Genomic DNA, 57,671 nt, shown 5'->3' with positions numbered 1-57,671 from the left:
CTTGTGACCGTCGCTCTCCCGGGTGGCGGCGGCCGCCTGGGCCACCCCGGCACAGCGCAGCAGCGCCTCCTCCACCTCACCCAGCTCGATCCGGAAGCCGCGCACCTTGACCTGCTGGTCGACCCGGCCGACGTACTCCAGCTCGCCCCCGGCGGTCCACCGCACCAGGTCGCCTGTGCGGTACATCCGGCTGCCCGGCCCGGCGAAGGGGTCGGCGACGAACCGGGTGGCGGTCAGGCCGGGCCGCCGCAGGTAGCCCCGCGCGAGGCCGCCGCCGCCGAGGTACAACTCACCCGTCACGCCCGGGGGTTGCGGCCGCAGCATGGCGTCCAGGACGTAGGCGCGGGTCCGGGCGACCGGCCGGCCGATCGGCGGGGCCTGCTCGGGGGTGCCGTCGCCGGCGAACCACGCGGTGGCGTACACGGTGGCCTCGGTCGGGCCGTAGATGTTGGCGACCCGGCAGGACGGCATGGTGCGGCGCAGGTCGCGCACGGTCTGTGCGGGCAGCGCCTCGCCGGCCAGCACCACCGTGTCGGCCTGGACGGGCGCGGCATCCGTGGTGAGCATCCGGGAGACCACCGAGGGCACCCCGCTGATGAGCCCGGCCTGCCGCGGGGCGCCGTCCGCCCGGTCGGCGAGGGCCGGCAGGTCGGCCACCACCTCGATGCTGCCGCCGGACAGCAGCGGGCACAGCAGCTCGAAGACGGAGACATCGAAGTTGAGCGAGGTGGAGGCCACCACATGGGTCAGCTGCTGCCGCCCGAACTGCTCCCCCGCCCACACCGCCAGGTCGGCCACGCTGGCGTGCGAGACCACCACGCCCTTGGGCCGGCCCGTCGAGCCCGACGTGTAGATGACGTAGGCCGGGTGGCGGGGGTCGAGCGGCCGCGCCCGGTCGTCGTCGGTGAGGTCGTGCTCCGGGTGGCTCGGCAGCGCGGCCAGCGTCTCCGGGTCGTCCAGCACCAGCCGCTCGGTGCCTTCGGGCAGGCAGCCGGCCGTGTCACGGGTGGTCAGGACGGTGGCCGGCGCGGCGTCGGCGAGCATGAAGCGGATGCGCTCGGCCGGGTAGCCGGGGTCCACGGGCAGATAGCCGGCGCCCGCCTTGAGCACCGCCCACAGGACCGCGACCAGGTCGGCCGAGCGCGGCAGCGCCAGCGCCACCAGGGACTCCGGGCCCACCCCGCGGTCGATCAGCAGCCGGGCCAGCCGGTTGGCGCGGCGGTTGATCTCGTCGTAGGTGAGCTGGGTGCCGCCGCAGACCACGGCGGTCCGGTCGGGGGTGCGCAGGGTCTGCGCCTCGAAGACCGCGGGCAGCGTCGTCGGGGCGGCCTCCTCGTGCTGCGGGGTGTTCCAGGCGTCGAGCATGGTGCGCCGCTCGTCGTCGGTCAGCAGCGGGAGTTCGGCCACGGTCCGGTGCGGGCCGTCCGCCATGCCCTCCAGCAGGAGGTGCAGATGGCGGCTCATCCGGGCCACGGTCGCGGCGTCGAACAGGTCGGTGTTGTACTCGACGGTCAGCCCGAAGGAGCCGTCGGCGCGCGGCAGGAACTCCAGCACCAGGTCGAACCGTGCGGCCGGACGCGGCAGCGGATGCTCCTCGATCCGGATGCCGCCGGCCTCCCGCGGGTGCACCATGGCGGTCTGCTGGACGACCAGGACCTGCACCAGCGGGGTGCGGCTGGGGTCGCGCGGCGGGGCCAGCTCCTCGACGACCCGGGCGAACGGCACGCCGTCATGGCTGAAGGCGTCCATCAGCGTCGCCCGCACGGTGTCCAGGAACCGGTCGACGGTCGCCGTGCCGTCGACCTCGCTCCGCAGGACCACGGTGTTGACGAAGAAGCCCGCCACGTCCTCGAGTTCGCGGCGGTGGCGCCCGTTGGTGACGGTGCCGAACGCGATGTCCCGCTGACCGGAGTAGCGGGAGAACAGCACCGCGGCCGCGCCGGAGAACAGGGTGAAGGGGGTGGTGCCCTTGGCGCGGGCGAGTCTGCCCAGCCGCGCCACCAGGTCGGCGGGCAGCTCGTGGCGGTGGGCCGCGCCGGCCGTGCTGCGCACCGGCGGCCGGGGCCGGTCCGTGGGCAGGTCCAGCTGCGGGGTCCCGGACAGGTGCCGCTTCCAGTACGCGAGGTCCTCGGCGTGCCCGGACGGCGCCGGACGGTCACGCTCCCAGACCGCGAAGTCCGGGTACTGCAGGGCCGGTTGCGGCAGCCCGTCCGGCTCCCCGGTGACCTCGGCGGCGTACAGCGCGGCCAGTTCGCGCACCAGGATGCCGACCGACCAGCCGTCCGTGACGAGGTGGTGCTGGGCCAGCAGCAGCAGCTGCTCGTCGTCGGCGCACCGGATCAGCAGCGCGCGGGTCAGCGGGCCCTCGCCCAGGTCGAAGCGGCGCTCCAGCTCCTCGGTCAGCAGGCGCTCGGTCTCCGCCTCGTGCCGGTCGGCGGGCAGCGGGCGCAGGTCGACGGTGCGCAGCGGCAGCGCGGCGGTGTCGTCGATCCGCTGCACGCCGCGTCCGTCGACCGTGGTGAAGGTGGTGCGCAGCGCGTCGTGGCGGGCGGCGAGCCGGTCCAGGGCGCGGCCGAGCGCGGCGTGGTCCAGCCGGCCGCGCAGCCGCACCCCGACACCGGTGTTGTACTCGGCGGAGCCGGCGGTGAGGTCGTCGAGGAACCACAGCCGCTGCTGGGCGGCGGACAGCGGCAGCGGCCGCTCGCGCGGGGCCGGCGGGATCGGCGTCGCGGGGTCGTCGGCGGCCGCCCCGTCGAGCAGTGCGGCCACGTCGGCGACCGTCCGGGCGGTGAACAGGTCCCGCACGGTCAGCCGGACCCCGCGCTCCTCGCGGATCCGGGAGAGGACCCGCACGGCGAGGACGGAGTCGCCGCCGAGCGCGAAGAAGTCGTCCTCGGCGCCGACGGGCCGCACGTCCAGCACGTCCGACCAGATGCCGGCCACGGTCCGCTCGGCGGGGGTACGGGGCGCGAGGTGGCCGGCGGTGCGCTCCGGGCCGGGCGCGGGCAGGGCCTGCCGGTCGATCTTGTGGCTGGCGGTGAGCGGGAACGCCGCCAGGACCACGACGGCGGACGGCACCATGTGCGCCGGCAGGCTGCGGGAGACCGCCGTGCGCAAGGTGGTGGTCTGCGGGGGCCGGGCGGGGTCCGCCGGTGTCACATAGGCGACCAGCCGCTGCCGGCCGGGCTCGTCCTCGCGCACCAGGACGACCGCCTCGGCAACATCGGCATGGGCCGCCAACACCGCCTCGATCTCGCCGAGTTCGACCCGGAAGCCGCGGATCTTGACCTGCCGGTCGAGCCGCCCGAGGAACTCCAGCTCGCCGTCGGCGTTCCAGCGCGCCAGGTCGCCGGTGCGGTAGAGCCTGCTGCCGGACGGCCCGTACGGGTCGGCCACGAAGCGCGCGGCGGTCAGGCCCGGGCGGTTGAGGTAGCCGCGGGCCACCCCGTCGCCGCCCACGTACAGCTCGCCGCTGGCGCCCTCCGCCACCGGGCGCATCGCCGCGTCGAGCACCCGCAGCCGGGTGTACGGCAGCGGCCCGCCGATGGTGGGGGTGCCGCCGCCGACGGCCAGGGGCCCGGTCCAGGAGGCGACGACCGTGGCCTCGGTGGGCCCGTAGGAGTTGACCATCCGGCGGCCGGCGGCCCAGCGGTCGACCAGGTCGGCCGGGCAGGCCTCGGCCCCCACGATCAGGGTCCGCAGATCGGGCAGGCCGCGGTCGCCGGCCGGGGCGGGCAGCGTGGCGAGCGCGGCGGGCGGGATGAGGGCGTGGGTGATGCGGTGCGCGGTCAGGACATCGGTGAGTTCGTCGCCCAGCCACGGGCCGTCCGGCGGCACCACGAGGGTGGCGCCGGACAGCAGGGAGACGCACAGCTCCAGGACGGCGGCGTCGAAGCTCGGGGAGGAGAACTGCAGGACGCGGTCCCCGGGTTCCACGGCGTAGCGGTCGGCCGCGGCCGCCGCGAAGCCGGCCAGCCCGGTGTGGGTGACCGTCACCCCCTTGGGGACGCCGGTCGACCCCGAGGTGAAGATGACGTACGCCGGGTGCCCGGTGTGCAGCGGCGCGCACCGGTCCGCGTCCTGCGGATTGTGCTCGGGGCCGCCGGCGGGCCGGGTGTCGGCCACCTCGTCGAGGACCACGGCGGGCGCCGCGTCGGCGAGCATCATCGCCCGGCGTTCGGCGGGGTAGGCCGGGTCGACGGGCAGGAACGCGGCGCCCGCCTTGGCCACGGCCAGTTCCGCCACGATCAGTTCGACCGAGCGGGGCAGCACCAGCGCCACCGTGCGCTCGGGCCCCGCCCCGCGGGCGATCAGGTCGTGCGCGAGGCGGTTGGCCCAGGTGTCGAGTGCGCGGTAGGACCAGGTCCGCCGCCCGTCCGTGACGGCGGGTGCCTCCGGGGTGCGTGCCACCCATGCGGCGAACAGGTCGCCGAGCGAGCACGGGGGCACCGGACGGACGCCGCCGGACCCGCGGACCGGCGATGCGGTCCGGGTCTGCGCCGAGGCGGACGCGGGTGCGGGGTTCTCGTGCGGGTCCGTCATGGAGGTCAGTCCTTCGAAACGGGGACGGGCAGGACAGCAGGACGTGCGGCCCGGGGCGAGCGGTCCGGGGCGGGGCAGGGCAGAGGTCCGGTCGGGCCGGGCGCGATGGAGCGGGGAGGCGCGCGGGCCGCCGGGGGCGGTGCCGGGGTCAGGCGGTGCCGGTGCGGCGGGCGGTGCGCCCGGAGATCTGCAGCCGGTCGATCGCCCCGGTCTCCGGATCCCGCACGAAGGTTCCGCCGGGGACCCGGCGGCCGTTCGAGGGGTCCACCAGATCGCAGCTCAGATCCGCGTAGCAGACCAGCGGCGCCGGGGTGTCGCCGTTCACGGACAGCGCCAGGGAACCCGCCGCGTCGGCCGTGACGCGGTACTCGACGGTGCCGTTGTGATAGGTCCCGGCGCACTGGGGAAGTGCGAGGGGACGGCCGGGCTCCCGCGGGGCCGGAGCCGCGGGGACACCCCTGCCGATGATCTCGGCGAGGTCGTCGGCGAGCGCCTGCCACAGGGCGGTGCCGCTGTTGGCGTTGCTGGTGAAGGCGACCACGGTGCCGCTCTCGGGTTCGGCCCGCAGATGGCAGGAGGTGCCCTGGGCGTTGCCGTCGTGGCCGCACCACTGCGCGGTGCCCTGCTGGAAGAGGCCGAGGCCCAGGCCCCAGGCGTCCGCCAGCACTCCCGGTACGGCGCCGGGAACGGGGCGGCGCATCTCCTCGGCGGCGTCGTGCGGCAGCACCGCGCGGGGGCCCTGCCCGATCAGGTCCCGGCCCAGGGCGACCAGGTCGAGCGCGCTCGCCAGCAGGGCACCCGCGGGGGCCTCCACCGGCGCCAGGGTCTGTTGCACCGCCCGCACCCGGCCCGAGAGCGCGTTGGCGGAGTGGCCGCTGGCCACCGGCCGGGCCGGCGCCGGGTCGCCGAGGAAGGCGGGGGCGGTGCCCAGGGGTTCGAGCAGGAAGGCGCGCACCGCCTCCTGCCAGGTCATGCCCGTCACCGATTCGATCAGCCGGCCGGCGGCTATGAACCCGGCGTTGGAGTAGGAGAAGCCGGCCCCGGGCGCGCAGACGGCATCGCGTTCGGCGCAGTGCGCGGACAGGTAGCGCGACGGCGTCAGGGTCGCCACGTGGTCCGAGTCGGGCCCGGTGGGGAGCCCCGCGGTGTGGCTGAGCAGCTGGCGCACGGTCGCCCGCGAGGTGCGCAGCTCGGGCACGTACGTGGCGACCCGGTCGGTCAGCGCGAGGTCGCCGTCGGCGGCGAGCAGCATGACCACCGCGGCGGTGGCGCACTTGGTGACGGAGCCCAGCGGCACCGCGGTGTCCGCGGTGAACGGCCGGCCCGTGGTGACGTCCGCCTCGCCGGTGTGGACGGAGTACGTGACCCCGTCGGTGTGCACGGCGAGTTGCGCCCCGGGGACCTGGTGGGCGCGGGCGAGCGTGTGCAGGCGTTCCTGTAAGAGGGGACGTATCTCCGTCTGCTGCCGGCTGACGACCGGAGCGCTCGTGACATACGGCATGAGAAAACTACTCCCGGATCTCGAGACTCGCGAGGCATGGATGTGCCGGCTCACGGTGAACCGGCCGTGGTCGCGGCGTCGGCGCACCGACCTCCGGACCTGTTCGCCGAGGCGTGCTCGGCGACTCAACTCCTCACGCGCTGACGGCCGTTGGCCGGGCGCGCTCGCCTGGGGACGGCGCTAGGCCCTCCGCACCTCCAGCGGCAGTCGGCGCACGCTGACGATGACGGCGGGGTTTTGGATCTCGACCTCGCCGCGGTGGGCCACGGCGATATCAGGGAAACGTTCCAGCACCAACCGGAGCGCGATCCGGGCCTCCAGCCTGGCCAGCGGGGCACCGAAACAGAAGTGGATGCCGTGGCCGAAGGTCAGATGGGGGTTGGGGCTGCGGGTCACGTCGAAGTGGTCGGGGTGGGCGAACCGGGACGGATCGCGGTTGGCGGCGGCCAGGTTGGCCATCACCACCGACCCGGCGGGGATGATCTGCCCCCCGAGCGTGACCTCACGGGTGGTGCGGCGGCCGAGTTCGGGGAAGGGCGGCAGCCAGCGCAGCACCTCTTCGAGGGTGTCCGGCAGCCGTCCGGGCTCGGCGCGCAGCAGCGCGGCCTCGTCGGGGTACTGGTCGAGGCTGAGCACGGCGTTGCCCAGCAGGGCGGTGGTGGTGATGTGCCCGGCGACCAGCAGCAGGGCCACGAAGCCGACGATCTCCTGGTCCTCCAGGCGCATGCCGTCCACCTCGGCCTGCACCAGCTTGCCGGTGAGCCCCTCGCCCGGGTTCTTCCGGTGGTGGCGGATGTGGTCGAGGATGTAGCCGTTCATCTCGCGGACGGTGGGCGCGATGGACTCCAGCGCGCGCTCGATGTCCGCCATGTCGAGCGAGTCGCCGATCTCGTCCCCGCCGAAGAGGGTGGCCGCCCACTCCTGGAACAGCGCCCGGTCGCCGGCCGGGATGCCCAGGAGTTCGGCGATGACGATGATGGGCAGCGGGTAGGCCAGCGCGTCGACCATGTCGAAGCGGTCGCGGTCCTCGACGGCGTCGAGCAGCTCCGTGGTGATGGCGTGGATCCGCGGTTCGAGTGCGGCCACGACGCGCGGGGTGAAGGCCTGGCTGACCAGGGTGCGCAGCTTGCGGTGCTCCGGCGGGTCCATGCCGACGAAGTTGCCCTGGCGGAAGGTCTCGAAGTCCGCCTGGGTGGGGGCCAGTCCGGAGAAGTCCGAGGAGTACGCGGCCGGGTCGGCGAGCACGGCGGCCACGCTCTCGTGGTCGAGCACCTGCCATAACTTCTGCGGCTCGTCGTAGCGGACGGGCCCGGCCTGCCGTGCGGTGCGCCACCCCTCGACGAGCCCGTCGAAGGCGAAGGGCGCCTGTATCAGTTCGTTGCTGGTCACCGGTTCTCCCTGGAGAGCGGATCCGGGAGGATGCGCTCCTCGCCGGCAATGGTGCACAGGACCGGTAGGCGGTCCGGTGCCCCGGAACAATGGTTCACCCAATGGCACAACGGACTCACGTCGCCGCCTTTTCCTGACCTTGGTTGGTTTTCTTGCGTTGTTTTCCGGTGCAGGCGAAATCGCCGCCCGGAACTCCGTGCCTACCGCGCTCGCGGTGTCGCGGTCACCCCGGGGGACAAGGCACCCGAAGTGCTGCGACGGCACGGCCGCTGAAGGGGACGCACGGACGTGCACACCGGCTCACGGCATGCCGAAGCGGCCGAATGCCGGGTCCCCCCACGGGGCGACAGCACAGGGCACCGCGGGCACCTTCCGGATCAGCACGGACGAGAGTGGCACCGGGCACCACGGCACTGCGCGCGGCACGGGCGGGACCCCGGTGCCGCCGCGGCATACGGCGGACGGCGGCGCGAGGACCGCCGCGGCGGCCGGCCGGATCCCCATCCGGGCCGTGCTGCCGACCGTTCACGGACGACGGGCGGTCCGATACGGCACCGGCCCGGCCCTGGTATCCCCCGGCGCGTCCCGCCGCGGAAATACCGTCGCTTTCACCTGCCCACTCGGTGAACAAGTCCGCGAGAACCCTCCCTCGCCCTCCCGCACTGCACGGACAAACGGTAGCAACCGCACAGTTGACCTTCCCGATATCACTGATCCCCCACCGAAGACCCTTCGCACCTGACACGAATGAGACTTCCCCGCCCGAGCAAAAGTGGCTGATCCACGACTTCAGCCACCGCTGCCGAAAAAGAGAACGAGAGAAGAGTACGCATTACTGGCAGGTATCGCTTGCTGTTGTCAGTGATTCGTACCCCTGGAAGCTTTCGCGCCAGTTCGGCGTGGCCACAGTCTTCACTCCCAGTCATACGATAGCAACCCCCCAAGGCTTCACTGAGCGTAATTTTGAACCCCAATTGCCTTAACGCGGGAGTGCGTTGCATGGGACCCCTGTTACTCGTGGGGCCAGTGATTCGACTTTCCGTTCGATCTTGCTGCGGCGAATCGGAGGTCACCGCACACGGAAAGCCGCAAAACCTCTCCCGGTACGCCCATTGGGACCGCGGGGGCGGCGCCCCCACCGCGCCGGCAACCGGGCTGCCCAGGGCTCAAATTTTGCTGACGGAACGTCAATTTACCGTGCACCGGCCTGACTTGTTCACACCCCTCGACAGAGACGCGGATGCCGTGGCACCACCGGCCCGCGTTCCACCGGCGCCCGGCGGGCCCGACACGTTCACGGTGTCGACCCGACCCGACGCAGCGGCTCTCGATCGGCCAGGGAGAGTCTCCGTGCGGTGTCCGACTTTCGACGGTCGCATGTTTGGCTGGAATTGACGCCTCGTGGCCGATGCACGCACCTCGTTAATTAACCCTGCGTCAAAGAGCTGGCGAAAGAACGGCCATGAGCCCGGGCCGGAATCGCGCCCACCCGCCCCGGCGACTTCTCGCCCCCGCCCACCCGGTTCGGACGGGCACGGCTTCTTCCGGCCCGCCCGCACAGCACACCCGCATATGCAGACGCGAAGCGGCGCCCTGCACGGGCCGACGCGGCGCCGCGCTGATCGAGAACAGCGCCATAACGAACCAATGAGGAGGGAATCGGGAGCAGTTGGGAGACCGCGACCGGGAGGCACGACCGGCGGACAGGCGCGAATCGGGCAGCTCTCGCATATCGAGGCCGAAAATGACGTACATGTGTGCGACTGAGGCATGCCGCGCGATATCCTGACCGTGATGCAGCACGTGGGGACGAGGCCAGGAAGGAAGGGCACCCCCACCGCACGAAGGCGCTGACGGCGCGACGTGCGAGGGAGCCGGCCGAGGTCCTCCGCGTGTGCGTCAGGGGCCGAGGTGCCCCGGGCGGTCCGCCGGACGAGGACCTGCGACGGCGGCACGACCGCCGGCTGAGGCGTCTCGTACCGGAGGTTCACCCGCGCCCGGCCGCACGCGCTTCCGCAGCCGGGCCGCCGCCCGCTCCTCGCCCTCCCTGCTTTCCTCATCCACCTGGACACCTCGGCCGGTTCCGGCCGGGGTCACGACGACAACAGAAGAGTTCATGAGACGAATACCCGGAACGCGCACCGCCACCATGGGCGTGTGCGCCTCCCTCGCTTCGTTCGCCGTGGCCGCTCCGGCGGCCGCGGTCCCCGACCGTGCCGAGCGCACCACCGCCTCCGCCACCCGGAGCGCCGCACCGGCGCCGTCGAATTCCCCCTCGCCCTCGGCCGGACCGACCCCGCCGCCCCCGTCGGGCGCACCGGTGCGGCCCTCCAAGGGCGTGACGCGGGAGGAGATCCGCAAGGCCGAGGAGATCGAGCGGTACTGGACGCCCGAGCGCATCCGCAGCGCCGTCCCCGTCGAGGCCCCGGAGACCGGCGGATCGGCCCCGGGCGCGCAGCGCTCTCCGGTGGCGCGCGGCAAGGCGTCGTTGCGGGAGCCGAGCCATGAGGTCGGCGCGGGCATCCCCACGGTCGGTGTTTTCCTGATCCGCAACGACGACGGATCGCCGACCCCCAACCAGTTCTGCACCGCCGACTCGGTGACCTCGCCGACCAGGAGTCTGGTCATCACGGCGGCGCACTGCCTCAAGGGCAGCCGGTCCGCCAGCAAGGTCGCCTTCGTCCCCGGCTACCGCGCGGGTGCCTCGTCGGCCGGCCAGGCCGGGGAGACCCCGTACGGGATTTTCCCGATGGTGGCGGGCAAGGTCTGGATCGACGGGCGTTATCTCGCGCCCACCCCCGACGACGATGTGGACTTCGCCTTCCTGCGGGTCGGGCCGAATGCGAGCGGCCAGCTCCTGGAGGACGCCACCGGCACCGGCAACACGCTGACCACCTCCACGTCCGCGAACCTCGCGCGCAAGAACGTGACGCTCATCGGCTACCCCGGGGGCCAGAAGACGCCGCTGCAGTGCACCAATGACACCAGCGCCGTGCTGAACCGGTTCATGGAGATCAAGTGCGACCGGTTCCGTACGGGCGTCAGCGGCGGCCCGTTCCTGGACCACTTCGACGGCAGCCGCGGCAATCTGGTCGGTGTGATCGGCGGGTGGCACACCGGTGGCCTCTCCGACGACATCTCCTACTCCTCGCAGTTCGACGACGACGCCGTCCGGCTCTACCAGCAGGCGGTCGCCGACGCGGAGCCGGACGAGCCCAACCTGCTGGGCAGCGGCGGCACCTGGCAGCACGCCACCGTCATGACGTCCGGCAGCTTCCACACCGCCTCGGTGCGCGACCACGTCGGCGACCTGGTCGTGCGCTGGTCCGACGGTGAGGTCTCGCTCTACCCGGGCAGCGGCACGTACGGGTTCCGCAAGGACGTCCAGCTCGCCAAGAAGAGCAAGGAGTGGCAGCAGGCGCAGGTCGTCACCGCCGGCGACTTCACCGGCGACGGCACCGACGACCTGATCGTCCGCTGGGCCAACGGCAAGCTGACCCTCTACAAGGACGTCAACGAGACCCGCAAGCTCACCGGCGGGATCACCCTGCGCGGCCCCAACTCCACCTGGACGCACGCCACCCGGATCACGGCCGGCCGCTTCGGCGGCGCCGACGGCCGCAGGAACGACCTGGTGGTGCGCTGGGCCGGTGGCGGGGTGAGCCTCTACCCCGACGTCGACGCCGCCGGCATCCACGCCGAGAAGCAACTCGCCAAGAGCAACACGACCTGGACCCACGCCACGGACATCGGCGCCGGCGACTTCACCAACTCCTCGGGAAACCAGGATCTGTTCGTCCGCTGGAGCGACGGTGAGGTCACCGTCTACGAGGACCCCGCGGCCGCCGGACTGAAGAAGGAGCACCAGCTCCGCCCCGCGAAGTCCGCCTGGCGCAACGGCCTGCTGACCACGACCGGCGCGTTCGGCGGCGGCTCCCGGCAGGACGACCTGATCGCCCTGTGGCCCAAGGGCAAGCTGAGCCTGTACGCCGACACCACCGACGGCTCCCTGGGCCGGGAGCGCACGCTGGTGTCGCCGGCCGGCTGACCGGCCCGGCAGAAGTGCCGCGGCGCCGGCCGGGAGGTCCTGGCCGGCGCCGTGCCGTGCGGTCGGCGGGCCGGTGGGACCCGTCAGCCGGTCAGTTCGGCGCCGGGACGGTCGGGTGCGCCGTCCCCGGCGGGCACGGGGGCGGCGCCCGCCACGATCCGGGCGGCCTCCCGCGGGGAGGGCGCGGGCGTGCGCGCGGCGAGCGGAAGAGGGGCGGGGGCCGGGTGCTGGTCGCCGAGGAAGACCCGGCTCACCACGCGCTCGGCGGCGTGCCCGTCGTCCCACATGCAGAAGCGCGCGCGGAACGCGGCGCGCAGCTCGGCTGCCGCCTGGTCGTCCCAGCGGCCGCTGCGGAACGCCTCGATCAGCTCGTCCTCGTCGGTGGCGATCGCCCCCGGGGTGTCGCCGGGCTCGCCGGAGAGCAGGTCGAAGGTGACGCCGCGGGAGCGGACGTAGGTCTCCCAGTCGTCCGCGTAGGTGACGATCGGCCGGTCGAGGTTGGCGTAGTCGAACATGATCGACGAGTAGTCCGTGACCAGGGCGTCCGCGGCGAGGCACAGCTCCTCGACCGAGGGGTGCCGGGAGACGTCGATCAGCGCCCCGCGCTCCTGGAGTTCCTGGAGGTGCGGGTCCTGGCCGTAGAAGTAGTGGGTCCGCACCAGGAGGACGAACTCCGGGCCGAGTTCCCTGGTGATCTTCTCCAGGTCGAGTTGCGGCACATAGCCGACCTGGTAGTCACGCACGGTCGGGGCGTAGAGGACCGCCGTGGCGCCGGGTGCGATGCCCAGGCGGGCGCGGATGTCGAGGACGTCCCGGGCGCCGGTCCGGAAGAACACGTCGTTGCGGGGATAGCCGGCGTCGACGGACTCGAAGTCGCAGGGGTAGACCCGCTCCCACTGCTCGGTGGTGTGCTGGTTGGCGGAGAGCGACAGGTCCCAGCGGTCGGCGCGGGCCAGCAGCTTGCGCATGCTCATGCCCTTCGCGGCGGCCGGGTACTGCTGCTGGTCGATTCCCATCCGCTTGAGCGGAGTGCCGTGGTGGGTCTGGAGATGGATCTGCCCCGGGCGTTTGACCACGCCGTCCGCGAAATTGACGTTGTTGACGAAGTACGTCGCGCGCGCCATCACCTCCCAGTAGCGCGGCGAATTGACGACGACATGGTCCATGCCGTCCGGCACGGTGTCCGCGAGGTCCTCGCGCACCACCCATACGCCGTGGAGGTGGGGCGCCAGCTCCTTCGCCTTCTCGTGGACGGCCAGCGGATTGCAGGACGGGGTGCGATTCCAGTAGGCGCTGAAGACGGCCAGGTGCGGGTCGAGCGGGCGCTTGAGCTGCTTGCGGTAATAGCTGCCGGACGCCCGCTTGCTCAGTGCGCCGCGTGCCGCGCGCAGCCGCTCCTGCCCGTTCTTCCGCGTGCGGCTCATCAGCTCCCCAGCCTGAAAGAGGCGGTACGAGCCGCGTTCCAGTGCCTGGAACTGACGGGCGTCGACCTCCGCGGGCGGGGTGAATCCGGCGGGCTTGTGGCGCCGGTACATCTCCGCGGCACGGCGGAAGAACTCCGGCCGGTCCTGGACGAGGACGCGGCTCTCGCGGGCGCCGGTGAACAGGAAATGGCTGATCATCCGCTCGAAGAACAGCGGCCGCAGCGCGGCGAGGTCGGGCCGGCCGTCGAGGAATGCGAAGAGCCGCTGGTACTGCTCGAATATCGTGAAGTGCTTCCGGCCGGGCGTCTTCATGGAATTGCCGTGGCGGCGCTGGCGGTAGTCCACGCAGGCGTGGTCCAGACACAGGGCGCGCTCGGCGGTGAGCATGGTGGTGTAGACCATGAGGGCGTCCTCGTAGAGCCCGTCGGTGTACCGGAATCCGTTGTCGACGAAGAAGCAGCGGCGGAATGCCCGGTTCCACACGACGGCGAACATCTGGAAGAACTCGGTGCGCTCGGCGGGCCGGAACACCTCCGACCCGGCCCCGGCGAGGAGTTCGCGGGCGGCGCTGGGCTGGACGGCGTGCCACCAGTAGCTACGTACATGGTCGAAGAGCAGCAGGTCCGGGTCGGCGGCGCCGGCCAGGCGGTCGGCCATCGCCCGCAGCGCGCCCGTGGTGAGGGTGTCATCGCTGTCGAGGAACAGCAGGTAGTCCCCGCTCGCCCGGTCCACGCCGGTGTTGCGGGCCGCGCCGATGCCGCGGTTCTCCTCGTGGCGCACGGTCAGCACCCGCGGGTCGCGGGCCGCGTACTCCGCCAGGATGCCGCCGCTGCCGTCCAGCGAGCAGTCGTCGACCGCGATGACCTCGAAATCGGTGAAGTCCTGCGCCAGCAACGAGTTCAGACACTCGCGAAGGTAGCCCTGCACGTTGTACACGGGGACGACGATGCTGAAGCGCGGGGCGGATCTGAGGCCCGTTTCGGGCATGGCGGGGTTACTCCTAGAACGCGGTCGGCCGCACGACGCGGGCCGGAATTCCTGGTTGACTGTGGGTGTGACAAGCGAAAGGACCCCCGGGTTGCACACGTCCCGGGCGCACCTTCTGTTGTGTCCATCACACCCGGATCGCCCGCACGGCACCGCCGGCGGCTCCCCGCGACGTGCCGCGACGCCGAGCGCCGAGCGCCGGTGACGTATTTCACGGCGCACAAATGAACGTGCCCCGCACGTCGCGCGTCCCTCCATATACACCTTTATGTGCCAGGAATGCCGATGAATCCTCCCGCGGACCGGCTTGCGAGTGCCGCTTTCGCGAGCGGTTTTCCGGGAGGCGAAAACCCGGAAGGACGGACTGCGCGTGTCGCTTTCCCTCGCCCTTGCTGCCGGCGTCCTCGGCAGCGTGCTGATCGCCGTATGGAGCACGCTGGCCGATCGCCCCCGCCGAATCGCCCACCGCGTGGTGGCATCTCTCGGGTGGCTGTGGGTCGCCTGCGTCATCGGGCTCACCTTCGGCACCCGGTCCGGCGGCGGCAAGGCGGTGAATATGGCGCTGCTCGATCTGGGCAATCCCGCGGACCTCGTCGATTTCCTGCTGAACATGGCGATGTTCGCGCCCGGTGGCATTCTGCTCGGCGTGCTGCGCACGGGTCTGTGGCAGGCCGGTGCGCTCGTCTTTCTCGGTTCCCTCGCCATCGAGGTCACGCAGTATCTGACCGCGTCCGGCCGCACGGCCGATCTCAACGACCTTCTCTCCAATACCGCGGGCGGCATAGCCGGATATGTGTGTGCGGCGGCCGTCGGAAAGGTCACGCACGAAATAGGGCGGCGGCACCGCTATGCGCATGAGGTCGAGCGGCTTTCCCGCCTGTAGCGCACGACCGGGCGGGAGTGCGGGCGCGTCGCGGCCGCCGGGCTCCCGGGCGATTCCGGGCTCCGGTCCGGCATCGTCGACGGGTCGGCCGCGTCCCGCGGAGCGCGCCCCGTACGCTTCCCCCGTCGAGGCGGCGTGCGGGAGAGGAGCGGACTGCGGTGCGCGTACTGCTGGGCATCGCCGGTGCGGTGATCGTGCTCGGGATCTTCTCCTCGGTGCTGCACGCGCTGGTGATTCCGCGGCCGACCCGGCACGGCTTCAGCCGCACCGTCCAGCGGCTGGTGCAGTGGCCGTTCCGGCTGCTCGCCGACCGGCTGCCGAGCGTCGAGGCCAAGGACCGGGTGCTCACTCCCATGGCGCCGCTGGCCATCGTCGCCACCCTGATCAGCTGGCTGGTGGCGTTCCTCGCCGGCTATGCGCTGCTGGAGGCGGCGGTGAGCCGGCTAGGTCCCCGGGAGGCGCTGATCGAGGCCGGTTCCTCGCTCTTCACGCTCGGCTTCGCCAGCGGGAACCGCGTGACGCTGAACGTCATCGACTTCTGCGCCGCCGCCACCGGACCCATCGTGATCGGCCTTCAGGTCGGCTATCTGCCCACGCTCTACGCCGCCTATCAGCGCAGGGAGACCGAGGTCACGCTGTTGCAGGCGCGGACCGGGAGCCCGCCGTGGGGGCCGGAGATCCTCGCCCGCTACGCGCAGGTCGACCTGCTGGACCGCCTCACCGAGCTCTTCCGGAACTGGGAGCGCTGGAGCGCCGATGTGAGCGAGAGTCACACCACCTACCCGATCCTGATCCACTTCCGCTCCCCGAAGGTGTCCCGCAACTGGCTGATCGCCCTGCTGGCCGTCATGGACGCCGCGGCCCTGCAGTTGGCGTTCAATCCCTCCCTGCCGCAGGCCGAGGTGCGGATGGCGCTGCGGGCGGGCTTTGTGTGCCTGCGCGAGATCGCCGACACCGAGGGCATCCCCTACGACCGCGATCCCCTCCCGGACGATCCGCTGCGGCTGGACTACGAGGACTTCCTGCGGGGCGTGGAGCGGATGCGGGCCCAGGGCTACCCCATGGAGCGCACGCCGCCGGAGGCCTGGCCGCACTTCCGTGGCTGGCGGGTCAACTACGAGCCGCTGGTGCACCGGCTGGCGCGGGACATCGAGGCGGTGCCGGCGCCGTGGTCCGGAACGCGTCGCACGGCGACGGACACCTACGCCCCGCACACCCCGGTCGACCGCCGCCCCGTCGGATAGCGCGGCGCGGCCTCAGCAGCGCGGCCTCAGTCGCGGGGCAGCAGCGAACCGAGCGGTCCGAGATCGAGATTGAGGTCCTCCAGCCGCAGTCCGTGCTGGTCGCACAGCTCGGCCATCCGCGCTTCGAGGTGCATCAGGGTCTCCCCGATCCGCTCCACCTGCGCGTCGCTCAGGTCGCCCTGTTCCACCCGGCGGATCGCCTGACGCTCCATCAGCTGACGGAGAAGTTCGACGACGGTGAGCACCAGCGAGGCCAGATCGCGGCCCATCTGGTCCCGGTCGATGTCGAACCGGCCGCAGGCGCGGTCGGCTCCGCCGGGAACGCGGTCCGTGCCGTGGGGGCCGAGGTCCGTCCGCCCGCTCACAGCGGACCCCCGTCCGCCCACGGCGCGGGCATCCGCTCGCTGACCGACGACAGCAGCGCGTGCAGCGAGAGCCGCACCAAAGGCACATCCGCGATGGCGATGACCAGGTCGCCGCTCACCACGACCCCGGTGGACAGCAGACGGTCCAGCAGGTCGACGAGCGGGACGCCGAGGGGGCCCGAGAGCGGACCGGGCGTCTCCCAGGGCACGGGCTCGTGCGGGGACACGCTCACACCTCCCCGACGAAGGAGTACGGCACCCAGGGTCCGGACAGCTCGATCTCGGCTCCGGTCCGGGCCCGCCAGGCCGCGGCCTCGGCCGCCAGGTCCCCCGCGCGCTCATGCGGGAGCAGGTACGCGGCGTTGAGGATCTGCCGCCGGGCCGCGGTCCCCGTCAGCTCCTGGCCGTGGGTGCGCAGCCGGCGGGCCGCGGTGGCCAGGCGGCTCAGCGCGGCATCGATGTCCTCGGCGGTGCGCAGGGCTTGGTCGTGGCGGTGTTCGCGGGCCCGGTGGAGTCCCCGCTTGCGTTCCAGATAGGCGCGGCCCGCACCGGGGGCGGCCGGCGCGTCGCGCCGCGCACCGTCCGGGGGCGGGTCGGCGGGCGGGCGGGGGGAGCCGGCGGGAAGAGAGACCTTCACGCCCCACTCGGCGTGTCCCGCGATGCGGTCCAGCACCGCGGTGAAGCGGGCGGCGTCCTGCCCGAGGGCCTCGCGCGCCCGCTCGTCGCTGCGGTAGAGGGTGGCGAGCGCCAGCGGCGCCGTGGGCCCGCCCGCGGCGGCCGCGACCACCACCTCGTGATGCGCCCGGGCACACCGTTCGAGTTCCGTACGGTCCGACAGCCGCTGCTCCCAGGCCTCCTGGGTGAAGTCCGCCGCGGGGACGTGCTGGACGACCGCTGTGAGCGTGCCGCATCGCAGGGCCCGTACGGGAAAGCCCTCCGCGAGCCCCGGCAGCGCGGACAGCCCGGCCGGCGCGAGCTGCCGGCACACGGCGTAGACGTAGGTGGCGGTCCCGGCGGTCGTCCCGTCCACCGTCGGTGCGGTGTGCTGCGTCGTCGTCATGTGCCGGCCGTGTCCTTGGTCCGTGCGGAGTGTGCCGAGCCGTTGCCGTTGCCGTTGCCGTCGGCGGACTCCAGCTCGGCCACCCGGTCGCGCAACTCGCGGTTCTCCGCGCGCAGTTCGCTGTCCATGGCCCGGGAGCTGAGCGCGGGGTCCGTCTCCCACCAGTCGATGCCGGCCTTCCTGGCCGTCTCCACCGAGGACACGAACAGCCGCAGTCTGATGGTGAGGAGTTCGATGTCCAGCAGGTCGATCTTGATGTCGCCGGCGATGACGATGCCCTTGTCCAGGACGCGTTCGAGGATGTCGGCGAGGTTGGTGGTGCCCGGGCCGTTGGCGGGCGGAGCGCCCGGCCGCTGGTCGAGTTCGGTCATCGGGTCGCCCGCCTCCCCGGTGCCCGGCCGCGGCCCAAGGCGGCGGCGCGGGGTTCCTCGGTCGGCCTCACGGTCTGTCCCCTCTCCTTCGGCACGCGGCCGCTCAGCACCCGTGCAACAGGTCGAGCAGCTGCTCCTCTTCGCGTTCGAAGGTCTCGGCACTGAGGTGGCCGGCTTCGAATTCATGGTTCAGGGCGGCGAGCCGGGCCCGGACCAGCGACGGGTCGTGCAGCTCGTTGTCGGCCGCCTGGGCGAGCTGGTCGGCCACCCAGACCACCCCGCGCACGGGTGCGAGCGGCAGCGTGAGCACCGCGCTGATCAGCCCCATGTCAGACGCCCAGCGGTGCGGCGGAGGGCAGCGGCTCCAGAAAGCTGTAGCAGGGCAGGGGCCCGGCCACCCGCAGCACGACCCGGTCCTGCCGCAGGCGCGCGAGGTGCTCGGCCGCCGCGACGAACCCGGCGCCGTCACCGCGGTCCACCAGGAACGACACGTTCACCTGGCAGCCGGGGACCTCCGGCCCGGCGCACACGGCGTGCGCCGTGGACGACAGTTCCCGCACGATCTCCCGGCCCGCTTCGGCCGCCCGGCGCGCCAGCGCGGTCGCCACCGCCTCGCCCAGCCGGACGTTCGCCTCGTAGCTGGGCCGCCGGCGTACCGCGTCGCGCAGCCGGCGGATCGCGGCGTCGTCCCGGACCAGCGCGGGCAGTGCCTCGTCGGCCTGCAGGGCCTTGACGTTGATCTCGACGCGGCCCGCGACGCCGTCCAGCGCGGCCAGATGGCGGTCCTCGGCCTCGCTCAACTGCCGGCGGATGACCGCCTCGTCCGGTGCCACCATGCCGAAGCGCATCGGGAGGACCGGTCCGTCCGCCGCCAGCGCCAGCAGCAGCTCCTGGTGTGCGAGCAGATCGCGGCGGCGGGCCCGCAGCTGTGGCGGGGCCGGGCTGACGACCGCGGCGAGCCGCCCCTCCACGACCGTTCCCACGGTCCCGGGAGGGTCTCCCACCCCGACCGGGGCGGCAGGCAGGGGGTGGCCGGCGCGGACGATGCCGTAGACGTAGGTGCCGTCGTCGCTCACGGTGTTCAGTCCTCCTCTGCGCTCCGCCGGCGGGAGGCGGCGCCCGAGCGGGCGGTGCTGCGCCGGCGCTGCTGCGGCTCCTTCTCGGCGTCGTCGGAGTCGTCCTCCGAGTCGTCGTCCGAGTCGCCCGCGCCCACCGCGGAGCGGACGGTGTCGCCCACGGATTTGGCGGCCTTCTTGACCTTGCGCTTCCCGATGCTCTTGGCGGCCTGGCCGCTGAACAGCTCGGGGACGGTGACACTGCCCGAGTCCCGCTCCAGGTCGAGCCGGTTGCACGCCTCCGCGAACCGCAGATACGTGTCGACGCTGGCGACCACGATGCGGGCATCGATCTTGAGGATCTCGATCCCCACCAGGGACACGCGTATGAAGATGTCGATGACCATGCCCCGGTCGAGGATCAGCTCCATGACGTCGTACAACGTGCCTGCCCTGGGCGGGCAGGGAACCACCTCACCGGACAGTCCGGAATACGTCGTGGTGCCCATCTGAGGTGTCCTTTCAGCAGGTGACGGCGGGGTGCTCACTCATCTGCCGCACCGCGCCGGTAGCGGCGGGTGCGGTAGTACTCGAGCAGCTCGCCGTCGGCGTCGAGCCGCACCTCGTACGTCGCGAGGAGACTGGTGGTGTCGGGGATGCGGAGCAGCTCCAGCACGTCCACCTCGACGCACCAGCCGTGATCGGTCCGGCGCACCGCGGTGACGCCCTCGGCCTGATGGCTGATCAGGCTCTGGAGGAGTTCGGCGGCGCGGCGGGCCATCTCCCCGGGTGCGTTCCCGGAGTCCTTGGTGCGCTTGCGGGCCGCCGTCGACGACGACCGAGACCGCGTGCGGGTTTGCTCTGCCATGTACCCCAGTCTCATCGGCCTCCCGGCCCGCGCATCCTGAGCGCGGCCGGACGGTGACTGGGGGTGGTGACCAGCGGCGGCAGCCGTGGAAACCCCGAGGCCGTCGCAGGAGCACGGCGACGCCGATCACCTACACTCGGCGGATGGCAAAGTATTTCGACGTGCACCCGGAAAACCCGCAGCGCCGCACCATCAGCAATGTGGCGGACAGCATCCGCTCCGGCGCGCTCGTCGTGTACCCGACGGACTCCTGTTTCGCGCTGGGATGCCAGCTGGGCAGCCGGGACGGCATCAGCCGGATCCGGTCGATCCGCAATCTCGACGACCGTCACCACTTCACCCTCGTGTGCCAGAACTTCGCCCAGCTGGGGCAGTTCGTGCACATCGACAACGACGTGTTCCGCGCGATCAAGGCGTCGACCCCCGGCAGCTACACCTTCATCCTCCCCGCGACGAAGGAAGTGCCGCGCCAGCTGATGCACCCGAAGAAGAAGACGGTCGGGGTCCGGATTCCCGACCATGCCGTGGCCCAGGCCCTGCTCGCCGAACTCGGCGAGCCGCTGCTCTCCAGCACCCTGCTCCTGCCCGACGAGGAGGAGCCGATGACCCAGGGCTGGGAGATCAAGGAGCGGCTCGACCACGTGGTGGACGCGGTACTCGACTCGGGCGACTGCGGCACGGAACCGACCACGGTCCTCGACTTCTCCGGCGGCGTCCTCGACATCGTCCGCCGGGGCGCGGGCGACATCACGCGCTTCGAGTAGGCGCGGCTGGGGGCCCGATCACGCGGATGGGGGCGGGCCGTGTCCGACTCCGGCACGGTGCGTGGCCCCGACACGGTGCATGGCCCGGCGCCCGCGTGGGCCCCGCGCCCCCGGCTGTCGGCGAGGGCGGTGGGGCTCAGCGCCTTGCCAGATAGCGGCCGACGGCCTTGTGCAGGACCTTGTGAAGCGGGTAGTCCCACTCGCCGAGGTACTCCACGGCCCGGCCGCCGGTGCCGACCTTGAACCGGAGCAGCCCCAGGAGGTGGTTCGCCTCGTCGAGGGTGTCGGTGATGCCGCGGAAGTCGTAGAGCTCCGCGCCGAGTTCGTAGGCGTCGGTCATCATCCGCCACTGGAGCGCGTTGCTCGGCTGGACCTCGCGCTTGCGGCTGGTCGAGGCGCCGTACGAGTACCAGGCGTGGGTGCCGACCGTGAGCATCGTGGCCGCCGCGAGCAGTTCCCCGTCGTGGTGGGCGAGGTAGAGCCGCATGCGGTCCGGGTCCTCGGCGCGCAGCGCGGTCCACATGCGCTGGAAGTAGGCGAGCGGCCTGGGGACGAACCGGTCCCGCTCAGCCGTCTCGACATAGAGCTGATGGAACGCGGGCAGGTCCTCGGCGTCACCCCGGACGACCTTGACGCCGGCCTTCTCCGCCTTCTTGATGTTGCGGCGCCACTGCTGGTTGAGGTCGCCCCGGATCTCCTCCAGCGACCGCCCGGCGAAGGGGACCTGGAACACGTAGCGCGGCTGGCCCGCGGCGAAGCCGTCCCCGCCGTCGGGCTCGGTCTGCTGCCAGCCCATCCGGCGCAGGCGGTCGGCGAGTGCGAAGGCCTGCGGCTCGTGCGAGGTCGCCTCGACCTCCCGCAGCCGCCGCGCCTGCGGGTCGGCGATCGCCGCCTTGACCACATCGGCGCTCCAGCGGCGCATCACCACCGGCGGCCCCATCCTGACCGAGAACACCCGCCGTGATTTCAGGTGGGCGAGCATCGGCTCCAGCCACTGTTCGAGGTGCGGTGTGGACCAGTCGATGGCCGGGCCCTCGGGGAGATAGGCGAAGTAGCGGCGCAGCTTCGGTACGGGGCGCAGCAGCACCAGGCCGGCTCCGGCGAGGCGGCCGTTCCCGTCGAACCAGCCCAGGCTCTCCGCCCGCCAGTCGGGCTTCACCGCACCCCACGCGGGCACCTGCAGATGGCTCACCGAGGGCCGGGCCCCGACGAACGCCAGGTGCTCCTCGCGGGTGATCGGCTTCAGGCGACAGCTCATGCGCGGTGCTCCTTTGTCCGGGGCGCAAGCCTACTGAGACATGTCCGGCGGGGACGGGCAGCTCACCGGTGGCGCGCCCCTCCCCCGGCCCTACCACATGTCGTCAAAGAGCTTGCCGTACAGGGGCCTTGGCCGTCCCGCAAGGCGTGGGTGATAGATTCTCAACGCTTGTTGAGTTTCTTGGAATCGGCCGTGAAGACTGCGGCGGGGTGCCGTGCGCGGCGCTCGGGCCGCATCGTGGAGAGCGAGCATCATGCGCATTCTCATCACCGCACAGGCGAGTTATTCGCACCTGGCCCCGCTGGTGCTGCCCGTGGCGGAAGCCGCCCGGCGGGCGGGCCATGAGGTGGCCGTCGCCACCGGCGCCGCCGTCGTCGAGCACATAGAGAAGCGGGGACTCACCGCCTTCACGCTGCCCGACGTCAAGGCGCTGGGAGAGGTGATGCAGGGCGGCGCGCTCCAGCGGCCGCCGGGCATGGAGAACATCGGCTCGGTGACGGTGGAGCTGCAGCCGGAGTTCTTCGCGGCGGCCTTCATCGGGCAGCTGGCCGGCCCCAGTGCACGGGGCGTCCTCGACGTGGCGCGGGACTGGCGGCCGGATGTGATCCTCCACGAGTCGACGGAGTACGGCGGCTACCTCGCGGCCGAGCACCTCGGCATTCCGCACGGGGCGCTGGACATCGCCCCGATGGCGCCCTACGCCCACCCGGCCGTCAAGGACGCGCTCAACCGGCAGCGCACCGCGCTCGGTCTGGAGCCGGTCTCCGACTCCTGGCACCCCTTCCGCGCCTTCCGCGCCGGGGTCGTTCCGGAGGACTTCTACCCCACGGGCAGCCGGCTGCCCGGCGCCCGCCACTACCGGGTACCCGCCCAGGCGTCGCGGGGCGCCCTCGACCCGGACATCGCCCGGCTCCCCGTGGACCGGCCGCTCGTCCTCGCCACTCTCGGCTCGAACGCGCCGCGGCTTCCCGGCGGTGCCTCCACCCTGCTGCACACCATCATCGAGGCCCTCGGGGAGCTGCCGGTCACCGGTGTCGTGGCACTGGGCGCGGAACGCGATCCGCAGCAGTGGGAGGGCCCGCGCGCCGACAACGTCCATCTGACGTCGTTCGTCCAGCAGGAACTCCTGCTCCAGTCCAGCGATCTGTTCCTGACGCACGCGGGCTTCAACGGGACCCGCGAGGCGCTGTCGGCCGGCGTGCCGATGGTGGCCGTGCCGCTGTTCGCCGAGCAGTCCCACAACGCCGCCCGGCTCCAGGAGCTGGGCGTCGGGGTCCGGCTCAACGCCGAGGACGTCACCCGCGAGACGCTGTCCGCGGCCCTGCGCACCGTGCTGGCGGACGACTCCTACCGCTCCCGCGCCCAGGGCCTCCAGCGCCGGGCGCACGCGCTGCCGGACCTCGACCGGCTGGTGGAGGACGCGGCGGCGCTGGCCGGCTGAGCCGGACGGCCGTCGCGGCGCGAGCCCCCGGTGCCCCGCGGAGGTGCTTGTAGCATCAGGGCCCGGCACCGGAAAGGGGACCAACTGTGACCTGCGCCGACGCAGCGACGAACGCGTCCGGACGGGCCGCGCCGCAGCACACCGAGGCACGCGGCCCGTGCCCGGAGGCGGCTCTTCCGGAGCGGAAGGGCGAGCGCACGCGTCGGCGCATCCTGGCGGCCGCACGGCGCAGGTTCGCCGAGGTCGGCTACGAGCGCGCCACCATCCGTGCCATCGCGGCCGAGGCCGAGGTCGACAAGTCCTCCGTCATGCAGTACTTCGGCAGCAAGCAGGAGCTGTTCCGCGAGGCCGTGCGCTGGCACCTCCCGCACGACGAACTCACCACCGGCGACCCCGGCCAGGTGGTGGAGAACCGGCTGCGCGGCATGCTCGACCACTGGGCGGCGGACCAGGACACTCCCATGGCGGTGCTGCTGCGGACCAGCATGACGAGTGAGGAGGCCGCGGAGCTGCTGCGCCGGCGTGTGACCGCGGAGGTGACGGATCATCTCGCCGCCGCCATCGACGGCCCCGACGCACGGCTGCGCGCCGCGCTGTTCGGCGCGATGATGATGGGCATCGCCTCGCAGCGGCATCTGCTGCACCTCCCCGACCTGGCCGAGGCCGACGTGGACGACATCGTGCGGCTCGCGGCTCCCCTGCTCCGCGGGCTGATCGCGCCGGAGGCTTAGCCCGCGGGCGCGGCATCGTCCGTCCACGGCACGTCCGGCGGCGCACCCCGGCACCCCTGTGCGCGAGGCTTCCCGCGCCGTCCGGAACAGAACTTCAGCTGGGCTTCAGGTGGGCTCTGACACGGTCCTGAATACGGCCGCCGGACAGCGGCGGCCGTCCACGTGTCGACAGACCGAAGGAGCCGGCCGACGTGCAACTGCTCATGGACAACGCCAGGAGATTCGGCGAGCGGGCCGAGGAGTTCCGCCGCTTCGCGGACGGACAGGCACCGCAGGCACTCTTCATCACCTGCTCGGACTCCCGGGTCATTCCGTCGCTGTTCACCGGCGCCGGGCCGGGGGAACTGTTCGAACTCCGCACCGCCGGCGGCATCGTGCCGCCCTACGACGCCGAGCGGTGCTCGGGTGAGACCGCCACGATCGAGTACGCCGTCGAGGTCCTCGGCGTCGAGCACATCGTGGTGTGCGGCCATTCGCACTGCGGGGCCGTCGGCGCGCTGCTGCGCGGCGAGGACCTGACCGCCGTGCCGGCCCTGCGGACCCTGCTGCGGAACGAACCCCCGCCGCGCGCCGCCGAAGCGGACGAGGGCCACGACCCCGGCGACCCGATCGTCGAGGCCGTACAGGCCCATGTGCGGACCCAGATTGAGCGGCTGCGTGGCTATCCGTGCGTGGCGGCCCGTGCCGCGCACCGTCCGCTGCACATCCACGGCTGGTGCTACGAGGTACACACCGGCCGGGTCACCGCCCGCCGCGCCGGTCAGGACGACTTCGGGCCCCTGTGAGCGTGCCGCGGCAGTGCGTCTCCCCTTGAGGGCTGTCTTCGAAGTCCCTTGCCCCACCCACGAAAGGTTCTGATGCTTCCCCCTGTTCTCCGACGCAACGTTCTCCGGCGCGACGTTCTCGGACGCGACCTCGGCGCCTCCTTGGTCGTCCTGCTGGTCGCCCTTCCGATGAGTGTCGGCGTGGCGGTAGCCTCCGGCCTGTCCGCCGAGGCCGGTCTGCTCACCGGCATCGTCGGCGGTCTCGTCGTCGGGCTGCTGCCCGGCAGCACCCTCCAGGTCAGCGGCCCGACCGCCTCACTGACCGTCCTGGTCCTCGAAGCCGTCAAGACCTACGGCGTCGCGACGCTCGGTGTCATCGTCATCGCCGCCGGCCTGCTCCAGGTGCTGCTGGGCGCGCTGCGGTGGGGGCGGTGGTTCCGGGCGGTGTCGGTTTCCGTGGTGGAGGGGATGCTCGCCGGCGTGGGCCTGGTCATCATCGCGGGCCAGGTGTACGCCCTGGCCGACCGCACGGCCCCGACGAGCGGAACCGGCAAGATCACCGGCATACCGGAGCTGGTGGCCGGGGCGTTCCAGTCCCCGCAGTCCCTGTCCGCGCTGGCGATCGGCGTCGCGACGATCGCGGTCATGGTGCTGTGGCGCAAGGCGCCGCGGGCCCTGCGCACGGTGCCCGGCCCCCTGGTGGCCGTCGCCCTGGCCACCGGCGCCTCGGTCGTCTTCGGCCTGAACGTGCAGAAGGTTCAGGTCAGCGGGCTCATGGAGGCCGTACACCTGGTCAATCCGGGGGACTTCGGGCAGCTGGCACAGATCGGGGTCCTGGGGAGTGTCGTCGCCATCGCCCTGATCGCCTCGGCGGAGACCCTCTTCAGCGCCGCGGCCGTGGACCGGCTGGACCGCCAGCCGCGTACCGACTACGACAAGGAACTGATGGCCCAGGGAGCGGGCAACGCCCTGTGCGGCGTCCTGGGGGCGCTGCCGCTGGCGGCGGTCATCGTCCGCAGCTCGGCCAATGTCGACGCCGGCGCCCGCACCAAGGCGTCCCGGGTGCTGCACGGCGTGTGGCTGCTGCTGTTCGCCGCGCTGCTCCCGTTCGTCCTGTCCGTCATCCCCATGGCGGCGCTGGCCGGTGTGCTGGTCCACGCGGGCTGGAAGCTGCTGCCGCTGGACCGGATCCCCGCCCTGTGGCGCGAGCACCGCTCCGAGGCGGTCGTCCTGGTCGTCACCGCGCTGGCCATCCTCCTGGTGAACATGTTCGAGGGCGTGCTGATCGGCCTCGCCCTCTCCGTGGCCAAGTCGGCCTGGGAGGCCTCGCAGCTGCGGATCCGCACGTGGGACACCGGCACCGGCCCGATCACCGTCTCCCTGAGCGGCAATCCCACCTTCCTGCGGCTGCCGCGGATCCTCGACACCCTGGAGGAACTGCCGTCGGACCGGCCGGTGGAACTCGACCTGTCCGGCGTCCGCCACCTCGACCACGCCTGCTCCACGGCCCTGGCTGCCTGGACCGAGCGGCACAACCGGTCGGGCCCGGAAGCACACATCGTCAAGGAGCCGGTGAACGCCGCCTGATGTAGCACGAGTTGACGCATGGGCCCGACGCCATCCGGCGCCGGGCCCGTCGTCGTCCCGCACCGCGCCCGTCACCCGCCGTCCCTCGCACGGCGCTCAGTACGCGGGAAAGGCCCAGCCACCGGGGTAGAAGGGCTCCCGGGCGCCGCGGAAGGCGGTGGAGGCGTGGGCCAGTGCGCCCGGCCGGAGTTCCTCCACCAGGCCCGCGGCGGCGAGGGCGGTGAGGCTGGTGCCGCCGAGGTAGGCCGCCCCCAGTTCGGCCGAGGTGAGCCGCAGGTCGGGGGCGGCGGAGGTGCGTGCACAGCGGACCGCGTCGCCGTCCGCCTGCAACCGGTAACGGCCGGCGTTCCACGGGCAGAAGCCGTCCTCGACGTCCAGGACCAGGTCCAGCGCCGTGGCGTACCGGCGGCCCGCCAGCGCGCGATCGACGTCGACGAGCCGTACCCACAGGCGGTCCACCTCGGCGGTGCGTACCGCCCGGGGGTCGGTCAGCAGGTGCGGCAGGGGCTCGTCCACCGCCGCCTCGTACGCGATCCACGGCACCAGGTCGATCCCGGCAAGGAAGCGCCACAGTGCGGCGTACGCGGGCCGGGAGACCGCCGCCAGCTCCATGACCTGCACGGCGCCGGCGTTCGCCCCGTAGATGTCCCGTTCGCTCTTGAGCCGGTAGAGGGCGTAGCCGGTGGCCCGGCCGTCCGGTTCCCGGTGCACGGCGTACCGCAGGGCCCCGGCCCCGTCCCGCGCCCGCGGCTCGTCGTGGAGGCGGACGTCCCACTGGCGTGCGGTCCGGGCGGGCCAGCCGACGGTATCTTGGCGCACTCGCTCGTACACCTCCTCGATCCGCGGACGGGCCTGCGCGCGGTCCAGCAGCCGGATGTGTCCCGCCCCGAAATCCGTGCCGGGGCGGAAGTGCATGGCGCGTTTGTCGGCGCGCAGCGGGGCTCCGCGCGAGGACGGGCCGTAGCCGTACCGGCCGTAGATCCCGGCCTCGGAGGGCCGGAGGACGGCGATCGGCTCCCGGCCGCCCTCGCGCAGCTCGGTGAGCTGTCTGCGCATCATCGCGGTGAGGATGCCGCGGCGGCGGTGGGTGGGGGCCACCCCGACCCAGGTGACACCCGCCACCGGCAGCACTGCCCCGGGCACGGTCAGCGCGCGGGTGCAGGCTGCGGTCCCGGCCACGGGGGTGTCGCCGTCGAATGCCGCGAGGGTGCGGTCCAGTTCGACGGCGTCGCGTTCACGGGCGAGGTCTTCGTCGGACCGGTCCTCGCCATAGGTGTCGGCGATGACGCGGGCCCAGGTCGCGAACTCGGCGTCCGTGACGGGGCGGAGCGGAAAGGAATCGGGCACGGAGGCCTGTGTAGTCGACGACGTGGCAGGGGCGCGAGGGATTTTCCCGGGCCGGGCGGGCCGAGCCCGAGTCGGCTCGGGTCGGCCCGGCCCTGGACCACGGGACCGTCGCGGGCCTGCCGACAACAGGCCCGCGACGGTGTGATGCGGACGGAGCGGGATCAGAGCCGGTCGAGGAGCGTGCGCATGGTCGCGATCTCGGCGGTCTGGTGCTCGATGACGTCACCGGCGAGCTTCTTGGCGGTCGCGTTGCGGCCGTCGCGCTGCTCGTCCCGGGCCATGGTGACCGCGCCCTGGTGATGGCCGATCATCATCCGCGCGAACTTCTTGTCGAAGTCCTTGCCCCGGGCGGCCTTGAGGTCCGTCATGTCCTTCGCGGACATCATCCCGGCCATCCCGGGCATGCCGTCCATGCCCTTGCTGCCGTGGTCCATGCCCGGCATGCCGTGCGCGGACGACTCCGATGCGCCCCACGCCTTGAGCCACGCCTGCATGGTCCTGATCTCGGGCCCCTGGGCCTTCTCGATCGACGCCGCCAGCGACGTGATCTGCGGGTCGGCGGCCCTGCCGTCGGCCAGTCGGGCCATGGCGACGGCCTGCTGATGGTGCGGGATCATGCTCTGCGCGAAGGTGACGTCCGCGTCGTTGGACGCCCCCGGGGCCGGGTTCTGCCGCGCGGCGGTGGGTGCGTCGCCGCTCCCGCGGCCCGTGTTCTTCCCGTCGTCACTGCCGCACCCGGCGAGCAGCAGAGCTCCCGAGACGGCGATCCCGACGGCCGCGAGGCGGCGGTTGCGGGGGCGACGGACGGCACGCTGGACGGAGTTCATGTGTGGACACCTCATGTTGTCAGTGCTGCGGATTTTCTGGCGTACGCGGCGTCGCGGACCGCGCGCAGTGCGCGGCCGCGAGGTCGGGTCGGCCTAGATCCGCAGCACTGACAACCGGGTGAGATCGGGAGGGGCGGGTGGTGGGTTGGGCCGCAGCAGGGCGACGGTCTTCGCGAGAAGGTCCGCGAGCCATCCGGGAGTTGGGGTGAGCGCCGCGCCCAGCAGCGTCATGAGCGCCCAGCCGCCCAGCACCGCCATGCACAGCGAGGCCATGTTCATCCCCGTGCCGGGCCCCGGCGTGTAGTGCGGGGACGGCTCGTCGGACATCCCCCGGCCCGTGACGTGGGCGGGCGTCCCGTGCCGCGTCGGAGTGTCGGAGGCGGCGGACGCCCCGGACATCCCCGACATGCGGGTGGCGTGGCCCGTGGCCATGGCGTGCTCACCGGCCCCCGCGGCCCCATCGGGATGGCCGACGGTGTGCATCACGAAGACACCGACCGCGAGCACCACGACCAGCAGCAGACGCGCCATGGCGCCCCCTGCTCGCACGCACCGTCCCGTTTTCACCGCTGCCGGACCTCCCAGGAAGGAGCGTACCCAAGCCGACGGATCGGGCGGCACTTCGGGTGCCTGCGGACGTGGCCGACCGGGAGCCGGACCCGTCCGGGCAGCCGGCTCCCGCACGACGCCGCCTAGGGCCGGTCGTTCGGCGCTTCCCACAGCGCGCCGTCATGGGCGAAGAGCACCCGCCGTGGGTCGAAGCGGGCGAGGCGGTCCCACCACGGGTGGGTGGGAGGCGGTACGTCCGCGCCGTCCTGTGCGGCGCGCTGGGCGAGGTGGTCCGTGGCGAAGTCGGACGCGCGGTCGTAGGCCTGGCCGGCGAGGAGCACGGTGCCGTCGTCCCGGCGGACCACGAGGGACTGGTGTCCTTCGGTGTGGCCGGGCGTCGGCACGATCCAGATGCCCGGCAGGACCTCGGCCTCGCCGGCGAGTTCCTCGTAGCGGGCGCCGGGGAAGTCGATGAGGGCGTCGACCGTGTAGTCACCCCGGCGGGCGGTGGCCAGCTCCACCTGCTGGACCAGGATCGGCTTGCCGCTCAGCAGGGGGTTTCCCCCGCAGTGATCGAAGTGGAGGTGGCAGTTCACCACCAGCGAGATGTCGGAGGGCGTGACGCCGGCCGCCGCGAGGGCGTCCCGCAGCGCGCGACGCCGGGGTCGGTAGTGGGCTTCGGTCTCCGGGTCGGCGTGGCCGATGCCGGTGTCGAAGAGGAGCAGGCCCTGGGCGTGCCGGACCAGGTAGGCCAGCGCGGGCTCCGCGCGCGGGAGCGGGCCGCCGGTCTCCGAGGCGGGCCGGATGAAATATCCGAGGTCGAGTCGGCGTACCGCCGTGTCATTCGCCATCGGGCCATCCTGACAGCCCGTCATGTCGGTCGCCGGGCGTTCCGCCGACGGCGGACAGGGCACGTCGCGACGAGACAGCGGCACATCGCGGCGAGGAGGGAGGGCCTCTCCCGAACGGTTCCCTGGGCTGTTCGCGCACAATGGGCGCTGGTGCACCGCAGCCCAAGTACGGTACCGCAACGGGGGGTTGGAAGCTGTGCGGAGTATGAACGGTGAGGCCGCGCTCGTCATCGTCGTGGTGGTCGTCGGGCTGGTGGTGCGGCGGCAGTTGCGTACCCGGCCGGTGCGTCGTACCGGGTCGCTGGTCACCCCGGTCCTCCTCGGCGTGCTGGGCATGGTGGGGATCGGCTTCGGTGTCGCCTCGGTCCTCAAGGACCATCCGCTGAGCGCCTCGGCCGGCGTCCTCCTGGTCGTGAGCCTGGCCGTCGCGGCGGGCTTCGGTGCGGCCCGGGCGCGGACCGTGCGGGTGTGGCGCGGCACCGGGGACGAGGTGCTGCGCAAGGGGACGGCGGCCACCACCGGGCTCTGGCTGGTGTCGGTGGGGGCGCACTACGGGCTGGGCCGGTGGATCGACCATGCGGCGGGGGCCGGGGTGCTGGGCGCCGTGTCGCTCTACGCGTACCTGGCGATCGGGCTGGGGACGCAGAACGTCCTGGTGCGGCGGCGGGCCGTCGCACTGGAGCCGGGAGGGGTGACGGGGCGGCTGTCGGCCGGGGCATGAGCGGGGTGGGGACTCGGTCGGTCGTCCCGGAACACGGCGTCGTCCCACGCCGCTTGAGAGTGCGGCGGGGGACGACGGGGTGCAGTGGGGAACGGTCGGGCGTCAGCGGGAGTCGTGGAGCACCATGGCGGACCCGCCGCCGCGGCGCTTGGGTTCGGCCACCGCCGTGATCTTGCCGTGTGGCTGGAACTCCAGGGCGGCCACCGCCCCGATCTCCGGTGACGGCGTGAAGGCCTTCGGGGCCAGGACGAACTGGTGGCCCATCGCCTCCAGCTTCTTGCGTTCGGGGGTGTCGAAGAAGGCGGGTTCGGCTTCCGTCTTCTCCGCGTTGCGTTGCGACAGGCGTGGCGCGGCGACCGCCTCCGGCAGTGACATGCCGAGGTCCAGCCGGTTGACCAGGGTCTGCAGCACGGTCGTGATGATCGTGGCGCCGCCCGGTGAGCCGACGGCGATCATCGGCTTGCCGTCCCGCATCACGATCGTCGGCGACATGCTGCTGCGCGGACGCTTGCCCGGGCCCGGCAGGTTCGGGTCCGGCGTCCCCTTGGTCAGGGGCGCGAAGTCGAAGTCGGTCAGCTCGTTGTTGAGCAGGAAGCCACGACCGGGCACGGTGATCGCCGAGCCGCCGGTCTGCTCGATGGTCAGGGTGTAGGAGACGACGTTGCCCCAGCGGTCCGCGGTGACCAGGTGGGTGGTCGACGGTCCCTCGTGCGGTTGCTTGTTGCCGGTCTTCTGTGTGCAGCCGGAGTCCGGGTGGCGCGGGTCCGCGGGGGCCAGCGGGCTGGTCAGGGCCTTGTCGGAACGGATCAGGCAGGCCCGGCTCTTGGCGAACTCCTTGGAGAGCAGCGGCTTGGTGGGCACGTCCGAGGCCGCCGGGTCGCCCACCCAGCGGTTGCGATCGGCGAAGGAGATCCGGCTGGCCTCCAGGTAGTGGTGCAGGGCCTGCGTCTTGTCGGCCTTGGAGAGGTGGAAGTTCTCCAGGATGTTCAGCGCCTCACCGACCGTGGTGCCGCCGGCCGAGGACGGGGCCATGGAGTAGACGTCCAGCCCGTGGTACGTGGTCCGGGTGGGGTCGCGGCGTTCGGGGGTGTAGCGGGCGAGGTCGCCCTGCTTCATCAGGCCGGGCCGGTCCTTGTGCTGGGCGCCGGGGGCCACCGGCGGCTTCTGGACGGTGCGCACCACGTCACGGCCGATGCCGCCGTGGTAGAGCGCGCCGACTCCCTTATCGGCGAGCTGCCGGTAGGTCTTGGCGAGGTCCGGGTTGCGGAAGCGGGAGCCGACGACCGGGAGCTCGCCCTTGGGCAGGAACAGGTCCGTGGTGGACTTGATGTTGCGGAAGCGCTTCTCGTTCATGGCCGTCTGGGCCCGGAACTCCTTGTTGACCACGAAGCCGTCGTCCGCGATCCGGGTGGCCGGGCTCAGCGCCTTGGCCAGCGAGACCGTGCCCCAGTCCTTGAGCGCCGTGTCCCAGGTGGCCGGCGTGCCGGGGATGCCGACCGACAGCCCCGAGTTGATCACGTCGTCGGTGGGCAGCGGCTTGCCGGTCTTGGGGTCGCGGAAGGAGTCGGCGCGCATGTCGGCCGGTGCGGTCTCCCGCCCGTCGATGGTGCGTACCTTCTTCGCCTTGGCGTCGTAGTAGACCATGTAGCCGCCGCCCCCCACTCCCGCGGAGTAGGGCTCGACCACGCCGAGGGCGGCGGCGGTGGCCACCGCCGCGTCCACGGCGTTGCCCCCCTTGCGCAGCACCTCCAGCCCCGCTCGGGAGGCGTAGGGGTTGACGCTGGACACCGCGCCGCCGCTGCCGGTGGCGACCGCCTTCTTCGCGGGCGCCGAGGGCGCGGATGCGGCGGCGGCCGCGGTCCCATTGGTGGTGCAGGACGTGGCCAGCAGGGAAAGACTGAGCGCTGCCGCGGACGCGGCGGCGACAGCGGCACGACGGACAGCCATACGGCCTCCAGGATTCGCTGAGGTGGCGGGCAGGAGAATTCCCGAAACCCTGGCACCGTTCGGGTGGCGGATCAACGCTGAGCTGCAAGGTTTGTGTGAGATCTGAGGTTTCCCCTCAGTAACCGGCCGGCCCGGGAGAAGGCGCGCGAGGCCGGGTCGGAGGTGTGGGAGACGGTGCTCGAAGGGGCAACTGCTCGCCCGCCACGACCCGTTGGCGACTCCCCCGGACCTCGGGCAGCCCCCACGTCCCGTAGACCGCTCCGTCGCGGGGTCACCCGGGCCGCCGGAGTCCTGCCCCCACTCCGGTGGACACGGGCGCCGCCACGGCGGCGCCACCCCGGCGAGCGGGCCGTGGATGCGTACCCTGACCTGGCCGTCGCGTCGATGGCTTGATCCTTTCGCGGTACGCCAGCGCTACGACAGGAGCACCACGATGGCCGCCTCCGCCGGTTCGTCCAGGGCAGCGGTGCGCCCTCGCCTCCGGGCGTGGATGCTGGAGGGGCTGGCCGACATGGCCAAGAACCATCCCGGGCCCCACGCCGCCCCGCAGAGCGCCGGCCGCGGACAGCGGTGGTGGCGCGTGATGTGCCTGACCGGTGTGGACTACTTCTCCACCCTCGGCTATCAGCCAGGCATCGCCGCCCTGGCCGCCGGGCTGCTGTCGCCGGTCGCCACCCTCGTCCTGGTCGTGGTGACGCTCGCCGGGGCGCTGCCGGTGTACCGGCGGGTGGCCAGGGAGAGCCCGCACGGCCAGGGTTCGATCGCGATGCTGGAGCGGCTGCTCTCCTTCTGGAAGGGCAAGCTGTTCGTCCTGACCCTGCTGGGCTTCGCCGCCACCGACTTCCTCATCACGATCACCCTGTCGGCGGCCGACGCGGCCACCCACCTCGTGGAGAACCCGCACGTCAGCACCGCCCTGCACGGCCGGGAGCTGGTGATCACGCTGGTCCTGATCGCCCTGCTCGGCGCGGTGTTCCTCAAGGGGTTCCTGGAGGCGATCGGGGTGGCGGTCGCCCTCGTGGCCCTCTACCTGGGGCTCAACGTCGTCGTGGTCGCCGTCGGGCTGTGGCACGTGGTCACCGCGGCGCACCTCATTCCCGACTGGACCCAGGCGCTGACCGCCGAGCACGGCAATGTGCCGGCGATGGTCGGTGTGGCGCTGCTGGTCTTCCCGAAGCTGGCGCTGGGCCTGTCCGGGTTCGAGACCGGGGTGGCGGTCATGCCCCACATCGAGGGCGACCCCGACGACACCGAGGAACGGCCGGTGGGGCGGATCCGGGGCGCGAAGAAGCTGCTCACCACCGCTGCCGTCATCATGAGCGTCTTCCTGATCATCACGAGTTTCCTGACCACCCTGCTCATCCCCAAGGAGGCGTTCCAGCCCGGGGGTTCGGCCAACGGGCGCGCCCTGGCCTACCTCGCGCACGAGTATCTGGGCTCCGCCTTCGGCACCGTCTACGACGTGTCCACCATCGCCATCCTGTGGTTCGCCGGCGCCTCGGCCATGGCGGGACTGCTGAATCTGATGCCGCAGTATCTGCCGCGCTACGGGATGGCGCCCCACTGGGCGCGGGCGGTCCGCCCGATGGTGCTGGTCTTCACCCTGGTCGCGTTCCTCGTGACCTGGCTCTTCGACGCCGATGTGGACGCGCAGGGCGGCGCGTACGCCACCGGTGTGCTGGTCCTGATCAGCTCCGCGGCCATCGCCGTGACCATCGCCGCCCGGCGGGCCGGCGAGCACGGCTGGTGGATCGGCTTCGCCGTGATCGCCGTGGTGTTCCTCTACACCACCGTCGCGAACGTCATCGAGCGCCCCGACGGCGTCAAGATCGGCGCCTGCTTCATCACCGGCATCATCGTGCTGTCGTTCCTCTCGCGCCTCGCCCGGGCCTTCGAGCTGCGGGTGACCAGCGTCGTGCTCGACGGGATCGCGGAGCGGTTCATCCGCGACATCGCCCAGCGCAGGATCCGCTTCATCGCCAACGAGCCCGACCGCCGCGATGTCGCCGAGTACCGCGACAAGCTCCAGCAGATCCGCGCCGACAACGACATCCCGGCGTCCGAGGACTTCGTCTTCGTCGAGGTCACCGTGGGCGACCCGTCCGAGTTCGAGAGCGAACTGCGGGTACACGGCGAGGTGCTGCACGGCCGCTACCGCGTGCTCCGCCTGGAGAGCCCCGCCGTCTCCAACGCGCTGGCCGCCCTGCTGCTGCACGTCCGCGATGTCACCGGCGACCGGCCGCACATCTACTTCGAGTGGACCGAGGGCAACCCCTTCGCCCAGTTCCTGCGCTACTTCCTCTTCGGCCAGGGGGAGGTCGCCCCCGTCACCCGCGAGGTCCTCCGCGAGGCCGAACCCGACCGGGACCGGCGCCCCCGCGTCCACGTCGGCTGACCACGCCACCACCCACCCGGCGGCCACGGCCGTCATGGGGGCGTCAGGGTCCCCGGCCCGCGCGTCAGGAAGGCGCCAAGGAGGCGGCCGCGCCCCGCCCGCGGCCGTTCGATGGAGGCGAGGAAGCAGGCAGGGACACGGAACACAAGGAGCGGGACCGATGGACGGACCGGGCGTGCGGCGCGTCGTGGCCGGGGTGAGTGGTTCGCTGGGGAGTCTGACGGCGCTGCACCGGGCCGCCGCCGAGGCCCGTCTCCACGGCGGCGAACTGCGGGCCGTCCTGGCCTGGGAGCCGCCCGGCGGCGACATCGTGCACCGCGGCGGACCGTGCCCGGCGCCGCTGGCCGCCTGGCGCCGGATGGCCTGCACGCGGCTGCTGACCGCGCTGGAGGACGCCTTCGGCGATGCCGGGCCCGGCGTGCCCCTGGAGTGTCTTGTGGTGCTCGGAAAACCGGGCGCGGTGCTGGTGGAGGCCGCCGACCGGAGCGACGATCTGCTGGTGGTCGGGGCCGGCGCCCGCGGCAGGCTGCGGCGGGCCGTGTGGCCCTCGGTCGCCCGCCACTGCCTCGCCCGGGCCCGCTGCCCGGTGCTGGCCGTACCGCCCTCCGCCCTGCACGACAGCTTCGAGGCCGCGCACCGCCGTAACATCTGGAAACTCCCGCTCGACACATGGGAGTTGACGGAGTGACGAGCAGGCTCCCGACCTGCGCCGCCGTCCCTCCCCGCCCCGCCGTGCGCCGTCCCGACTGAAGGCCCGACTGAAGGGGGGACGAGTGGGTACACGAGGGCCACCGTTGATCAGTGGCGAAGGGATGAGGCGCGCATGGTGAGGACCGATGAGTTGAGCGTCGAGGTGTCCGTCATCGATCCGCAGGTGGCGGTCGTGGTCGTGCAGGGCGACCTCGACGCGGAGACCGGCACCATGCTGCACCACCAGCTCGCCAACCAACTGGTGCACGGCCGGCAGCATCTGGTGCTTGACCTGCGGGCGGTCCCGTTCATGGACTCCTCCGGTCTGAACGTTCTGATCCGGGCGTGCAACGACACCAAGCGGGTGGACGGCAGCCTGCGGCTGGCCGCGGTCTCCCCCGTGGTCCTGCGCCTCCTCGACCTCACCGGCCTCAGCGTCTCCATGCCGGTGCACGCCAGCCCCGAGGAGGCGCTCTTCGCGCTCGCGGCGGCCTCGCTGCCGCAGGGGTCGCAGCCCGGTACGGAGACCGGCACGGAGCCCGGCCCGGACGCCGTGGAGTGAGCGGGGGCGCGGGCGGCGGCCGGCCCCGACCGCTGCGGGCGACGAGCAGGTGATCATGAGACGCAGGTCACGTGCATGGAAGTGTTCATGGTGGGTAGGCGAGCGCTGCGCGTCCGCGTGGGCCGGGCGCGCGGGGAGGGCATGATGACCACCGTCGTGAACGACACCGCTACCGAGCAGCACTCCGACCTGGCCGCCGCACTGCCGGAGGTGGAATGCCCGAGCGCGGTGGCTCCGAGGGACGCGCGGGAGCTGTCGCGGCAGTTCTTCGACCGGCTGCGGTTCCTGGAGGAGGGCACGCACGAGTACCAGTACGCGCGGAACACGCTCATCGAGATGAACATGTCGATGGTGCGCTACGTGGCGCGCCGTTACCGCAATCGCGGCGACGACATGGAAGACATCATCCAGGTCGGCACGATCGGGCTGATCAAGGCCATCGACCGCTTCGACCTCTCCCGTGAGGTCGAGTTCTCCACGTTCGCCGTGCCGTACATCCTCGGCGAGATCAAGCGCTTCTTCCGTGACACCGGCTGGGCGGTGCACGTCCCGCGCCGGCTCCAGGAGCTGCGCAGCGATCTGGCGAAGGCCAAGGAAGCGCTCCACCTCCGGCTCGACCGCGACCCCACGGTCCACGAGCTGGCCACCCATCTCGACCTGTCCGAGGAAGAGGTCATCGAGGGGATCGTCGCGGCGAACGGCTACTCCGCCGGCTCGCTGGACACCCCCACCGACCCCGATCCCTCCCACCAGCGCCGCGCCCTGGCCGACGTGCTGGGCGAGGAGGACCCGGCCATGGGGGCCGTCGAGGACCTCCACACCCTCGCGCCGCTGCTGCAGCAGCTCGACGCGCGCGAGCGCCAGCTGATCGAGCTGCGCTTCGGCCAGGAGATGACCCAGTCCCAGATCGGCGAGGAGCTGGGCGTCTCCCAGATGCATGTCTCGCGGCTGCTCACCCGCACCCTGACCAAGCTGCGCACCGGGATGCTCAGCGACCGCTGACCGGAAGCGTTGTGTTCGCGGGCGGGCCCCGGCCGAGATGGCCGGGGCCCGCCCGCGGTCGTCGGTGCGGCGGCCGCAGTCGCCGGGCCCGTCAGAGCCGGCGCCACCGGGCCATGGCGAGGGAGAACCCGCCGAACAGGGCGAGGCCCACCGCGACCGCCACCAGCAGCCAGGGGCCGGCGGCGGTGTCGGCGAGGGAGCGGAGCGTGTCGTCCATGCCCTTGGCGCTCCCCGGGTCGTGGTGGACCGCGGCGCGGACGGCGAACACCCCGGCCGCGGCGAACACACCACCCCGGGCCGCGCCGCCCGCGACGCCGAGCACATCGACGGCCTGCCGCACGCGGCGCGGCATCTCCTCCCGCCGGAGGTCCTTGTGGAACCGGCGGCGGGCGGCGCGCACCGCGATCCACGCCCCGGCGACGGCGATGCCCACCCCGGCGGCCGCCACCAGCCACGGACCGGCGGGGAGTTCGAGCGCCCGGGCCGTCGCGTCCCGGGACTGCCGGTCGCTGGACCCGCTGCCGTCGCCCTTGCGGCCCGCGGCGAACGCCAGGACGGAGAACGACACGGTGGCGTAGAAGAGGCAGCGGGCCAGGGACAGCAGCCGCTTGTGGGGCTTGTGCCCGTCGGGTCCCGAGGCGCCGATCAGTGCCTCCGTGAGGCGCCACAGCGCCATCCCGGCCAGTCCGAGGCCGAGTGCCCAGATCAGCGGGCTGCCGAAGGGGCGGGTGGCGATCTCCGCCAGCGCCCCGCCCCGGTCCGCCTGTTCATGGGAGTCGCCGAAGGCGATCCGCAGGGCCAGTACGCCGACCAGGAGGTAGATCACGCCCCGTGCCGCGAATCCGCAGCGCGCCGCGGTGCGGATCGCGGTGCTGCGCGCACCCCGCCGGACCAGGCGCCCGCCCGCATCGGGTATCGCGCTTGTCGCGTCCATGTTGCCTCCTGAAAGCCGCTGCCCCGCCGTCGAGGACGTACTGCCGTCTGCCCCGGGCTCGCGGCGCGAACCCGGAAGCCCACCGGCGGCATGCGGCCGGGGTGCTGCCTGCCCCCGGGCCTCAGATGGCCATCGCCTCCTGGATCCACCGGTTGACCCGGTACGGCAGCCACCACGCCAGCGGTCCGGCGCGGGCGATCAGCCGTTCCGCCAGGAAGTCGGCGGTGATGGACTCGGGCACCGCGGACAGCGGGGCGCCGTACGCCAGCCGGCCGATCGCCTCCCGGTAGCCGGGCTCGTCCGCGGTGAAGCGGCGCAGGTCGCCCCAGCGCCGGTCGCGGATCTGGACGAAGCCCGGGCCCTGGCGCCAGAGGCATTTGCAGAGGTAGTGCTGGTCGCGCCACAGGGCGAGGGCGGCGGCCGGGTCGGCGGGGCCGGTGAGGGTGCGGGGCGGCTGGAGGTGGCTGAGGTCGCGCCAGCCGTCGTCCGGCTCGGCCGGCAGCCGCAGCTGCCACTGGACGAGAACCGCACGAGCCGTCAGATCCCGTATCAGGCACAGATGTTGGACCGCTTGCGCGGCGGCGCCGGGATCGTCGACGGTGGTCAGGTCGATCTCCTCGGCGAACCGCACCCGGCGTACCCCGAGTTCCCACAGCCGGTCGGCCTGCTCCTCCGGCGGGCCGGCCGGATCGAGGGGGCCCAGACTCATGCCCGGCAGGGTGCAGGCGGCCTCGTCGTAGTCGCGCCAGGCGCTGAGCACGGGTCCGGTGGGGGTGGCGGTGGTGTGCATGGTGTCTCCTCGGGGACCGGCGTCAGACGTGGGCGACGGTGCGGGCGGTGTCGTCCGGCTGCTCCTGCGGGGCGGCGACGGCATGGGTGTGGCGCATGAAGTCGAGGCGCAGCAGGTCCTCGTTGACCGCGGCGGGGGCCAGATGGACGTACTGGCCGCCGTCGGTGAAGACCAGCCCGAGCGTCACCCAGTGCTGGAGGAGGGCGTGGACGGCGGCCTCGTCGACGGTGCGGTCCGGCAGCCGCGCGGCGAGTTTGCGGGTCAGCGCGGCGGGGGCGTGCGGCTGGTCGAGGAGGCGGAAGGCCGCGGTCTCCAGGGGGTCGGTGAGTTCCCGCGCGCCCCAGTCGAAGGCGCGCCGGCGGCTGACCAGCACGATGCGGTCGCCGAGGTCGGCGTGGGTGAGGCGGGCGTCGGCGTGGTGCTTCTTCCAGGCGCCGAGGGCGTCGTTGAGCGCGGTGACGGTGGGCTCGGTGATGCCGCGTTCGGGCGCCTCGAAGACGTAGGCCAGGTCCAGCAGTTCGGACTCGGGCAGGTCGTAGGTGAAGCGGTAGTGCTCCTCGGGGCGCAGTCCGGTGAAGCCGAGTTCGGGCCGGTTGAAGTAGGGGCTGAAGCGTTCGATGGCGATGCGGGCGGACAGGTCGACCGGTGGGTTGAGGTGTTCCAGGGCCGGTATCTGGGCGATGACGGGCTCGTAGTCGGCGGCCGTCTCGCCGGGGAAGCCGTGCAGGTAGTTCCAGGAGACGGACAGGCCGGTCTCGGCTCCGTCGCGGAGCATCCGGACGTTCTGGCAGCCGCTCACGCCCTTGTCCATCAGGTCGAGCACCCGGCTGTTGAGGCTCTCGATGCCGGGCTGGACGTAGATCATTCCGGCCTCGGCGAGGGTGCGCAGCTGCGCCCGGCGCATATTGGCCTTGATCTCGATGTGCATCCGCAGGTCGTAGCCGCTGTCGATGATGCGGGGCAGGACGGTGGTGAGGTAGCCCATGTCGAGGATGTTGTCGACGAGGTACATGTCCAGCACCCGGTGGCGGCGGGCCATCTCCATGATCTCTTCGTAGAAGGTCTCCGGGCTCTTGCTGCGGAACTGCATGAAGGAGCCGTTGAGGCCGCAGAAGGTGCAGTGGTGCTTCTCGCCCCACCAGCAGCCGCGGGCCCCCTCGACGACGAGCTTGGGCTCCACCCAGTTGCGCGCCACCGACGAGGCCAGCCGCTCGAAGTAGCCGCTGTAGTCGGGCGGGAGGATGGTCGCGGGCGGCAGCGGGCTGGTGCTCATCGCGTTGGCGGTGCTGGTGCCGTCGGGCTGCCGGTGGCAGAGCCCGGGGACGGCGGACAGCTCGGTGCCCTCGTCGAGGGCGGTCAGCAGCTGTGGGAAGGCGGCCTCGCCCTCGCCGCGGACCACGAAGTCCAGGAAGGGGAAGTTGCGGTGCGCGGCGGCGCCCTGCTCGGCGTCGCAGTTGGCGCCGCCCATGACGGTCTTGATGTGCGGGGCGAGGCGTTTGACGTACTTGGCGGCGGCCAGCGCGGCGGTGTTCTGCTGGAAGGTGGAGGTGAAGCCGACGACATCGGGGCCGGCCGTCACGATCCGCTCGGCGATCTGCTGGACGAACTCCGGTACCACGGCGTGCAGTTCGTGGGACATCCGCAGCCGTTCGGCGCGCAGTTTGCCCTTCATGGAGGTGGAGAACTCCTCGGCGCGCCACGTCGGGTCGTCGTAGAGGGCGGAGGAGAACACCCAGTCGCCGCAGCCCATGAAGTACGAGGAGAGCGCGTAGAACTGGTAGTCGTCCCCGGTGAAGGTGCAGCGCCGGGTGATCCAGTCGGTGAACTCCAGGTTGGCGTGCAGGACCTCGGCGTGCCCGGAGGTGCGCTCGTCGACGCTTCTTCGCAGGATTCCGAGGGCGAGCGAGGGCAGATCGATCGGGGACCAGGGCATGTTGACCAGCAGGACGCGCATAGCGGCTCCACGTACGACGGCGGATGGGGCGGGAGACGGCCGGCGGCCGGCCGGTGCGGTGCACGGTCCGGCCGGCCCGGGTGGCGCCGGGCCGGCCGGGGAGGGTCAGTCCTCCTCGGTGTCCTCAGCGGTGCGGAACGGCACGGTCACCGTGATGCCGATGCCCGGCCGGCGGTTCTCCTCGTCGCCCTCGAGCGGGTCGTTGTGGATGATGTCCTTCTGCATGGCGGTTCTCCTCTTCTGGCGGATTACGGAACATGCGTCGTGCACTCCGGGGCACCGGATGGTGCGGTGTCCCCGAAGACCCCGTCCGCTGGGGAACGGGGAGTTCGACGGGCCGCGGGGGCGCGGCGCAGATGCCGGTCCAGGAAGCCCATGGCGCGCCGCAGGACGGCGACATGGTGGGCGCCGGTGTATCCGTCGTGGCCGGTCTCCAGCCACTCGGACTCGTGCGGCACCCCGGCCTCGCGCAGCGCCGTGAGATAGCCGCGTACCTGGCCGGGCGGGCATTTGGCGTCGAGGGTGGCGGCGATCACCAGCAGCGGGGCACGGACCTCGGCGGCGTGGTGCAGGGGTGAGCTGCGGGCGTAGCGTTCGGGGACCTCGTCGGGGGTGCCGCCGAACAGCCGCTCGTCCAGGGCCCGCAGCGCGGGGGTGCCGGTGCGGTGTGCCGCCGCGCAGTCGGCGACCGGTTTGACGGCGACCCCGGCCTGCCACAGGTCCGGCCGGGTGCCGAGCGCCAGCAGCGTCAGATAGCCACCCCAGGAGGTGCCCCACAGGCCGATCGCGTCCGCGCGGGCCAGGTCGCGGCGCAGCAGGTCGGCCCGGACCGCGACGAGGTCGGCGACCTGGGTGAGCCCGACGCCCTCGCGGTACGCGGCGCGCCAGCGGGGTCCGTAGCCGGTGGAGCCGCGGTAGTTGACCCGGGCGACCGCGAATCCGGAGGCGACCAGGGAGTGCACCTCCGGGTCGTAGGCGTCGCGGTCGTGGTCGGCGGGGCCGCCGTGCACCAGGAACACCAGCGGGGGCCGCCGGCCGGCACCGGCGGTGTCCGGCTCGCTGAGCAGGGTGTGCACGGGCCCGTCCGGGCCGGGGGTCCACAGTTCGCGGTGCCGGCCCGGGGTACGGGCGGGCAGGGTGGCGAGCGCCGGGAGCCGGGTCCCCGCGGTGGAGCGCATCTGCGGCGGGGTGGCCGTATCGGTCCAGAGGCAGTGCACGTCGTCGCCGGGGCGGGGGGCCGCGTCGAGGAGGGTGCCGGGCGGGGTGGGCACCGGGGCCAGGGAGCGCAGGTCGAGGTCGGCGGCGGCGAGGGTGGAGCGGCCGTGGCGGTCCTGGCGGACCAGGACCCGGCGCCCTTCGGGGTACCAGCGCGCGGTGATCTCCGTGTCGAAGCGGCACCAGTCCTGGGCCCGCAGTCCCGCGCCGGGCCGCCAGGTGGCGAGCCGGTAGTGGTCGTCGACCTCCTGGACCAGCAGCAGTTCGGTGGCCGCCGGAGTCGGCGCGAAGCCGAGTGCCCACAGCCGGCCGGTGCGTCCTGACAGGGTGTCGAGCGGTGTTCCGGCGCAGGTGAGGAGGGTGACCGCGCGTTCGGAGGCGGCCGCTCCGGTCAGCGCCAGCAGTCCGCCGGACGGTGAGATGCCCGCCAGGAGCGCATGGCCGTCGACGGTGTGCACCGCCCTGGCCGGGCCGCCCGCCGTGCCGAGGTGGACGGTCATGCCCTGGCCGTCGCCGAGGCCGATGGCCACCGTTCCGGCGTGGCTGACGGCGAGTCCGTGCGGCAGGCCCGGGGGCAGGCCGGTCAGCCCGGGCCGGTGCGGTCCGCCGTCGAACTCCTGGAAGTACCACCGGCCGGTGCCGCGCCGGTCCTCGGCGAACCACCACACCCGGGCGTCGGCGTCGAGGGCGCAGTGCAGGGTGCCGTCCGGGCTGTCGGTGACCTGGCGGGCGGTGCCGGTGGCGGCGTCCCAGGTGAAGATCTCGCAGCGGCCGCCGGCGTCCGCGGCCAGCGCCATCCGGGCCGGGTCGCGCGGGCAGACCTCGGGCAGCGCCGGCCGGTAGACCCGGAAGCCGGTGACGGTGGGCGGGGCCGCGGCGGGGCGCGGCGCGTGCGGGCTCATGCGGGCTCCTCCCCCGGGCCGCGGGTGGCGGCCGGTGCCGCTCGCGTCACGTGGAGCGCGAGCACGGCCAGCAGGACGGCGCAGCCGAGGAGGGTGGCGCCGGATCCGGCCCGGTCGGCGGCCAGTCCGGCGAGGGCCGGTGCCAGGGCCGCGGCCGCGCCGGACACGGTGGCCAGGACGGTGCCGGTGCGCGCCTGGAGTCCGGGCGGCGTCACCTGGATGACGCGGGCCTGGAGGGCCACCGTGGCCAGCGGGGTGAGCAGGCACAACAGGCCGAAGAGCAGGCCGAATTGCCAGGCGTCGCGGGCTGCGGCGAGCGCAGCGGCGGGCGGCACCAGCAGCCAGGACACCGCCACCAGCACGGACCCCGGGGAGCGCCGGCCGGCCAGCCGCGGGGCGAGCAGCGCCCCGACCAGTCCGGCCGCCCCGGCGAGGGCGAGGACGAGTCCCAGCCCGGCGGCGCCGCGGCCGTCGTCCTCCAGGGCGAAGACCGTCGTGTAATACAGCGCGACGAGCAGCGCGTTGACCGCCGAGATCCAGACGAGCGCCAGCCGCAGGAAGGGGTCGCGGCGGATCAGGGCCACCCCCGCTCCGGCTTCGGCGGACAGCGTGCGCCAGGTCCGGCGCGGGCCGCCGTCCGTCGGCAGCTGGTCGCGGGGCGCGGACAACTCGGTACGCAGCGCCCGGATGCAGAGCGCGGCGACGGCATACGAGAGGGCGTCGGCGAGGAACGGCAGCCAGCGCCCGGCCTGGAAGAGCAGGCCGCCGAGGGCCGGCCCGAGGACCAGGGCGCCGCGCTCCCCCGCCTGCAGTCGTGCCAGCACCCGCCGGTGCTCCGACGCGGGGCACACCAGGGGGACGGTGCCGAGCGACGCCGCCTCGTAGCAGGAGGTCGCCGCCCGCTCGACGAGGACGGCGCCGAGGAGCACGGCCATCGGCACCGTGCCGGACCGGACGGCCAGCGCGACGCCGGTCATCGCGGCGGCGGACACCAGCGCGGCACCCACCATCACCCGCTTCCGCGCCCCGCGGTCGGCGGGCACCGCGGCGAGCGGGCCGAGGAGCAGGGTGGCGGCCGCGCCGAGCCCGGCGACGGCCCCGACCTCGGCGGGTGTCCGGCCCAGGCTCAGCAGCAACAGCGGCAGGACGAGTCCGGAGGTCTGGCTGCCCAGCGCGTCACAGGTGCCCGCCCACCAGAACAGCCGTATGTCGCGGCGCACTCGGGGCAGCGGCGGGGCGGCCGCCGCCACCGGGGCCGGCCCCGTCACCGGCCCCGGCCCGGGGCCGGTCTCGCACCGCCGGGGCCGAAGGTGACACGGCCGTCCGCCGGAGCCGTCGGTGCCGGCGCCGGGGGTAAGCCGTGCGGTGAGTCGTCCGCGGGGAGTGCCGCTGTGCGCCGTTCCATGCGAAGCCACCTCATATCCGGGAGCCGGCCACGAAGAACGGCCTCACCAAAAGGTCAACTTGCGGAGGAATTGTGTCCGAAGTGTGCCGGAGCTTAGCCAGAGGGTGACACGGGCCACAAGGTGTCGGACGAGGAACACCTTGCGACGTCCGACCGCCCGCCCCTGACGCTCAACGGGCGGGGGCCGCGGCGGCCCGCCGGGCCCCACGACGTCCCGCGCACCGTCGCCCGCCGTCAACTCCCGCCGCAGGGATGCCCGTTACTCCCGCCGGTGCACCCGCGCGAGCAGCAGCACCGTGTCGTCGGCCGGGGCGCTCGGGACCAGGCGGGCCAGGATGCGGTCGGCGGCGGCCTCCAATGAGGCGGGGATCCGGGCGAGTTCGTCGTGGAGTGCGTGCAGGCCCTCGTCGATGTCATGGCCGCGCGCCTCGATGAGGCCGTCGGTGTACAGGGCGAGGACGGCGTCGTCGGGCAGTTGGACCTCCCCCGTCCGGAAGGCGCTGCCGCCGACCCCGAGGGGGACTCCCAGTACGTCGTCGAGGAGTTCGACCCGGCCGTCGGGGTGCCGGACGAGGGGCGGCGGATGCCCGGCGCTGGCGAGCCGGGCGCGCCCCGTGGTGGGGTCGTAGCGGATGTAGAGGCAGGTGGCGAGCTCGATGCCGGCCTCCTGGGCGCACTGGTCGAGTTCGCCGAGCAGCACGGCCGGTTCCTGGTCGTGCCGGGCCAGCGCCTTGGCCGTGATCCGCAGCCGGCCCATCGCCGCGGCGGCCGAGACGCCGTGGCCCATCACATCGCCGACGACCAGCGCGACCCGGTGCTCGGGCAGCCCGATCACGTCGTACCAGTCGCCGCCGACCTCGGTGACGCGGCTGCCGGGCAGATAGCGGTGCGCGAGGTGCAGATAGGGGCTGGGCGCCAGGAAGCTGGGCAGCAGGGCCCGTTGGAGGGTGAGCGCGATGTCCCGCTCCCGGCTGTAGAGCCGGGCGTTGTCCAGGCACAGCGCGGCACGGGAGGCCAGCTCGCCGGCCAGGCTGAGGTCCTGCTCGGTGAAGGCGGTGCGGTCGGCGGAGCGGCCGAAGATGGCGAGCCCCTGGACCGTCCCCCGGGCGATGAGCGGGGCGAGGAGGAGCGTGCTCAGCCCGCTGTGCGCCATCAGCCGGGCGCGCGAGGCGTCGAGCACCGTCCGCGCCAGGAAGTCGTCGTTCACCGTCTCGCAGACGGGGCGGCCGGACCGCAGCATCCGGTGGATGGCCGAGCCCGGCGGGTAGTGCAGCTCCTTCCGCCCGCTGACCAGCTCCGTCGCGGGCGCGGGGAGCACGGTGCCGGAGGCGATGCGGCGGGTGTCCACGGGCAGCGCCGGATCGAACACCTCGCTCTCGCCGCGCCAGTCCACCAGCTCGACGACGGCCCCGTCGCAGAAGTCCGGCACCGCGGCGTCGACCAGTTCCTGGGCGGTGACCTCCACGTCCAGGGTGGTGCCGATACGGGCCGAGGCGCGGTCCAGCAGGGCCAGCCGCTGGCGGCTGGCGGTGGCCTCCACCACGGCCTGCTCCTGGTCGGTCACGTCCACCAGCAGCCCGCCGACGCCGGGCCGGCTGCCGACTGCCTGGGTGAGCGGGAAGAAGCTCACCGACAGCACCGTGTCCCGGTCCGGGTGGCCCCGGGTGCGCATCCCCACCCGGACCCCGCGGACGGTCCTGCCCTCCGTGGCGACCGAGCGGAGCATGCGCTCGTACTCGCCGTCGTCGGAGGTGATCATGATGTCGGCGAGGCGGCGCCCGAGGTGGTCCTCGATGGGCAGCCCGTTCATGTCGGCGAGCGCCTGGTTGAGGTGGCGGTAGCGCAGCTCCTCGTCGAGCATCACCAGGCCGATGGGGCAGGTGGCGAAGAGGGCGTCGAGGAAGGCCAGGTTGGTCTTGACCCGGTCCAGTTCGTCGCCCCGGCTCGCCAGGGCGATCACCACCGTGCGGCCCGCCTCGCCGGTCACCGGGAAGACCCGGAATCCGCAGTCGAAGTCCGCGCCGTCCCGGTGGGTGACGCGCTGGCGGCCGCGCCAGTAGCCCTCGGTGCGGCCGCGCTCGGCCATGCGCGCGCAGACCTCGGCGCCGCCGCCGGCGGATCCGCGGAACAGGAGCGCGCCTGGCCGGGTCAGCGCCTCGGCGGCGTGGTAGCCGAACAGGTCGCGGGCGCCCGGCCCCCAGTAGCAGATCCGGTTGTCGTCATCGATGCCGCACACGGCCACGGCCACGTGCTCCAGCAGCGACCCGGGCTCGGACCAGAGCGGACCGCGGGCCGTCGCGAAGCTCGGCCGATCTGTTGGCACCGGCTTTCCTTCCCGGCCGCCGCGCAGGGAGGCTGGTCCGCTCTGCGCGGCGGAGCGGCTCTCTCAATTCTGCGCCCGTCTCCCGTGTGCGGGCACCTCGGCCCGGCGGGGCCACCCGGACCGCCGCTCACCGACTCACTGGGCCCTCACCGACGGCGACAAAGTTACACAAAGCCCTGTAAAGCCATGCAAAGCGGGCGTAGGCTGACCGGGACGCCGCAGTGCACCGCGAGCGAGCGACGGAGGCGTCGCATGACCGATCCTTTCGGCTTCCTCAAGACCCCCCGTCGGCCGGTCGCGGGCCGCCCCGTCCAGGAGCGGCTGCACGACTGGCACGAGGTCTACGCGGGCCAGGCGCTGCTGCCGCTCATCTCCGAGCAGGCGGGGCGCTGCATGGACTGCGGCATACCCTTCTGCCACAACGGCTGCCCGCTGGGGAACCTCATCCCCGAGTGGAACGCGTACGCACGGCGGGGCGACTGGCGGGCCGCGGCCGAGCGGCTGCACGCGACGAACAACTTCCCCGAGTTCACCGGGCGGCTGTGCCCGGCGCCGTGCGAGGACGCCTGCGTGCTGGCGCTCAACGCCGATCCCGTGACGATCAAGAACGTCGAGCAGGCCATCGCCGACGAGAGCTGGGAGCGCGGCTTCACCGTGCCGCATCCGCCGCAGCGGCTCAGCGGCAAGACCGTGGCCGTCATCGGCTCGGGGCCGGCGGGGCTGGCGGCGGCCCAGCAGCTCACCCGGATCGGGCACACCGTCGCGGTGTACGAGCGCGCCGACCGCGTCGGCGGGCTGCTGCGCTACGGCATCCCCGAGTTCAAGCTGGAGAAGTGGCATCTGGAGCGGCGCATCGCGCAGATGCGGGCGGAGGGCACCAAGTTCCGCACCGGCGTGGACATCGGCCGCGACCTCGACGCCGGCGACCTGCGGAGGCGGTATGACGCGGTGGTCGTCGCCGTCGGCGCCACCGAGCCGCGGGAGTTGCCCGTCCCGGGCCGTGAACTGCGCGGCATCCACCAGGCGATGGAGTATCTGACGCTCGCCAACCGCGTCCGGGAGGGCGACTTCACCGCGCCGCCGCTCACCGCCGAGGGCCGCCATGTGGTGATCGTCGGCGGCGGGGACACCGGCTCGGACTGCCTGGGCACCGCGCTGCGGCAGGGCGCGGCCTCGGTGGTGCAGCTCGACATCAACCCGGAGCCGGGCGACGACCGGCCGGACGCCGAACCCTGGCCCGTCTACCCGAAGGTGTACCGGATCTCGCACGCCCACGAGGAGGCCCGGGGCAGGGCGGGCACCGACCCCCGGCTCTTCGCCTCCGCCACCCTCCGCTTCGAAGGCGACGCGTCCGGCCGGGTGCGCGCGCTGCATCTGACGGAGGTGGAGCCCACGGCGCGGCGGCCGCGGCCGGACACCGAGCGGGAGATCCCGGCGGAACTGGTGCTGCTCGCCCTCGGCTTCTCCGGTCCCGAACGCGGCGGGCTGCTCCACCAGCTCGGACTCGCGCTGGACATCCGGGGGAACTTCGCCCGGGACGGCGGTTTCGCGGCCGAGGCGGCGCAGCACGACGCGTGGCCCGTCCGCAGCAGGACGGACGGGGTGTTCGTCGCGGGTGACGCGGGGCGCGGCCAGTCGCTGGTGGTGTGGGCCATCGCGGAGGGCCGGTCCGCCGCGGCGGCCACCGACCGCTACCTGACCGGGTCCAGCGAACTCCCCTCCCCCGTCTCCGCCGGGGACCGGCCGCTGGTGGCGTGAGGGGCCGCACCCGCGTGGGCGCGACGGTCACGAGGGGTGGACTTGCGGCTCCACCCCGGCGCACGGCTACGGGGAGTGAGAGACGATCAGGTGGATTCCGTAGCCGCCGAGGGCGGCGCAGAGCGCGAAGCAGAGGACCGCGGTGGCCATCGCCAGCGGCGCCGCCACGCCGCCGCGTCCGACCGTGTCCATCCGCGGTCTGCGGGAGCGGGTCAGCGCGACGATCCCGAGCGAGAAGACCACCACGAGCAGGGTGACCATGACCAGGCTGACGACGCAGACCTCGACGAGGCCGTGCCAGTCGATGTGCATGTCCTTGCGCCTCCTTGTGTGCTGCCGCGACGGGGTGGTGTGCCGCCCCGGCGGGACGCCGCGCGTGCTCCGGCCGCGCGGCCGCCGGTGTTGCGGTCACGCCATGAGGTCGTCGGGCTGGTCCTGCTGCGTCTCGGGGACCTCGTTGACGTTCTTCGCGTGCACGGGGTGGCGCCGGGACAGCGCGTACATCCCGCCGACCGCGGCCAGCGCCACCCCCGCCGCCAGCACGAGACCGATGGTGCCGTGCCCGGCCAGCCACGCCGAGCTGCCCCCGACCGCGGCGGCCGCCGGCAGCGTGAGGACCCAGGACACCGCGATCCGGCCGGCGATCCCCCACCGGATCTCGGCCAGCTTCCGGCCCAGGCCGGCGCCGAGGATCCCGCCCGCGCACACCTGCGTGGTCGACAGCGGGAACCCCATGTGCGAGGAGGTCAGGATGACGGTGGTGGCCGTGGTCTCCGCGGTGAACCCCTGGGGCGACTGGATGTCGGTGAGCCCCCGGCCCATGGTGCGGATGATCCGCCAGCCGCCCGCGTACGTGCCCAGCGAGATCGCCAGCCCCGCGCTGAGGATCACCCACCACGGCGGTCCCGCGCCCGGGTCCAGCACATCGGCGGAGATCAGGGCCAGGGTGATCACGCCCATGGTCTTCTGGGCGTCGTTGGTGCCGTGCGCCAGCGCGACCAGCGAGGCGGAGCCGATCTGCCCCGTCCGGTAGGCGCGGGTGACGGGCCCGCTCGGCGCATGACGGGTGATCACATAGGCGAGGTACGTCGCCAGCAGGGCCACCACGCACGCCAGGGCCGGAGAGATCAGGGCGGGGAGCACGATCTTCTCCACCACCTCCCCGAAGTGGACCGCTCCGGCGCCCGCCGCGACCCACACCGCCCCGATCAGCCCGCCGAACAGCGCGTGCGAGGAACTCGACGGCAGCCCGGCGAGCCAGGTGAGCATGTTCCACAGGATCGCCCCGAGCAGCCCGGCGAAGATCATCGTGAGGCTGACCTTGCTGTCGTTCACGATCCCGCCGGAGATCGTCTTGGCGACCGTGGTGGACAGGAACGCGCCCGCCAGGTTGAGGGCCCCGGCGATCAGCACGGCGACCCGCGGAGCCAGCGCCCCGGTGGCGATGGACGTGGCCATCGAGTTGGCCGTGTCGTGGAACCCGTTGGTGAAGTCGAAGGCGAGCGCCGTGACGATCACCGCAATGAGCAGGAGCGAGACGCCACCCACCGGTACCTCCAGTCCCAGAAACGTACCTTCCGGAGGCGCGACGTTACGGGACGTGATGACCGGCGCTCGGCGAGCCTCGCCGTGGGTGGCGGCCGACCACCGCATCAGCCTCATGCTCCGGCCCGGGCACGCGGACGCCGATGGGCCCGGCCGGGGTGTCCGGCCGGGCCCATCGGCTTGTCGGGCGTCGGTACAGCTCAGTTCGGCCCGGGAGGCGGGATCAGTGGCCGCCCTCGTCGACGACGGCGACCTCCTCGATGTTCTGCTCGATCGATTCCTTCGACACCGCGGTGCTGCGGGCCCAGTAGTAGATCCCCAGGGAGAACGCGGTGACGACCGCGATGTCCCACCACAGCGGGAGGGTGCCCTGTCCGCCGAAGCCGCCCAGCCAGGAGATCAGACCCATGCCGATCAGGTAGACGGGAAGCCACTGGGCGGCCTTCCAGTCCAGGCGCGGGGCGTTCGGCAGCTGCTTCTTCGTCGCGTACCAGGCGTAGCTGCCGAGCAGCACATACCCGATGATGATCGCCCAGCCGAGCCGCTGGAGGGTCTCCCAGCCGGCCCAGTAGATGATCAGGCTCGCGACGATGAAGGACAGCGGCGAGATCACGTTGCCGCCGGGCAGCCGGTAGGGGCGCACGTGGTTCGGCAGCCGGTTGCGGAACACCCCGAAGGCCAGCGGGGCGCCGGCGTACATCAGCACGCTCGCCGAGGTGATGAAGGAGACCAGCTCCTGCCAGCTGGGGAACGGCAGGAAGCAGATCACGCCGGTGACGAACGAGATGATCAGGCCGAACCACGGCACGCCGCGGCCGTCGGTCTTCTCGAAGAGCCGGGGCGCGTAGCCGTTCTTGCTCAGGCCGTAGGAGATGCGCGAGGTCGAGGTGGTGTAGATCAGGCCGGTGCCACCGGGAGAGATGATCGCGTCCGCGTACAGCACCCAGCCCAGCCAGCCCAGGCCCACGACGGTGGCCAGTCCGGCCCAGGGGCCGCTGATGCCGGCGTAGTCCAGCTTGGCCCAGCCGTGCACGAAGGACGCCACCGGCAGGGCGCCGATGTAGACCACCTGGAGCAGGACGTAGATGACCGCGCCGATCAGGACCGACCCGATCGTGGCGCGCGGCAGGTCGCGCTTGGGGTTGCGGCTCTCGCCCGCGAGCTGGATGGCCTGCTCGAAGCCGAGCAGCGCGAAGATGATGCCGCTGGTGCTGATGGCGCTGAGCACGCCCTTGGCGCCAAACGGGGCGAAGCCCTGCGAGGTGAAGTTGTGCGGGTGGAAGTTGGTGGCCGCGATGACGAAGATCGCCCCGAGCGGGACGGCGATCTTCCACCAGGTCGCCGCACTGTTGGTGTGCGCCAGCACCTTCACGCCGAGGAAGTTCACCGCGACGAAGATCGCCATCAGGAAGACCGCGACGATGAAGCCGCTCGTGGTGAGCGTCCCGTTCGCGTGCAGGAAGCCCTGGGCCCAGGACCAGTGACCGGCGTAGCCGATCATGGCCTCGACCTCGATGGGGGCCACCGTCGCCGCCTGGAGCCAGGAGAACCAGCCGAACGACATGCCGGCCAGACCGCCGAAGGCGTAGTGCGGGTAGCGCGCCGTGCCGCCGGCCACCGGGAAGAGTCCGCCGAGTTCGGCGTGCACCAGTGCCAGCAGGACGATGGCGACCGCACCGATACACCAGGAGATCAGCGCCGCCGGGCCTGCCACCACGACGGCCTTCTGGGCTCCGTACAGCCAGCCGGACCCGATGATCGAACCGACCGATGCCCACATCAGCCCGATGAGTCCCACATCCCGGCGGAGGGAGCCGGATTCATGTGGCCTGACGGGAGCGATCTCGTCAACGCTTGCCATAAGAGGCCTTTCAAGACAGGACTGGCTCAAAATTTGCCTCAGAGTAGGGAGCATTCAGAGCCCTGCAAAGAGCCATTGACTGAATAGTTATATTCCATGGCGTTCCTTTGGAAAGTCATTACCTAACACTCGACTCGACACTGTGGACATTCCGGAGAATGTGCGCAGAGACGGGCTCCGCAGGCCGATTGCGTAGCACTCAGCAACGATCCGGTCACCGATCCGACCCCGCCGCCACCGCCCACTTGAGGAAATCTTGAGCTTTCTCTTCCGGGCATTGCCGAAACCCGGAAAAGCCCTGCTCCAGCGGCCGGGAATTCGTAACGGATCTTCGCCGGGCCTGCCCCGTACACCCCCTCCCGCCCCCACGACCGGCCAGCCGGGCCCCTCCCCCATGTCGGGCATACCGGCAGATCAGGCGCCCGCGACAGGCCCGGACACGCGGCCCGCACCACCTGGCCCCACCCCCGCACACCCGCTCCCCCGTGCCCGTCACGACGCCTCTCCCGGCAAATAGGGGGACGAGAGACCCAACGGGAAGTAACACCGAAGAAGGGCGGACTCCGCCTGTCCCGGCCCACCCGACGACCACACCCGACCGCCTCCGAAATTCCTCACACCCCGGCCCCCTTCCCCCGAAGAGGCATTCCGAGTTCCGGCCGACCGAAGAGGCGGACGAGTTCTCCCGCGACCTCCCCATAAATGATGTAGATGCCATCAAGACTTTCTCCGCGCAAAGGATTCACCGGAACGTTCGCCGGGAAACCGGGAAGTCCCGGGCCGCACACAACGACCGCCCACGCACGGCCGAGTGGCCGGAAAAATTCCCACGACTCACAACTGGGCTTCCACGCAAGCGACTTGGCGCACCCTTCCGCCACGGCACCCGTCACACATCCGTCACAACATCCCCACACGCCCCTCGCCGGATCCGGATACCGGTCACCTCGGGAGCGGAGCAACTTCGCCGGGCCCGAAGCCCGTTGCCCATGACGCGGACCCGTGTTCGATATCCGGGCACGGAGCGTGGCGGCACCGCCGCCACACCCGCCCGGCGCGGCACCGGCGGCCAAAATGAGCGTCGCACAGCCATGCGATATCCCGGCGTGGTGTTGTCGGGTGCAAGAGTGCGCGGGGTACATATGGAGCATGGCCCGAATCTCCGGCCGCTTCCCGTGGCTAACCTCGGAGCGCAGGTTCACCGGTCGGCACCCGGACGATGACGGTCGGCGTGGCGGCTCGCCGACGGCATCGGCGGGACGCCTGCGCGCACTGGCGAGTACCCGCAGCGTCGCCGGTCAGATGTTTCTCCTCCAGGTCCTGATCGTGCTGCTGCTCATCGTGGCGTCGGTGACCGCGCTGCTGCTGCAGTCCCGCAGCGACAGGTTCCAGGGGGCACGGGACCGTTCGGTCGCCGCGGCCGAGGCCTTCGCGCACAGCCCGGGCCTGGTGCCCGCGCTGCGCAGCCCCGACCCGAGCGCGGTGCTCCAGCCGCTGACCGAGGCGGCTCGCAAGCGGGCCGGCGTCGACTTCATCGTCGTCATGAACCGTGCCGGAATCCGCTATACGCATCCCAAGCCGCAGGAGATCGGCAAGCACTTCATCGGCACCATCGGGCCCTCGCTCGCCGGCCATGTCACCGTCGAGAGCGTCGTCGGCCCGCTCGGTCACGAGGTGCAGGCGGTCGTCCCGGTGACCGATGCCCGGGGCAGGGTGGTGGGCCTGGTGTCGGCCGGGATGCGGGTCAGCCGGGTGAGCAGCGCGGTGGACCGGCAGCTGCCGGTCGTACTCGGCGCCGGGGCCGCCGCGCTCGCGCTGACGACGGCCGGCACCGCGCTGGTCACCCGCCGGCTGCGGCGCCAGACCCACGGGCTCGGCCCCGTGGAGATGACCCGGATGTACGAGCACCACGACGCGGTGCTGCACGCGGTGCGCGAGGGCGTGCTCATCCTCGACGGCAACGGGCGCGTCCTGCTGGCGAACGACGAGGCGCGCCGGCTCCTGGACATGCCGCCCGAGGCGGAAGGGCAGCGCGTCAGCGGCCTCGGGCTCGCCCCCCGGGCCGCCGAGCTGCTGGCCTCCGGGACCGCGGTCACCGATGAGGTGCTGGAGGTCAGGGACCGGCTGCTGGCGGTGAACATCCGGCTCACCGACCCCCGCGGCGGACCGGCCGGCACGGTGGCCACCCTGCGGGACTCCACCGAGCTGCTGGCCCTCGCGGGGAAGGCGGAGGCCGCCCAGAGCCGGCTGCGGCTGCTGTACGAGGCGACCGTCGCCATCGGCACCACCCTCGATGTGCAGCAGACCGCCGAGGAACTGACCCAGGTCGCGGTGGACTGGTTCGCCGACTACGCCACGGTCGACCTCGCCGAGCCGGTACTGGCCGGTGAGGAGCCGCCGGCCGGGGCCTACAGCGAGGCGCCGGAGCTGCGCCGGGTGGCGCTCGCCGGTCTGCCCCGGGACCACCCGCTCCATGTCGTGGGCGAGCTGCACCGGTACGCCGTGCCCAATCCGATGGCCACCGGGTTCGTCACCGGACGGTCCGTGCTGGTCCCCGATCTGCGGGAGGCAAAGGAGTGGCGCGCCCAGGAACCGGAGCGCTTCGAGCTGGCCCTGGACCACGGCGTCCGCTCGCTGCTCACCGTCCCGCTCCGGGCCCGCGGGGTGCTCATGGGGGTCGCCAACTTCTGGCGCTCGTCCGACAGCGCGCCGTTCGAGGAGGGCGATCTCACCCTGGCCGACGAGATGGCGGCCCGGGCCGCCGTGTCCATCGACAACGCGCGCCGCTTCACCCGCGAGCACGCCATGGCCGTCACCCTTCAGCAGAGCCTGCTCCCCCGCGGCCTGCCCGAGCAGGACGCCCTGGACCTCGCCCACCGCTATCTGCCCGCGCAGACCGGCGTGGGCGGCGACTGGTTCGACGTCATCCCGCTGCCGGGGGCCCGGGTCGCGCTGGTCGTCGGCGATGTGGTCGGCCATGGCCTGCACGCCGCCGCCACGATGGGCCGGCTGCGGACCGCGGTGCAGAATTTCTCCAGTCTCGACCTGCCGCCCGACGAGCTGCTCAGCTACCTGGACGAGTTGGTGCACCGCATCGACCACGAGGCGCTCGCGGCGGAGGACGAGGCCATGGTCGCGGGCGCCACGTGTCTCTACGCGATCTACGATCCGGCCTCCGGCCGCTGCACGATGGCCCGCGCCGGCCATCTCCCGCCGGCGCTGGTGCACCCCGACGGCAGCGTGGAGTTCCCGGACCTCCCGGCGGGCCCGCCGCTGGGCGTCGGGAGCCTGCCGTTCGAGGCCCTGGATCTGTATCTGCCCGAGGGCAGCAGCCTCGTGCTCTACACCGACGGCCTGGTCGAGGGCCGCAACCACGACATCGACACCGGCATGCAGAACCTCGCCGCCACCCTGGCGCGACCCGGCCGCAGCCCGGACGAGATCTGCGAGACCGTGCTCAGCGGCCTGCCCCCGGCCCGGCAGCGTGATGACATCGCCCTGCTCGCGGCGCGCACCCATCTGATGGACCCCGACCGCATCGCGGAGTGGGAGGTCCCCTCCGACCCCGCGGCGGTGGCCGAGGCCCGCACGAACATCACGGACCAACTGGCGCGGTGGGACCTGGAGGAGATGGCCTTCGCCACCGAACTCGTCCTCAGCGAGCTCATCACCAACGCCATCGTCTACGCCACCGGTCCGATCCGGGTACGCCTGATCCGCGACCGCACCCTGATCTGCGAGGTCTCCGACACCAGCAGCACGTCCCCGCACCTGCGCTACGCCGCCGAGGAGGACGAGGGCGGCCGGGGCCTCTTCCTGGTCGCCCAACTGACCCAGCGCTGGGGCACCCGGTACACGCCCGAGGGCAAAATCATCTGGGCGGAACAGGCGCTGCACGAGTTGGCCTAGGGGCCCTCGTCACCGTCCATGAGGCCACGTGCCTCGTGAACTCGCCTTCGCGGCAGGTCAGTTGGAGCCGTGGGCGGGCGGCCGCGCGCCGTCCGGCGACGTACGCGCCGCCGCCCGCCCTGCTCGCGCCGACGGGCGTGACGTCACCGGGCCTTCGGCTGCCGCGGGCCGCCCTTGACGTCCACCGGGCGGTCGTCGTTCAGCTCGCTGAAGAGCTTGCGTGCCTGCGGCTTGTCCCAGAGCACGGCGCTGCCCTTGGAGGTGGGGAAGCCGAGGTTCGCCACCGGCACGTTGATCTGCTTGCCGTGCCCGCCCGTGACGCCCTGCATCGCGCGGAACATCGTCGCGAGATCCAGCAGGCTGGTGTCCCGGTCGACGATCAGCGTGTCCAGCCCGGCGTCCAGCGCGCCGTAGAGCGAGAACGGGTTGAGCACGGTGCCCGGCTTCGATGCCCGGTGGGCGAGGGCGGAGAGGAACTTCCGCTGGTTCTTGCTGCGTCCCAGGTCGCCCTCGGCCTCCTGGTGGCGCTGGCGGACGAAGGCGAGCGCCGACCTGCCGTCGAGGGTGTGGCAGCCCTTGGTGAAGTTCGCCCCGGACTTCTTGTCCTTCAGGTCCCGGTCCAGGCAGATCGGGACGCCGCCCACCGCGTTGACGAGGTTCACGAAGCCCGCGAAGCCGACCTCCACGTAGTGGTGGATCGTCACGCCGGTGTTGCGCTCGATGGTGCGGACGAGCATCTTGGGGCCGCCCAGGGCGAACGCCGCGTTCAGCTTGTTCTTGACCGGGCCGTAGTGCTTGCCGGTCATCGGGCTGGTGTGGCCCGGCACGGTCAGCCAGGAGTCACGGGGCAGGCTCACCATGCTGGTGCCGCCCGCGCCGGTGTGCAGCAGGATCATCGAGTCGGTGCGCCGGCCGCCGGCCGATCCGGTGTGCAGATCGTGCTTCTCCTGGTCGGTGAGGCCCTCGCGGCTGTCGGAGCCCACGATGAGGTAGTTGGTGCCCTTGCCGGCCCGCTGCCCCTGCCCGGGTGTGCCGAGGTCGACCTCGCTGTTGAGCTTGCTGTCGGCCCAGGCGAAGGTGCCGGCGGGGACGCCGAGGAGCACGACGAGCACCCCGATGACGACGCGCCGCACCGGCCGCCGGCGCCGGGAGCGGTGCGAGCGCCGCCCGTCGCCGGGGGCACCGCCGCCCGCTCCCCGTTCCGCACCGCCCGCACCCCCCTCCGCACGCCCCTCGTCGTGCCATGGCGGGGGCGGGACCGGCGGGTCGTCGTACCCGTCCGGGAGGGTGGCGGCCTGGTGCGGATGCCGGGGCGGATCCTCGCGCCACAGCGGTTGCCGCACGTCGACCACCTCCCCGGCCACGATGTGCCGGCCGGTCCGGGGGCGGCGCGGCTGCCACACGTCGTCCAGCGTGTCCATGGCGTCCGGCCCGCCCTCCGGCCCGCCCTCCGCTCCGTACGGCGGACGTCCGTCCGGAGCGAACGGGCCCGCGCCGGGTATGTCGCTGCCGGCCCACGGGCCTGGCGAGTTGCTCATGTGTGCACTCTCCTCGGTCACTTCGACGACACGCCGGTCGGCTGCGGGACGGGTTCCTTGAGCAGGTGCTGGTTGGCGGTGCCGGAGCGCTGCATGCGGTGCCACTTCAGCCGGGTGCCGAGCAGCGCGGTGACCACGGACTGGATGACGACGAGGTACAGCAGCTGCCGGTAGAAGAACAGCTGGAGCGGCAGGGCCCACAGCTCCCGGAGCTTCTCGTGGTCCAGCCGCAGCGCGTACGCGGCGGTGATCAGCTGGATGGCGAGGAAGCCGAGCCAGACCCCGACGGCCTGCGCGGTGTCGCCGAAGCACAGGCCGTACAGGGCGAAGACATCGACGACCGGCGCGAAGAGCGGCAGCACGA

The 57,671-nt window shown here is 72.6% G+C and carries 44 protein-coding genes (2 of these 44 only partly in view); 15 read left to right on the top strand and 29 right to left on the bottom strand.

Annotated features, from left to right (window positions below; genetic code table 11):
- The 3 genes from IEY78_RS00915 to IEY78_RS00905 form a co-directional block, all read right to left on the bottom strand.
- Positions 1 to 4,542, bottom strand: partial view of a non-ribosomal peptide synthetase gene (locus IEY78_RS00915; protein WP_189095432.1) — the 5' portion only. Its footprint begins 14,097 nt before the window's first position; 4,542 of the gene's 18,639 nt are visible here — the first part of the coding sequence; it begins with the start codon at positions 4,540 to 4,542; its stop codon lies off the left edge, out of view.
- 148 nt (positions 4,543 to 4,690) lie between these two features.
- Positions 4,691 to 6,043 (bottom strand): serine hydrolase domain-containing protein, encoded by a 1,353-nt coding sequence (locus IEY78_RS00910; protein WP_189095430.1) that lies wholly within the window; start codon positions 6,041 to 6,043, stop codon positions 4,691 to 4,693.
- 180 nt (positions 6,044 to 6,223) lie between these two features.
- Positions 6,224 to 7,432 (bottom strand): cytochrome P450, encoded by a 1,209-nt coding sequence (locus IEY78_RS00905; protein WP_189095428.1) that lies wholly within the window; start codon positions 7,430 to 7,432, stop codon positions 6,224 to 6,226.
- A 2,116-nt stretch (positions 7,433 to 9,548) separates the two neighbouring features.
- Here IEY78_RS00905 and IEY78_RS00900 point away from each other — a divergent pair.
- Complete coding sequence (locus IEY78_RS00900) at positions 9,549 to 11,480, top strand: trypsin-like peptidase domain-containing protein (protein WP_189095426.1); 1,932 nt, start codon at positions 9,549 to 9,551, stop codon at positions 11,478 to 11,480.
- An 83-nt stretch (positions 11,481 to 11,563) separates the two neighbouring features.
- Here the strand turns inward: IEY78_RS00900 and IEY78_RS00895 are convergent, their stop codons facing one another.
- Positions 11,564 to 13,891 carry a bifunctional glycosyltransferase/CDP-glycerol:glycerophosphate glycerophosphotransferase gene (locus IEY78_RS00895; protein ID WP_189095424.1) on the bottom strand — a complete coding sequence of 776 codons (2,328 nt, stop codon included), beginning with the start codon at positions 13,889 to 13,891 and terminating at the stop codon, positions 11,564 to 11,566.
- 370 nt (positions 13,892 to 14,261) lie between these two features.
- On the opposite strand from IEY78_RS00895, the gene IEY78_RS00890 reads away from it, so the two are divergent.
- Complete coding sequence (locus IEY78_RS00890; protein ID WP_189095422.1) at positions 14,262 to 14,774, top strand: VanZ family protein; 513 nt, start codon at positions 14,262 to 14,264, stop codon at positions 14,772 to 14,774.
- Positions 14,775 to 14,932: 158 nt separating this feature from the next.
- Complete coding sequence (locus IEY78_RS00885; protein ID WP_189095420.1) at positions 14,933 to 16,018, top strand: hypothetical protein; 1,086 nt, start codon at positions 14,933 to 14,935, stop codon at positions 16,016 to 16,018.
- Positions 16,019 to 16,044: 26 nt separating this feature from the next.
- On the opposite strand, the gene IEY78_RS00880 is transcribed toward IEY78_RS00885, so the two are convergent.
- The 8 genes from IEY78_RS00880 to gvpO form a co-directional block, all read right to left on the bottom strand.
- The gene (locus tag IEY78_RS00880; protein ID WP_189095722.1) at positions 16,045 to 16,302 is read right to left on the bottom strand and encodes a gas vesicle protein K; all 258 of its coding nucleotides are present in this window, start codon (positions 16,300 to 16,302) and stop codon (positions 16,045 to 16,047) included.
- Between the two features lie 77 nt (positions 16,303 to 16,379).
- Positions 16,380 to 16,610: a gas vesicle protein gene (locus IEY78_RS00875; RefSeq protein WP_189095418.1), complete on the bottom strand. Its 231-nt coding sequence runs from the start codon at positions 16,608 to 16,610 to the stop codon at positions 16,380 to 16,382.
- A 2-nt stretch (positions 16,611 to 16,612) separates the two neighbouring features.
- Complete coding sequence (locus IEY78_RS00870; protein WP_189095416.1) at positions 16,613 to 17,443, bottom strand: GvpL/GvpF family gas vesicle protein; 831 nt, start codon at positions 17,441 to 17,443, stop codon at positions 16,613 to 16,615.
- On the bottom strand, positions 17,440 to 17,814 hold the full coding sequence (locus IEY78_RS00865) for a gas vesicle protein (RefSeq protein ID WP_189095414.1): 375 nt from the start codon (positions 17,812 to 17,814) through the stop codon (positions 17,440 to 17,442). The genes IEY78_RS00870 and IEY78_RS00865 overlap by 4 nt, the downstream gene beginning before the upstream one ends.
- A 103-nt stretch (positions 17,815 to 17,917) precedes the next feature.
- Positions 17,918 to 18,142: a gas vesicle protein GvpG gene (locus tag IEY78_RS00860; protein WP_189095412.1), complete on the bottom strand. Its 225-nt coding sequence runs from the start codon at positions 18,140 to 18,142 to the stop codon at positions 17,918 to 17,920.
- A 1-nt stretch (position 18,143) separates the two neighbouring features.
- On the bottom strand, positions 18,144 to 18,890 hold the full coding sequence (locus IEY78_RS00855) for a GvpL/GvpF family gas vesicle protein (protein ID WP_189095410.1): 747 nt from the start codon (positions 18,888 to 18,890) through the stop codon (positions 18,144 to 18,146).
- Positions 18,891 to 18,895: 5 nt separating this feature from the next.
- Positions 18,896 to 19,378: a gas vesicle protein GvpJ gene (gvpJ, locus tag IEY78_RS00850; protein ID WP_189095409.1), complete on the bottom strand. Its 483-nt coding sequence runs from the start codon at positions 19,376 to 19,378 to the stop codon at positions 18,896 to 18,898.
- A 35-nt stretch (positions 19,379 to 19,413) separates the two neighbouring features.
- Positions 19,414 to 19,737: a gas vesicle protein GvpO gene (gene gvpO / locus IEY78_RS00845; RefSeq protein WP_189095407.1), complete on the bottom strand. Its 324-nt coding sequence runs from the start codon at positions 19,735 to 19,737 to the stop codon at positions 19,414 to 19,416.
- A 143-nt stretch (positions 19,738 to 19,880) separates the two neighbouring features.
- Between gvpO and IEY78_RS00840 the strand changes: the two genes are divergently transcribed.
- On the top strand, positions 19,881 to 20,501 hold the full coding sequence (locus tag IEY78_RS00840) for an L-threonylcarbamoyladenylate synthase (RefSeq protein ID WP_189095406.1): 621 nt from the start codon (positions 19,881 to 19,883) through the stop codon (positions 20,499 to 20,501).
- 136 nt (positions 20,502 to 20,637) lie between these two features.
- Here the strand turns inward: IEY78_RS00840 and IEY78_RS00835 are convergent, their stop codons facing one another.
- Positions 20,638 to 21,759 (bottom strand): lipid II:glycine glycyltransferase FemX, encoded by a 1,122-nt coding sequence (locus IEY78_RS00835; protein ID WP_189095404.1) that lies wholly within the window; start codon positions 21,757 to 21,759, stop codon positions 20,638 to 20,640.
- 253 nt (positions 21,760 to 22,012) lie between these two features.
- Here IEY78_RS00835 and IEY78_RS00830 point away from each other — a divergent pair, with 253 nt between their 5' ends.
- From IEY78_RS00830 to IEY78_RS00815, 4 genes are all read left to right on the top strand, one after another.
- Positions 22,013 to 23,200: a glycosyltransferase gene (locus tag IEY78_RS00830; protein ID WP_189095402.1), complete on the top strand. Its 1,188-nt coding sequence runs from the start codon at positions 22,013 to 22,015 to the stop codon at positions 23,198 to 23,200.
- An 86-nt stretch (positions 23,201 to 23,286) separates the two neighbouring features.
- Positions 23,287 to 23,931, top strand: a complete 645-nt coding sequence (locus tag IEY78_RS00825) for a TetR/AcrR family transcriptional regulator (RefSeq protein ID WP_189095400.1) — start codon at positions 23,287 to 23,289, stop codon at positions 23,929 to 23,931.
- Between the two features lie 191 nt (positions 23,932 to 24,122).
- A complete protein-coding gene (locus IEY78_RS00820; RefSeq protein ID WP_189095398.1) occupies positions 24,123 to 24,716 on the top strand; it encodes a carbonic anhydrase in 594 nt (197 codons plus the stop codon).
- Positions 24,717 to 24,788: 72 nt separating this feature from the next.
- Positions 24,789 to 26,282, top strand: a complete 1,494-nt coding sequence (locus IEY78_RS00815) for a SulP family inorganic anion transporter (RefSeq protein ID WP_189095396.1) — start codon at positions 24,789 to 24,791, stop codon at positions 26,280 to 26,282.
- A gap of 96 nt (positions 26,283 to 26,378) precedes the next feature.
- On the opposite strand, the gene IEY78_RS00810 is transcribed toward IEY78_RS00815, so the two are convergent.
- From IEY78_RS00810 to IEY78_RS00795, 4 genes are all read right to left on the bottom strand, one after another.
- Positions 26,379 to 27,629, bottom strand: coding sequence for a GNAT family N-acetyltransferase (locus tag IEY78_RS00810; RefSeq protein WP_189095394.1), 1,251 nt, complete (start codon positions 27,627 to 27,629; stop codon positions 26,379 to 26,381).
- A 161-nt stretch (positions 27,630 to 27,790) separates the two neighbouring features.
- Positions 27,791 to 28,456 (bottom strand): DUF305 domain-containing protein, encoded by a 666-nt coding sequence (locus IEY78_RS00805; RefSeq protein WP_189095392.1) that lies wholly within the window; start codon positions 28,454 to 28,456, stop codon positions 27,791 to 27,793.
- A 93-nt stretch (positions 28,457 to 28,549) separates the two neighbouring features.
- Complete coding sequence (locus IEY78_RS00800; protein WP_229699606.1) at positions 28,550 to 28,987, bottom strand: DUF6153 family protein; 438 nt, start codon at positions 28,985 to 28,987, stop codon at positions 28,550 to 28,552.
- A gap of 161 nt (positions 28,988 to 29,148) precedes the next feature.
- Positions 29,149 to 29,856: an N-acyl homoserine lactonase family protein gene (locus IEY78_RS00795; RefSeq protein WP_189095388.1), complete on the bottom strand. Its 708-nt coding sequence runs from the start codon at positions 29,854 to 29,856 to the stop codon at positions 29,149 to 29,151.
- Positions 29,857 to 30,061: 205 nt separating this feature from the next.
- Between IEY78_RS00795 and IEY78_RS00790 the strand changes: the two genes are divergently transcribed.
- On the top strand, positions 30,062 to 30,577 hold the full coding sequence (locus IEY78_RS00790) for a hypothetical protein (protein WP_189095387.1): 516 nt from the start codon (positions 30,062 to 30,064) through the stop codon (positions 30,575 to 30,577).
- A gap of 102 nt (positions 30,578 to 30,679) precedes the next feature.
- On the opposite strand, the gene ggt is transcribed toward IEY78_RS00790, so the two are convergent.
- Positions 30,680 to 32,524: a gamma-glutamyltransferase gene (ggt, locus tag IEY78_RS00785; RefSeq protein ID WP_189095385.1), complete on the bottom strand. Its 1,845-nt coding sequence runs from the start codon at positions 32,522 to 32,524 to the stop codon at positions 30,680 to 30,682.
- A gap of 433 nt (positions 32,525 to 32,957) precedes the next feature.
- On the opposite strand from ggt, the gene IEY78_RS00780 reads away from it, so the two are divergent.
- The 4 genes from IEY78_RS00780 to IEY78_RS00765 all read left to right on the top strand — a co-directional run bounded on the left by IEY78_RS00780 (position 32,958) and on the right by IEY78_RS00765 (position 37,173).
- Complete coding sequence (locus tag IEY78_RS00780) at positions 32,958 to 34,919, top strand: APC family permease (protein ID WP_189095383.1); 1,962 nt, start codon at positions 32,958 to 32,960, stop codon at positions 34,917 to 34,919.
- A gap of 160 nt (positions 34,920 to 35,079) precedes the next feature.
- Positions 35,080 to 35,607, top strand: a complete 528-nt coding sequence (locus tag IEY78_RS00775) for a universal stress protein (protein WP_189095381.1) — start codon at positions 35,080 to 35,082, stop codon at positions 35,605 to 35,607.
- Between the two features lie 135 nt (positions 35,608 to 35,742).
- Complete coding sequence (locus IEY78_RS00770) at positions 35,743 to 36,171, top strand: STAS domain-containing protein (RefSeq protein WP_189095379.1); 429 nt, start codon at positions 35,743 to 35,745, stop codon at positions 36,169 to 36,171.
- 144 nt (positions 36,172 to 36,315) lie between these two features.
- The gene (locus IEY78_RS00765) at positions 36,316 to 37,173 is read left to right on the top strand and encodes an RNA polymerase sigma factor SigF (protein WP_189095721.1); all 858 of its coding nucleotides are present in this window, start codon (positions 36,316 to 36,318) and stop codon (positions 37,171 to 37,173) included.
- A gap of 91 nt (positions 37,174 to 37,264) precedes the next feature.
- Here IEY78_RS00765 and IEY78_RS00760 read toward each other — a convergent pair whose 3' ends face one another.
- From IEY78_RS00760 to IEY78_RS00735, 6 genes are all read right to left on the bottom strand, one after another.
- A complete protein-coding gene (locus tag IEY78_RS00760; protein ID WP_189095378.1) occupies positions 37,265 to 38,107 on the bottom strand; it encodes a DUF1206 domain-containing protein in 843 nt (280 codons plus the stop codon).
- A 121-nt stretch (positions 38,108 to 38,228) separates the two neighbouring features.
- Positions 38,229 to 38,897 (bottom strand): DUF5825 family protein, encoded by a 669-nt coding sequence (locus IEY78_RS00755; protein WP_189095376.1) that lies wholly within the window; start codon positions 38,895 to 38,897, stop codon positions 38,229 to 38,231.
- 22 nt (positions 38,898 to 38,919) lie between these two features.
- Positions 38,920 to 40,851, bottom strand: coding sequence for a RiPP maturation radical SAM C-methyltransferase (locus tag IEY78_RS00750; protein WP_189095374.1), 1,932 nt, complete (start codon positions 40,849 to 40,851; stop codon positions 38,920 to 38,922).
- Positions 40,852 to 41,099: 248 nt separating this feature from the next.
- Positions 41,100 to 42,968 (bottom strand): S9 family peptidase, encoded by a 1,869-nt coding sequence (locus tag IEY78_RS00745; RefSeq protein ID WP_189095372.1) that lies wholly within the window; start codon positions 42,966 to 42,968, stop codon positions 41,100 to 41,102.
- Positions 42,965 to 44,188 (bottom strand): MFS transporter, encoded by a 1,224-nt coding sequence (locus IEY78_RS00740; protein WP_229699605.1) that lies wholly within the window; start codon positions 44,186 to 44,188, stop codon positions 42,965 to 42,967. Before IEY78_RS00740 ends, IEY78_RS00745 begins: the two co-directional genes overlap by 4 nt.
- A 444-nt stretch (positions 44,189 to 44,632) precedes the next feature.
- A complete protein-coding gene (locus IEY78_RS00735) occupies positions 44,633 to 46,696 on the bottom strand; it encodes a SpoIIE family protein phosphatase (RefSeq protein WP_189095370.1) in 2,064 nt (687 codons plus the stop codon).
- A gap of 252 nt (positions 46,697 to 46,948) precedes the next feature.
- Here IEY78_RS00735 and IEY78_RS00730 point away from each other — a divergent pair, with 252 nt between their 5' ends.
- Positions 46,949 to 48,454, top strand: coding sequence for a glutamate synthase subunit beta (locus IEY78_RS00730; protein WP_189095368.1), 1,506 nt, complete (start codon positions 46,949 to 46,951; stop codon positions 48,452 to 48,454).
- A gap of 66 nt (positions 48,455 to 48,520) precedes the next feature.
- Here IEY78_RS00730 and IEY78_RS00725 read toward each other — a convergent pair whose 3' ends face one another.
- The 3 genes from IEY78_RS00725 to IEY78_RS00715 all read right to left on the bottom strand — a co-directional run bounded on the left by IEY78_RS00725 (position 48,521) and on the right by IEY78_RS00715 (position 51,860).
- On the bottom strand, positions 48,521 to 48,766 hold the full coding sequence (locus tag IEY78_RS00725; RefSeq protein WP_189095366.1) for a hypothetical protein: 246 nt from the start codon (positions 48,764 to 48,766) through the stop codon (positions 48,521 to 48,523).
- A gap of 96 nt (positions 48,767 to 48,862) precedes the next feature.
- Positions 48,863 to 50,002 (bottom strand): inorganic phosphate transporter, encoded by a 1,140-nt coding sequence (locus IEY78_RS00720; protein WP_189095365.1) that lies wholly within the window; start codon positions 50,000 to 50,002, stop codon positions 48,863 to 48,865.
- Between the two features lie 220 nt (positions 50,003 to 50,222).
- A complete protein-coding gene (locus IEY78_RS00715; protein WP_189095364.1) occupies positions 50,223 to 51,860 on the bottom strand; it encodes an APC family permease in 1,638 nt (545 codons plus the stop codon).
- A gap of 1,302 nt (positions 51,861 to 53,162) precedes the next feature.
- Here IEY78_RS00715 and IEY78_RS00710 point away from each other — a divergent pair.
- On the top strand, positions 53,163 to 55,769 hold the full coding sequence (locus tag IEY78_RS00710) for a SpoIIE family protein phosphatase (protein ID WP_189095363.1): 2,607 nt from the start codon (positions 53,163 to 53,165) through the stop codon (positions 55,767 to 55,769).
- 143 nt (positions 55,770 to 55,912) lie between these two features.
- On the opposite strand, the gene IEY78_RS00705 is transcribed toward IEY78_RS00710, so the two are convergent.
- The gene (locus IEY78_RS00705; protein ID WP_189095362.1) at positions 55,913 to 57,307 is read right to left on the bottom strand and encodes an LCP family protein; all 1,395 of its coding nucleotides are present in this window, start codon (positions 57,305 to 57,307) and stop codon (positions 55,913 to 55,915) included.
- A 17-nt stretch (positions 57,308 to 57,324) separates the two neighbouring features.
- Positions 57,325 to 57,671: the end of a bifunctional polysaccharide deacetylase/glycosyltransferase family 2 protein gene (locus tag IEY78_RS00700; protein WP_189095361.1), read on the bottom strand. It continues 1,753 nt past the right edge of the window; 347 of the gene's 2,100 nt are visible here — the last part of the coding sequence; the start codon falls outside the window, past its right edge; its stop codon occupies positions 57,325 to 57,327.

It is taken from the genome of Streptomyces kronopolitis (genome assembly GCF_014646275.1).
In the GTDB taxonomy this organism is placed as follows: Bacteria; Actinomycetota; Actinomycetes; order Streptomycetales; family Streptomycetaceae; genus Streptomyces; species Streptomyces kronopolitis.
Note: the sequence above shows the minus strand (reverse complement) of the source record. Positions and strands in the feature narration are given on the sequence as shown.

Bases quoted from the DNA above. Each gene is read 5' to 3' on its own strand.
- IEY78_RS00835 (WP_189095404.1), bottom strand. From the start codon at position 21,759: ATGAGCTGTCGCCTGAAGCCGATCACCCGCGAGGAGCACCTGGCGTTC.
- IEY78_RS00840 (WP_189095406.1), top strand. From the start codon at position 19,881: ATGGCAAAGTATTTCGACGTGCACCCGGAAAACCCGCAGCGCCGCACC.
- IEY78_RS00830 (WP_189095402.1), top strand. From the start codon at position 22,013: ATGCGCATTCTCATCACCGCACAGGCGAGTTATTCGCACCTGGCCCCG.
- IEY78_RS00870 (WP_189095416.1), bottom strand. From the start codon at position 17,443: ATGACGACGACGCAGCACACCGCACCGACGGTGGACGGGACGACCGCC.
- IEY78_RS00765 (WP_189095721.1), top strand. From the start codon at position 36,316: ATGACCACCGTCGTGAACGACACCGCTACCGAGCAGCACTCCGACCTG.
- gvpO (WP_189095407.1), bottom strand. From the start codon at position 19,737: ATGGCAGAGCAAACCCGCACGCGGTCTCGGTCGTCGTCGACGGCGGCC.
- IEY78_RS00715 (WP_189095364.1), bottom strand. From the start codon at position 51,860: ATGGCAAGCGTTGACGAGATCGCTCCCGTCAGGCCACATGAATCCGGC.
- IEY78_RS00790 (WP_189095387.1), top strand. From the start codon at position 30,062: ATGAACGGTGAGGCCGCGCTCGTCATCGTCGTGGTGGTCGTCGGGCTG.
- ggt (WP_189095385.1), bottom strand. From the start codon at position 32,524: ATGGCTGTCCGTCGTGCCGCTGTCGCCGCCGCGTCCGCGGCAGCGCTC.
- IEY78_RS00900 (WP_189095426.1), top strand. From the start codon at position 9,549: ATGAGACGAATACCCGGAACGCGCACCGCCACCATGGGCGTGTGCGCC.
- IEY78_RS00815 (WP_189095396.1), top strand. From the start codon at position 24,789: ATGCTTCCCCCTGTTCTCCGACGCAACGTTCTCCGGCGCGACGTTCTC.
- IEY78_RS00745 (WP_189095372.1), bottom strand. From the start codon at position 42,968: ATGAGCCCGCACGCGCCGCGCCCCGCCGCGGCCCCGCCCACCGTCACC.
- IEY78_RS00725 (WP_189095366.1), bottom strand. From the start codon at position 48,766: ATGCACATCGACTGGCACGGCCTCGTCGAGGTCTGCGTCGTCAGCCTG.
- IEY78_RS00730 (WP_189095368.1), top strand. From the start codon at position 46,949: ATGACCGATCCTTTCGGCTTCCTCAAGACCCCCCGTCGGCCGGTCGCG.
- IEY78_RS00805 (WP_189095392.1), bottom strand. From the start codon at position 28,456: ATGAACTCCGTCCAGCGTGCCGTCCGTCGCCCCCGCAACCGCCGCCTC.
- IEY78_RS00705 (WP_189095362.1), bottom strand. From the start codon at position 57,307: ATGAGCAACTCGCCAGGCCCGTGGGCCGGCAGCGACATACCCGGCGCG.
- IEY78_RS00750 (WP_189095374.1), bottom strand. From the start codon at position 40,851: ATGCGCGTCCTGCTGGTCAACATGCCCTGGTCCCCGATCGATCTGCCC.
- IEY78_RS00910 (WP_189095430.1), bottom strand. From the start codon at position 6,043: ATGCCGTATGTCACGAGCGCTCCGGTCGTCAGCCGGCAGCAGACGGAG.
- IEY78_RS00775 (WP_189095381.1), top strand. From the start codon at position 35,080: ATGGACGGACCGGGCGTGCGGCGCGTCGTGGCCGGGGTGAGTGGTTCG.
- IEY78_RS00865 (WP_189095414.1), bottom strand. From the start codon at position 17,814: ATGACCGAACTCGACCAGCGGCCGGGCGCTCCGCCCGCCAACGGCCCG.
- IEY78_RS00770 (WP_189095379.1), top strand. From the start codon at position 35,743: ATGGTGAGGACCGATGAGTTGAGCGTCGAGGTGTCCGTCATCGATCCG.
- IEY78_RS00795 (WP_189095388.1), bottom strand. From the start codon at position 29,856: ATGGCGAATGACACGGCGGTACGCCGACTCGACCTCGGATATTTCATC.
- IEY78_RS00780 (WP_189095383.1), top strand. From the start codon at position 32,958: ATGGCCGCCTCCGCCGGTTCGTCCAGGGCAGCGGTGCGCCCTCGCCTC.
- IEY78_RS00895 (WP_189095424.1), bottom strand. From the start codon at position 13,891: ATGCCCGAAACGGGCCTCAGATCCGCCCCGCGCTTCAGCATCGTCGTC.
- IEY78_RS00755 (WP_189095376.1), bottom strand. From the start codon at position 38,897: ATGCACACCACCGCCACCCCCACCGGACCCGTGCTCAGCGCCTGGCGC.
- IEY78_RS00860 (WP_189095412.1), bottom strand. From the start codon at position 18,142: ATGGGGCTGATCAGCGCGGTGCTCACGCTGCCGCTCGCACCCGTGCGC.
- IEY78_RS00800 (WP_229699606.1), bottom strand. From the start codon at position 28,987: ATGGCGCGTCTGCTGCTGGTCGTGGTGCTCGCGGTCGGTGTCTTCGTG.
- IEY78_RS00710 (WP_189095363.1), top strand. From the start codon at position 53,163: ATGTTTCTCCTCCAGGTCCTGATCGTGCTGCTGCTCATCGTGGCGTCG.
- IEY78_RS00760 (WP_189095378.1), bottom strand. From the start codon at position 38,107: ATGGACGCGACAAGCGCGATACCCGATGCGGGCGGGCGCCTGGTCCGG.
- gvpJ (WP_189095409.1), bottom strand. From the start codon at position 19,378: ATGGGCACCACGACGTATTCCGGACTGTCCGGTGAGGTGGTTCCCTGC.